Source organism: Mesoflavibacter sp. CH_XMU1404-2, assembly GCF_037029465.1.
Lineage (GTDB): Bacteria > Bacteroidota > Bacteroidia > Flavobacteriales > Flavobacteriaceae > Mesoflavibacter.
The window spans coordinates 1-57671 of sequence record NZ_JAYMEM010000029.1 but is presented as its reverse complement, the minus strand read 5'-3'; the positions used below and the strand labels follow the sequence as shown (position 1 = coordinate 57671).

55 protein-coding genes (1 of these 55 running past the window's edge) are annotated in these 57671 nt (G+C 31.5%); 35 read left to right on the top strand and 20 right to left on the bottom strand.

Going from position 1 to position 57671, the window contains the following annotated elements; all coding sequences use genetic code 11:
• The 4 genes from WA327_RS12765 to WA327_RS12750 form a co-directional block, all read left to right on the top strand.
• Window positions 1-374: the final stretch of a LytTR family DNA-binding domain-containing protein gene (locus WA327_RS12765; protein ID WP_336070341.1), read on the top strand. 379 nt of this gene lie to the left of the window's left edge; 374 of the gene's 753 nt are visible here — the last part of the coding sequence; its start codon lies beyond the left edge, outside the window; it ends in the stop codon at window positions 372-374.
• Between the two features lie 245 nt (window positions 375-619).
• Entirely contained in the window at window positions 620-1843 is a 1224-nt protein-coding gene (locus WA327_RS12760) for a hypothetical protein (RefSeq protein ID WP_336070340.1), read from the top strand.
• A gap of 185 nt (window positions 1844-2028) precedes the next feature.
• Complete coding sequence (locus tag WA327_RS12755; RefSeq protein WP_336070338.1) at window positions 2029-4800, top strand: T9SS type A sorting domain-containing protein; 2772 nt, start codon at window positions 2029-2031, stop codon at window positions 4798-4800.
• Between the two features lie 8 nt (window positions 4801-4808).
• A complete protein-coding gene (locus WA327_RS12750) occupies window positions 4809-5354 on the top strand; it encodes a hypothetical protein (RefSeq protein WP_336070336.1) in 546 nt (181 codons plus the stop codon).
• 67 nt (window positions 5355-5421) lie between these two features.
• Here the strand turns inward: WA327_RS12750 and WA327_RS12745 are convergent, their stop codons facing one another.
• From WA327_RS12745 to WA327_RS12715, 7 genes are all read right to left on the bottom strand, one after another.
• Window positions 5422-5784 carry a hypothetical protein gene (locus tag WA327_RS12745; RefSeq protein ID WP_336070334.1) on the bottom strand — a complete coding sequence of 121 codons (363 nt, stop codon included), beginning with the start codon at window positions 5782-5784 and terminating at the stop codon, window positions 5422-5424.
• A gap of 147 nt (window positions 5785-5931) precedes the next feature.
• Window positions 5932-7050 (bottom strand): DNA polymerase III subunit beta, encoded by a 1119-nt coding sequence (dnaN, locus tag WA327_RS12740; RefSeq protein ID WP_027879870.1) that lies wholly within the window; start codon window positions 7048-7050, stop codon window positions 5932-5934.
• An 87-nt stretch (window positions 7051-7137) separates the two neighbouring features.
• On the bottom strand, window positions 7138-8814 hold the full coding sequence (gldG, locus tag WA327_RS12735; protein WP_336070331.1) for a gliding motility-associated ABC transporter substrate-binding protein GldG: 1677 nt from the start codon (window positions 8812-8814) through the stop codon (window positions 7138-7140).
• Complete coding sequence (locus WA327_RS12730) at window positions 8807-9292, bottom strand: hypothetical protein (protein WP_336070329.1); 486 nt, start codon at window positions 9290-9292, stop codon at window positions 8807-8809. The genes gldG and WA327_RS12730 overlap by 8 nt, the downstream gene beginning before the upstream one ends.
• Entirely contained in the window at window positions 9289-10008 is a 720-nt protein-coding gene (gene gldF / locus WA327_RS12725; RefSeq protein ID WP_336070327.1) for a gliding motility-associated ABC transporter permease subunit GldF, read from the bottom strand. Before gldF ends, WA327_RS12730 begins: the two co-directional genes overlap by 4 nt.
• A 125-nt stretch (window positions 10009-10133) precedes the next feature.
• Window positions 10134-10430: an antibiotic biosynthesis monooxygenase family protein gene (locus WA327_RS12720; RefSeq protein WP_336070325.1), complete on the bottom strand. Its 297-nt coding sequence runs from the start codon at window positions 10428-10430 to the stop codon at window positions 10134-10136.
• Window positions 10431-10437: 7 nt separating this feature from the next.
• Window positions 10438-11271 carry an SAM-dependent chlorinase/fluorinase gene (locus WA327_RS12715; protein ID WP_336070323.1) on the bottom strand — a complete coding sequence of 278 codons (834 nt, stop codon included), beginning with the start codon at window positions 11269-11271 and terminating at the stop codon, window positions 10438-10440.
• Window positions 11272-11389: 118 nt separating this feature from the next.
• On the opposite strand from WA327_RS12715, the gene WA327_RS12710 reads away from it, so the two are divergent.
• The 18 genes from WA327_RS12710 (at window position 11390) to WA327_RS12625 (ending at window position 34511) form a co-directional block, all read left to right on the top strand.
• On the top strand, window positions 11390-12343 hold the full coding sequence (locus WA327_RS12710) for a PhoH family protein (RefSeq protein ID WP_336070321.1): 954 nt from the start codon (window positions 11390-11392) through the stop codon (window positions 12341-12343).
• A gap of 2 nt (window positions 12344-12345) precedes the next feature.
• Complete coding sequence (locus tag WA327_RS12705; protein WP_336070319.1) at window positions 12346-12852, top strand: hypothetical protein; 507 nt, start codon at window positions 12346-12348, stop codon at window positions 12850-12852.
• A gap of 3 nt (window positions 12853-12855) precedes the next feature.
• Complete coding sequence (locus WA327_RS12700) at window positions 12856-13824, top strand: phosphoribosylaminoimidazolesuccinocarboxamide synthase (protein WP_336070317.1); 969 nt, start codon at window positions 12856-12858, stop codon at window positions 13822-13824.
• Window positions 13825-14199: 375 nt separating this feature from the next.
• Window positions 14200-15417 carry a site-specific integrase gene (locus WA327_RS12695; protein WP_336070315.1) on the top strand — a complete coding sequence of 406 codons (1218 nt, stop codon included), beginning with the start codon at window positions 14200-14202 and terminating at the stop codon, window positions 15415-15417.
• Between the two features lie 3 nt (window positions 15418-15420).
• A complete protein-coding gene (locus WA327_RS12690; protein ID WP_336070313.1) occupies window positions 15421-16620 on the top strand; it encodes a hypothetical protein in 1200 nt (399 codons plus the stop codon).
• 133 nt (window positions 16621-16753) lie between these two features.
• Complete coding sequence (locus tag WA327_RS12685; protein ID WP_336070311.1) at window positions 16754-17032, top strand: helix-turn-helix domain-containing protein; 279 nt, start codon at window positions 16754-16756, stop codon at window positions 17030-17032.
• Between the two features lie 158 nt (window positions 17033-17190).
• A complete protein-coding gene (locus WA327_RS12680) occupies window positions 17191-17940 on the top strand; it encodes a hypothetical protein (RefSeq protein WP_336070309.1) in 750 nt (249 codons plus the stop codon).
• Between the two features lie 139 nt (window positions 17941-18079).
• A complete protein-coding gene (locus WA327_RS12675; protein WP_105019085.1) occupies window positions 18080-18271 on the top strand; it encodes a helix-turn-helix transcriptional regulator in 192 nt (63 codons plus the stop codon).
• Window positions 18272-18285: 14 nt separating this feature from the next.
• Window positions 18286-21531, top strand: a complete 3246-nt coding sequence (locus tag WA327_RS12670) for a helicase-related protein (RefSeq protein WP_336070305.1) — start codon at window positions 18286-18288, stop codon at window positions 21529-21531.
• 2 nt (window positions 21532-21533) lie between these two features.
• Window positions 21534-24914 (top strand): Eco57I restriction-modification methylase domain-containing protein, encoded by a 3381-nt coding sequence (locus tag WA327_RS12665; RefSeq protein WP_336070303.1) that lies wholly within the window; start codon window positions 21534-21536, stop codon window positions 24912-24914.
• On the top strand, window positions 24914-26251 hold the full coding sequence (locus WA327_RS12660; RefSeq protein ID WP_336070301.1) for an ATP-binding protein: 1338 nt from the start codon (window positions 24914-24916) through the stop codon (window positions 26249-26251). The genes WA327_RS12665 and WA327_RS12660 overlap by 1 nt, the downstream gene beginning before the upstream one ends.
• A gap of 191 nt (window positions 26252-26442) precedes the next feature.
• On the top strand, window positions 26443-28422 hold the full coding sequence (locus WA327_RS12655) for an AAA family ATPase (RefSeq protein WP_336070299.1): 1980 nt from the start codon (window positions 26443-26445) through the stop codon (window positions 28420-28422).
• Window positions 28422-29675 (top strand): 5-methylcytosine restriction system specificity protein McrC, encoded by a 1254-nt coding sequence (locus WA327_RS12650; RefSeq protein WP_336070297.1) that lies wholly within the window; start codon window positions 28422-28424, stop codon window positions 29673-29675. Before WA327_RS12655 ends, WA327_RS12650 begins: the two co-directional genes overlap by 1 nt.
• On the top strand, window positions 29672-31492 hold the full coding sequence (locus WA327_RS12645; RefSeq protein ID WP_336070295.1) for an AAA family ATPase: 1821 nt from the start codon (window positions 29672-29674) through the stop codon (window positions 31490-31492). Before WA327_RS12650 ends, WA327_RS12645 begins: the two co-directional genes overlap by 4 nt.
• Window positions 31493-31501: 9 nt before the next feature.
• Window positions 31502-31894: a hypothetical protein gene (locus WA327_RS12640; RefSeq protein ID WP_336070293.1), complete on the top strand. Its 393-nt coding sequence runs from the start codon at window positions 31502-31504 to the stop codon at window positions 31892-31894.
• A gap of 862 nt (window positions 31895-32756) precedes the next feature.
• The gene (locus WA327_RS12635; RefSeq protein ID WP_336070291.1) at window positions 32757-33053 is read left to right on the top strand and encodes a helix-turn-helix domain-containing protein; all 297 of its coding nucleotides are present in this window, start codon (window positions 32757-32759) and stop codon (window positions 33051-33053) included.
• A 238-nt stretch (window positions 33054-33291) separates the two neighbouring features.
• The gene (locus WA327_RS12630) at window positions 33292-33732 is read left to right on the top strand and encodes a DUF6943 family protein (RefSeq protein ID WP_336070289.1); all 441 of its coding nucleotides are present in this window, start codon (window positions 33292-33294) and stop codon (window positions 33730-33732) included.
• A gap of 137 nt (window positions 33733-33869) precedes the next feature.
• The gene (locus tag WA327_RS12625; protein WP_336070287.1) at window positions 33870-34511 is read left to right on the top strand and encodes a DUF6266 family protein; all 642 of its coding nucleotides are present in this window, start codon (window positions 33870-33872) and stop codon (window positions 34509-34511) included.
• 198 nt (window positions 34512-34709) lie between these two features.
• On the opposite strand, the gene WA327_RS12620 is transcribed toward WA327_RS12625, so the two are convergent.
• The 12 genes from WA327_RS12620 to WA327_RS12565 all read right to left on the bottom strand — a co-directional run bounded on the left by WA327_RS12620 (window position 34710) and on the right by WA327_RS12565 (window position 41129).
• Window positions 34710-35213 carry a GNAT family N-acetyltransferase gene (locus tag WA327_RS12620; protein ID WP_336070285.1) on the bottom strand — a complete coding sequence of 168 codons (504 nt, stop codon included), beginning with the start codon at window positions 35211-35213 and terminating at the stop codon, window positions 34710-34712.
• A complete protein-coding gene (locus WA327_RS12615) occupies window positions 35213-35500 on the bottom strand; it encodes a DUF1778 domain-containing protein (protein WP_336070284.1) in 288 nt (95 codons plus the stop codon). Before WA327_RS12615 ends, WA327_RS12620 begins: the two co-directional genes overlap by 1 nt.
• Before the next feature lie 186 nt (window positions 35501-35686).
• Window positions 35687-35950, bottom strand: a complete 264-nt coding sequence (locus WA327_RS12610) for a hypothetical protein (protein ID WP_336070281.1) — start codon at window positions 35948-35950, stop codon at window positions 35687-35689.
• Between the two features lie 449 nt (window positions 35951-36399).
• Complete coding sequence (locus WA327_RS12605) at window positions 36400-36765, bottom strand: hypothetical protein (RefSeq protein WP_336070280.1); 366 nt, start codon at window positions 36763-36765, stop codon at window positions 36400-36402.
• Window positions 36766-36829: 64 nt separating this feature from the next.
• Window positions 36830-37132: a hypothetical protein gene (locus WA327_RS12600; RefSeq protein ID WP_336070279.1), complete on the bottom strand. Its 303-nt coding sequence runs from the start codon at window positions 37130-37132 to the stop codon at window positions 36830-36832.
• An 85-nt stretch (window positions 37133-37217) separates the two neighbouring features.
• Complete coding sequence (locus WA327_RS12595) at window positions 37218-37451, bottom strand: hypothetical protein (protein ID WP_336070277.1); 234 nt, start codon at window positions 37449-37451, stop codon at window positions 37218-37220.
• A gap of 8 nt (window positions 37452-37459) precedes the next feature.
• Window positions 37460-37591, bottom strand: coding sequence for a hypothetical protein (locus tag WA327_RS12590; protein ID WP_336070276.1), 132 nt, complete (start codon window positions 37589-37591; stop codon window positions 37460-37462).
• 334 nt (window positions 37592-37925) lie between these two features.
• On the bottom strand, window positions 37926-38342 hold the full coding sequence (locus WA327_RS12585; RefSeq protein WP_336070275.1) for an META domain-containing protein: 417 nt from the start codon (window positions 38340-38342) through the stop codon (window positions 37926-37928).
• 176 nt (window positions 38343-38518) lie between these two features.
• The gene (locus tag WA327_RS12580) at window positions 38519-38929 is read right to left on the bottom strand and encodes a hypothetical protein (protein WP_336070274.1); all 411 of its coding nucleotides are present in this window, start codon (window positions 38927-38929) and stop codon (window positions 38519-38521) included.
• Between the two features lie 11 nt (window positions 38930-38940).
• On the bottom strand, window positions 38941-39483 hold the full coding sequence (locus WA327_RS12575) for a hypothetical protein (RefSeq protein WP_336070273.1): 543 nt from the start codon (window positions 39481-39483) through the stop codon (window positions 38941-38943).
• A gap of 26 nt (window positions 39484-39509) precedes the next feature.
• On the bottom strand, window positions 39510-39896 hold the full coding sequence (locus WA327_RS12570; protein ID WP_336070271.1) for a hypothetical protein: 387 nt from the start codon (window positions 39894-39896) through the stop codon (window positions 39510-39512).
• A gap of 132 nt (window positions 39897-40028) precedes the next feature.
• Window positions 40029-41129, bottom strand: coding sequence for a heparan-alpha-glucosaminide N-acetyltransferase domain-containing protein (locus tag WA327_RS12565; protein ID WP_336070270.1), 1101 nt, complete (start codon window positions 41127-41129; stop codon window positions 40029-40031).
• A gap of 50 nt (window positions 41130-41179) precedes the next feature.
• Here WA327_RS12565 and WA327_RS12560 point away from each other — a divergent pair, with 50 nt between their 5' ends.
• Entirely contained in the window at window positions 41180-42550 is a 1371-nt protein-coding gene (locus WA327_RS12560) for an alanine/glycine:cation symporter family protein (RefSeq protein ID WP_336070268.1), read from the top strand.
• 1 nt (window position 42551) lies between these two features.
• Here the strand turns inward: WA327_RS12560 and WA327_RS12555 are convergent, their stop codons facing one another.
• Entirely contained in the window at window positions 42552-43466 is a 915-nt protein-coding gene (locus WA327_RS12555; RefSeq protein ID WP_336070266.1) for an AraC family transcriptional regulator, read from the bottom strand.
• A 212-nt stretch (window positions 43467-43678) separates the two neighbouring features.
• Here WA327_RS12555 and WA327_RS12550 point away from each other — a divergent pair, with 212 nt between their 5' ends.
• The 12 genes from WA327_RS12550 (at window position 43679) to acs (ending at window position 57179) form a co-directional block, all read left to right on the top strand.
• Window positions 43679-45175, top strand: a complete 1497-nt coding sequence (locus tag WA327_RS12550; protein WP_336070263.1) for an aldehyde dehydrogenase family protein — start codon at window positions 43679-43681, stop codon at window positions 45173-45175.
• 72 nt (window positions 45176-45247) lie between these two features.
• Window positions 45248-45607, top strand: a complete 360-nt coding sequence (locus WA327_RS12545; RefSeq protein ID WP_336070262.1) for a DUF779 domain-containing protein — start codon at window positions 45248-45250, stop codon at window positions 45605-45607.
• A gap of 198 nt (window positions 45608-45805) precedes the next feature.
• On the top strand, window positions 45806-46225 hold the full coding sequence (locus WA327_RS12540; RefSeq protein ID WP_336070260.1) for a terminase gpP N-terminus-related DNA-binding protein: 420 nt from the start codon (window positions 45806-45808) through the stop codon (window positions 46223-46225).
• A gap of 116 nt (window positions 46226-46341) precedes the next feature.
• Window positions 46342-47574, top strand: coding sequence for a hypothetical protein (locus tag WA327_RS12535; RefSeq protein WP_336070259.1), 1233 nt, complete (start codon window positions 46342-46344; stop codon window positions 47572-47574).
• Between the two features lie 26 nt (window positions 47575-47600).
• Window positions 47601-47861 carry a DUF4212 domain-containing protein gene (locus WA327_RS12530; protein ID WP_304141355.1) on the top strand — a complete coding sequence of 87 codons (261 nt, stop codon included), beginning with the start codon at window positions 47601-47603 and terminating at the stop codon, window positions 47859-47861.
• 31 nt (window positions 47862-47892) lie between these two features.
• The gene (locus WA327_RS12525) at window positions 47893-49659 is read left to right on the top strand and encodes a sodium:solute symporter family protein (RefSeq protein ID WP_336070256.1); all 1767 of its coding nucleotides are present in this window, start codon (window positions 47893-47895) and stop codon (window positions 49657-49659) included.
• A gap of 118 nt (window positions 49660-49777) precedes the next feature.
• A complete protein-coding gene (locus WA327_RS12520) occupies window positions 49778-49972 on the top strand; it encodes a hypothetical protein (RefSeq protein ID WP_304141359.1) in 195 nt (64 codons plus the stop codon).
• Window positions 49965-52655, top strand: a complete 2691-nt coding sequence (locus WA327_RS12515) for a sensor histidine kinase (RefSeq protein ID WP_336070252.1) — start codon at window positions 49965-49967, stop codon at window positions 52653-52655. Before WA327_RS12520 ends, WA327_RS12515 begins: the two co-directional genes overlap by 8 nt.
• 18 nt (window positions 52656-52673) lie before the next feature.
• Complete coding sequence (locus WA327_RS12510) at window positions 52674-53039, top strand: response regulator (RefSeq protein ID WP_336070250.1); 366 nt, start codon at window positions 52674-52676, stop codon at window positions 53037-53039.
• A gap of 85 nt (window positions 53040-53124) precedes the next feature.
• Window positions 53125-53343: a hypothetical protein gene (locus WA327_RS12505; RefSeq protein WP_336070249.1), complete on the top strand. Its 219-nt coding sequence runs from the start codon at window positions 53125-53127 to the stop codon at window positions 53341-53343.
• Between the two features lie 2 nt (window positions 53344-53345).
• Window positions 53346-55238: an acetate--CoA ligase gene (locus WA327_RS12500; protein ID WP_336070247.1), complete on the top strand. Its 1893-nt coding sequence runs from the start codon at window positions 53346-53348 to the stop codon at window positions 55236-55238.
• A 33-nt stretch (window positions 55239-55271) separates the two neighbouring features.
• Window positions 55272-57179, top strand: a complete 1908-nt coding sequence (gene acs / locus WA327_RS12495) for an acetate--CoA ligase (protein ID WP_336070246.1) — start codon at window positions 55272-55274, stop codon at window positions 57177-57179.
• Window positions 57180-57671 lie beyond the last annotated feature (492 nt).

The following is a 57671-nucleotide window of genomic DNA, read 5'->3' as shown; positions in this document are numbered from 1 at the left end:
AATTAAACAAATTAAGAGACTCTTTAAAGCAACTATCAATCGATAAAATAGCTTTAGAAATACCTAAAGGAATCCTCTTTGCTTCACATAATGATATTGTTTATTTTGAAGCAGATGGTATGTACACTAATGTGCAATTGGTAGAAGGGAAGCAAAAAACTATTTGCAAACCGTTAAAGCATTTTGTAGAGCAATTATCTAAAAATGCTATGTTTTTTAAATGTCATCGTTCTTATTTAATCAACTTAAAATATGTTGAAGAATTAGTGAAAGATGATGGTGATTATCTATTGATGAGTAATCAAAAACGAATTCCAATTTCTAAGTCAAAACGCGATCAGTTTTTAGAAGTTGTAAAAGAAACTTTCTTATAATTTTTTAGACTATTTTGTCATTCAGAGCGTAGCGAAGAATCTTTAAACCTATAAAGTTTTATAATCCTATTTGCGCTTTTTAATTAAATAGCCACTACGAGTGTTTATGAGGAGTTTTTGTCATTCTGAGAAAAGCGAAGAACCTGTAAAAACTCTTTCAGAAAAAAAATAACTGTTTTTAGAAAAAACTACTTTAATCTGCTAGTGTTTAGTTTTTTATTTGACAAATAACTAAAAATACTATCATGAAAAAAGTAGTCCTATTTATTGCTTTAGCGTTATGCTACGGTACATCTCAAGCTCAATTTGGTAAAATGTTAAAAAAGAAAGCCAAAGCAGCGGTAGAGACGAAGTTAGATAAAAAAGAAGACACAAGCTCGTCTTCAAAAACTGAAAATTCTTCAGGAATGGTTGGAAGTTCTTCAACATCTAACCAAAATTCTTCAAAAACAGAATACACAGATGAAGAATTTAAAGCAGAATTAGCTAAAAAATATCCAAACGATCAAGCTAAACAAGATTTATACTACCAAAAATATCTTGAAAAAAAGCAAAAAGAAGCAGAAGCTAACAAACCAAAATCAGCAACAAAAATAGGAGACGAATTCTTATACATGTCTTACCCTTTTGCAATGACTAAAGGGATGAGTGCAGTTGGTGTAGACCGTGTAAAACTTAGACGTCAAATGACAGATATGGGTGATAATGTAGACCTATTACCGTATCAAGACCCAGAATATGCTTGGTTACGTTTCTTAACCACACCAGAATTAGTAATGATGTCACCAGAAGGTTATATTGGTTACGAATTAGTTTCTGGTATGTTTAGAACAAAAATTGGTGCTGACAGATCTAGAACAATAGAGCTTGGTACAGGTATGCCAATACTTGTTAGAGGTATGCTTATAGCAGAAGATGTATTTGTTATTTACGCAGGTTCTCATCAAGGTGGGCACGCTTTTAATGTGCCATCATACATGCATCAAAACGATATTACAGTGTTAAATATTATTGGTAAAGGCGAACAACAATTTCATTTAGATTGGTTAGAAAAAGCAAAGCCAATTGTACAAGAGTTTGAAGCCACATTAAAAGCAAATTATGATGCAGCTGCAAAATCAACCATGGATGCTATAAAAATGCCAAAAGCTGGTAGCATGAATAGTAATGCTTCATTAGTGAGTTTTGCTAAAGAAAATGTATCAAAAACCATTGCAAAAGATGGTGCAAAACTTCTAAAGTTAAATATAGAATCTAACGATTGGAGTATTGTAAAAAACAAATACACAGGTCGTATTTTATACCGTTGGATCAAAGGTGCTTTTACAGAAAAAAATAAAAATAACGACTGCTATTTACAAGGTTTTTTAATCAAGCAACAATACAATGGTAGTGGTTATGGTAGCTCACAATTTGGTGGTGTTATACATGGACAAATGCCATACGGACAAAAAATGAACTGCGAATAATTAATATACGCTATTAATCATAATTTTTAAAGTCTGCTTATTTGAGCAGGCTTTTTTTATAATATTTAGTGTAAGAATAATCTTCATAAATCATTCAGAAAGAAATTAGACCTATTCAGAAAAAAGCAAATTGAAAACCTTTAAAAGTGAAGTTATTTTGTTGTTGAATATTAATCTCAACTACAATGAAAAAAACATTACTCTTATTAACCTTTTTAGTGTTTGGTTTTACGCAAGCACAAACCATAATTTATGTCGATGTTGATGCAACAGGTGCAAATAACGGAAGCAGTTGGGCAAATGCTTACACAAGTCTTCATAGTGCTTTAGGAATCCAAACCATAACAGGTGCTCAAATTTGGATAGCAGAAGGAACTTACATGCCTGTTAATAAAAACACACCAATGCTAAACCAGTACGGAGTTAGTATTTATGGCGGTTTTGTGGGTACTGAAACGTCTCTTTCGCAACGTAGCACGGATCCTTGGGCACATCCTGTATATTTAACAGGAGATTTAGCGCTAGATGATACTAATGAATTACCTAGTGCAACATCTGCAAATAAAACAGATAATGCACCAATTATTCTTAAAGTAGAGCCTAATTCAGCAAGTAAAACTCAAGAAATTACTCTAGACCGATTGCATTTTGTTAATGCTTATGGTGGTAGTGCATTGTATAGCCATCCATCATCTTCAAATGAAGTGCAAAGAAAAATTACAGTGCAAAATTGTAGGTTTTCAAGAAATTATGCTTCAACAAGACCAGCAATGGATATTTGGTCTAATGAAACTGTAAATGATTATCCTTTTGAGTTATTTAATAGTATACTAGATGAAAATGTATCTAATTCAGGATATGCATTTGAATATCGTATCACAAATTATATAAATCTTGAGCATGATATTTTTATTGCTAATAATATGTTTATAGGTAACAAAGTAGAAACTGCTAATGCTTCAGGTAGTGTGGCACGTTTTATAAGTGCAACAGGTGGTTCAACAAGATTAAATGTGTATTTTCAAAATAACACCTTAACTTTAAATGAAGAAGGTAGCAATGTAACATCTGATGTAGCTAGTCCAATACGTTTTGAGACAGTTGGTTCAGCAGAAACAATAGGGTTTTGGGGTAATAATTTATATTACAGTAACTATGGAACATCTGACTATATAGGAACTCAAGATACAAGTTCCTCAACTATTTCAACTGGTTATGCCAATGCATCAGAGTTTACACCTGTAATAGGTTCGGCTAATTTACTAACTAATTACACGTTATCAGAGAGTCCTTTTGTTGATATTTTTTCTGGAGATTTTATACCTATTTCAGCTTATAGAGATAATGGAGAAGCAACTCATAACTATGGTTATTATAGCAGTTTTAATCCTACGACCGATTGTTTTATGAACCCTAGAAGAAATACAGATTCATCGATAGGGTTAGGAGCCATTCAATATACAGATACAGCTATGCTAACAGGACCAGGTAATATAGCGCCATTATCATTACCAGAACCACCAACCGTTATATACGTTGATGCAAATGCTACTGGAGCTAATGATGGTACAAGTTGGACTAATGCTTATACTTCTTTAGATGACGCTAATATACCTACTTTAGGTAGTGGATCTAAAATATTTGTAAAATCAGGGACTTATAAATTAACATCTGGTGAAATTAGTATTAATTCAGAAATAGAGATTTATGGTGGTTTTAACGGAACAGAAACTTCTGAAACAGATAGAGATTTATCTATTGTAAATACAAGTAATGCAACTATAATTTCTGGTGATATATTAGATGATGATATTTCTGGTGATTTTACGCAAAACAAATCAGATAATTCATCAAGTTTATTCAATTTAGCAGCTAATAATGTAATTATTGATGGTTTTGTTTTAAGTAACTTTTATACAACATCGGGTAGCCCAATTGTAAAAGTAGCCACTAACGTTTCAAATTTTGAATTATCTAATACGCTAATTAATAATAATTATAGCAACAGTATTTTATTTGATTGGAGAACTTTTTCAGGTACTGTATCAATCAATAATGTTGCCATTACAGATAACCAAACTAATAATGGTCTTATACTACTACAACATAACGATACCAACTCAAGTACTTTAGAATCCAATTGGTCTAATGTGTTGGTTGCTAATAATACTTATAACGCAGATTGGGGAGCAATTTGGTTTAGAAGAGGAACTTTAAATAATGATGGCAGACTATTTAAAAGTTCGTTAACCAATGTGTCTATTATAGATAATGTTAATAACCACGCATCTACCCAACAAGTTATTAATGTTAGTAGTGGAAGTGGTTGGGGAGTTTTTGAATTTAGAAACAGTCTTTTCTGGCAAAACAAATATAATGGAGGTCAATTAAGTACAGTAGATATTGAAAACAGTAAAACAGCTGAAGGAGATATCCAAACAGTTAGGGTATATAATACTATTGCTATGGTTGGTAGCGGTGTAACTTCTGGAACTTTTGATAATTCAAATATCACACTTTTAGACCCAACGACTGATAACTTAAATTTAGATGCCGAATACAAACCAACATCAGCTTCAAATTATATTGTTGATCAAGGAGATAACGCATACTACGATGAAGCTTTATTTGGTGATTTAGATTTATCAGGTAATGATAGGGTTTTTAATACTACAATAGATTTAGGAGCTTACGAGTACAATTCTACATTAAGTGTTGATGATATTTCTTTAGATGAAAACTCAGTAAAATTATATCCTAATCCAGCTACAGACGTTGTAAATATTAAGACTAATCAAACTATTAAAAATGTAACAGTTTTTAATGTAAATGGTCAAAAAGTACTTGATTTTGCTAATCAATCTCAAATTAACATTTCTAATTTACCAACAGGAATGTACTTTTTAAACATAACTACTAACCAATCAAACCAAACAATAAAAATCTTAAAACAGTAATTTTTAAAATGAAAAAATTAAACAAACTTGTAATTTTATTTTGTCTCGCTTTAACTGTCTTAAATTGTTCTTCAGACGACGATAACAACATAGAAGAACCTCAAAACACAAATGTTATTACTTTAAATAATGAAACTTATGTTGTTAGTTCTGTTATCGTAGAGCCTGCATTAGGCAATAGTACTTTTGTAAGTTTTATCAATAAAAATGAAACGGAGTTTTTAGATGCTATAAATAATGGGACTCAACTTGATAATGTTAATGTATTTAATATACGCATTAGTCAAAGTCCATTAGCAGAACAAACATATAGTTTTTCTGATATGTCTAATTTTCAATTTGAAGAAAACGCTCAAATTATTGATGGAGAATTAGAAGATGGTGATATATTATTAGATAGAAATAATTCTAATACTAATTTAAACGCATCTACAGGTAGTTTAACATTAGAAGTATACACTACAGATCAAATTGAAATTAGTTTTCAGTTTACAAGAAATGATGGTGTAATAGTTAACGGAACTTATAAGGGAGATTATCTTTACTATGATTAACTTTTAATATTTAAGTTGAATTAAAAACGCAACCTTTATAGGTTGCGTTTTTTTATTTTATAAAATTTTATTGTTTAATAAACTCTAATGTTGATAAATCATTAATTATTAGGTTACCATTTTCTGTAAAGGAGTAATTAGAAATAATTGTATGGCTATCAAAAATTAAAGTAATCTTGTTGTTAGAAACAGACCAATCAAAACTAATTGCTGTAGATACAATACCTTCTGCTGTTGTATGTTTATCTGCTGTGTAGCCAAAATCGTTCTCTTCAAAATGTATACTATGCTCATAAGTGTTATCGTAATCACTTCTTAACCATTTGCCAATCAAAATATTATTGTCGGTAGTTGTATTATCATCATCACTACTGCATGACCATAAAGTAAAACATAATAAAACTAATAATAGTCTATTAAAATACATCATTTGTTCTTGGATTAATTGCTTAGCAAAAGACTTAGAAAATTAGGGAAGCCTTTTACTGTTTCAAAAGTAAAAAATATCAAACGATTTTAAATAAAAAAAGCCACAACATTTAAGTTGCGGCTTTTTTTTAAATTTATGTAGTTAGGTTTAGCTATTTAACATTACCGGCATTACTAACATGGTTACAAATTCGCCTTCTTCAAGATCGTCTACTGGTGTTAAAATACCAGCTCTGTTAGGCATACTTAATTCTAATTGAACATCTGCAGAACTTAAATTGTTTAGCATTTCTGTTAAGAAACGTGAATTAAACCCAATTTGCATATCATCTCCTTGGTAATCACATGTTAAACGTTCTTCTGCTTTGTTAGAGTAATCTATATCTTCTGCAGAAATATTAAGTTCGGCACCAGCAATTTTAAGTCTTATTTGGTGTGTTGTTTTGTTAGAGAAAATACTAACACGACGTACAGAGTTTAAAAACTGTGTGCGGTCTATAGTTAATTTGTTAGGATTTTCTTTTGGTATAACTGCTTCGTAGTTTGGATATTTACCATCAATTAAACGACAGATTAATACGGTATTTTCAAAAGTGAATTTTGCATTAGAGTCGTTATACTCAATAGTTACTTCATCTTCATTAGCTCCTAAAATTCCTTTTAATAAGTTTAAAGGTTTTTTAGGCATAATAAACTCGGCTACTTGAGAAGCTTTTACATCTTCTCTTGAATATTTTACAAGTTTATGAGCATCTGTAGCTACAAAGGTTAATCCTTCTGTAGAGAATTGAAAAAATACACCACTCATTACCGGACGTAAATCGTCGTTACCTGCAGCGAAGATAGTTTTGTTAATCGCAGTAGCTAATACATGAGCAGGCATTGCGGTAGAGCTAGGATCTTCTAAGCTAACAGCTTTAGGGAACTCGTTTCCATCTGCATACGCTAATGCATATTTACCGTGATTAGAGCTAATTTCAACAGTGTTATTTTCTTCTACAACAAACGTTAAAGGTTGCTCTGGGAATGTTTTTAAAGTATCTAATAATAAACGTGCAGGAATAGCAACGCTTCCTTCGTTATCACTTTCTACGTCTAATACAGCAGACATCGTTGTTTCTAAATCACTTGCAGAAACGGTTAGTTTTGATTGCTGTAATTCAAATAAAAAATTATCTAAAATTGGAAGTGTATTGGAGTTGTTTATTACACCACCTAAAACCTGTAATTGCTTTAGTAAATAGGTACTTGATACAATAAATTTCATCTATTTATATATTCGTTAAAATCGGTTAATTGTTGTATTACAAATATATTGTTAATGTGTTTAATTAGGAAACAAACTTATTAACACTTATTTGGCGTATTTTTTCTTACGGAAGTAGTTAAAACTAAAACCAAAAATCCCTAACAATACCAATGGTAATAAGATGTTTAAGAGTTGCCATTTGGTTTTTTCTTCTGTGATTTTTTCTGAATTTAAAAACGCAACAGCAATTTCTTTTGATCGAATGTTTATAAGTCCGTTATCGTCAAGCAGATAATTAGCAGCGTTTACTAAAAATTCTTTATTACCAAAAAACTGATTTAATTTAGAATCGTATCCTAATTCTTTAGGTCCGTTTCTATCAATTTCATTTTTAATCACATCACCATCAGAAATTACAATCATTTTAGTTGGCACACTTTCGTTTTTTACATCTTTTAAATCGAAAGGTTTTACACGGTTATTATATACCGAAGTAAACTTACCTTCTAGTAATACGGCTAGATTTTGAGAACCTTTATTAAACGACGCAGGATCTTGTTGATTATTAACTTCATCTAGACTAATCTCACGCGGTGTTCCTTCTAATTTTGAAAGTGGCGCACTTTGTAGTAAAACCGTTTTTTTAACGGTCTTTAAATTGTTTTTTAAAGTATCTATCGGACTTGCAAAATCAAACTTTACATAGTTTAAGTTATTTACCACAGGATGCGTGCTAATACCTTGTGCTAATGGTGAATAGGTCCAAGGAAAACGCTCCGCTCTAGTATTGCTACCTTCTCCAGATAATAACACAATAGGCGCAGAGTACATAGAGCTAACTAACACAGGATTAATCCTTACGCCGTATTTAAAGAAAAAGTCGGTTAAATTCAAGTCTCTTGCTATAGCTACATTTTTACCAAAGTCGTTATACAAACTGTCTTTGTTCATAGCAACTTGGTCTATTAACCAAAGACTTTTACCGCCATTCATGGTATATTGATCCAATACAAATTTTTCATCTTCTGTAAAGGCTTCAGTTGGTTTTGCTGCAATGATTAAATCGAAATCTTGTAAATTTTTTAAGGTCTTTTCTGGGTTATTACTAACGCTATCTAAAGTAAAAGGCGCTATAAAATAGTAATCACGAAGTGTTTTAACATAATCTGCAATGTTTAGATTATCCATTTCGTTATTACCTTTTAAAACTGCTATTTTACGACGTTTAGGATTGACCAATTTACTAATACCATCTGCAAAAGCATATTCTAAATGCTGAACGGAATTGGTAACTAATTGCTGTTGTGTTTCGCCAATTTTATTTTTTACTAACGGAATTTTCACCGTAACCTCATCATAACTTGCTAATGCCCAAGGAAAAATAACTTCTTGACTTTGTTTTCCGTTTTCTTGAACATTTAACTGCATTGGTGTTAAGCCACGAGCATTAAGTTGTTGAATAGCTTGATCACGTGTATCTTCGTCCTCGGTAGGATTTATAAACTTAAATGAAATATTGTCGTTGTAAGCTCTAAACTCTTCTAACAATTGCTTGGTTTCACTTTGTAAACGCCTAAATTCTGAAGGAAAATCTTCACCTTCTAAAAAGACATCAATCACTATTGGAGTTTCAGCTTTTTTGATAATATCTAAAGTTGCTTCATTAAGCGTGTAACGATGGTCTGTTGTTAAATCAAAACGCTTATAAACCTTAGTACTAATAAAGTTTACAGCAATTATAGCAACAATAACTAAGATGATATGTTTAAGTGACTTATTCAAATTTTTGTTCAAGTTGATAGTTTCTGATAGATTGTAAAGTATCGTTTTTAAAGACAAATTCTAAACACTCTTGATCTTTGGTAAATGCACCAGGTTTAAAACCTAAGTTGTAATTCCATTTGTCTTCAGAGTTCGCTTTAATAGCATCGTCCCAACCGTACCATTCAGCTTTTCCTAATTTAGATTTTACTTCGGCTTTGGTTTTTCCTATAAAAGTACTGTCATTTAAAATATCGCTCATCATTTCAAAACGTTGCGCAGGATATTCTTCCCAATCTGAAGCATTAAAATATTTTTCGTGATGATAACTACTAAAAATATTTACCATTGGATATAACAAGTAAAAATAGGCAAAAGGTGTAATTACTAAAGCGATTAAAACGCTTAACCATTTTTTGTTGCCAATGGTTTTTACAAATAGCCAAACCAAGACAAAAGTTACAATAAACGATAGTATTAAAGGAACGGTAATGATCATGCTTTTTGACGATTTATAATATGCGTTGTAAAAAAGATAAATAGTGCTATAACACTAATAAAATAGATGATATCTCTGGTATCTAAAACACCACGACTCATACTTTTAAAATGTGCAGACATCCCTAAATTATCTATAAAATTACTTGAGGTAAAATCTGCTATACCTTCAAAACCTATATAAAAGAAAAAGCATAAAAATACTGCAATAATAAAGGCTACAATTTGATTGTCTGAAAGGGTAGAGGCAAACACACCAATAGCAGTATATGCAGCAACTAAAAATAACAATCCAAAATAAGACCCTAAAGTGCTACCAACATCTAAATTACCTTCTGGATTACCTAATTGATAAACTGTATATACATAAAGTAGAGTTGGTATTAGTGCTATGATAATTAATAAAAATGCACCAAAATATTTGCCTAAAACAAGCTGTAATGTGCTAATAGGTTTGGTTAATAATAACTCTAAAGTACCTTGTTTTTTCTCGTCACTAAAGCTACGCATGGTTACCGCAGGAATTAAGAAAATTAATATCCAAGGTGATAACAAGAAAAACGAAGATAGATCTGCAAAACCATTATCTAAGATGTTAAATTCGCCTTTAAATAACCATAAAAATAGTCCGTTAAGTAGTAAGAAAATTGTAATAACTAAATAGCCTATTGGCGAAGCAAAAAATGAGTTAATTTCTTTTTTTAATATGGCTAGCATTAATAAGTTTTAAGTATTTAAAGTTGTAAGTATTTAAAGTTGTAAGTTTTTAAAGTGAAATTGTTTAAAGCGTAAAGTTAATAGTTTTTATTCTGTTTTACTTGTAAATCGTTAGTCGTCATTGATCAATTTAAAATCGCTAATTTGTCAACACTCCAAGCTTCAGGTTTTGCATTAAACAAGGGTTTTGTTTTTGCCCAAACACCTTTAAATAATTCTGAATGTCTATAACGTTCTAAATCGTCTTCTGTGTTCCAATAACTATACGTAAAAAACACATTACTATTGTGTTTGTCTTGATATAATTCTAATAACTGGCAACCTTCAAAAGCTCTTATCTTGTGTTTTACTGTATCAAAATTAGCCAAAAAAGTAGCAATATTATCTTCAGCAAAACTCATTTTTACAATTCTTACAAACATTTTAGGGTTATTTTAAAAAGTTAATCGTTACCGTGTCTCTTAAGCCTAATCCCATTAATGTACTAGCGCCACCAACCGTATTAGTATTACTTTTATAAATAGCAATTTCTAAAAAATTAGAGCTGTTAAAGACAACCAAACCTCTACCTTCATCATGACGTTGTTCTAATGGAATGTCAAAATTGACAATATCACTGTATTTATTATGTATGGTTTTAAACTTATAGTTTCTTGCAGAAATCTCAAAAGCACGTCCTTTTTGTAACTGTTCAAAAAATGACCTTCTAATATTGGTAACTACATTTCCGTAGTTGTCTATGTAGATAATACTACCAATAATTTGTGTTTTTTCGTCATTAACATAAGGCACTAGTTTTTTTATTGGCTTAATGTTGTTAATAGCTTTACCAATAACTTCTAATGTACCGCCACGTGCAATATGACAAGCTACTTTTACAAACACATCCAAAACAGGAAAACTGGTTTCAATTTTATCATGTATGTTAATTTCAACAATCTTTTTAGGCGCAATAATATTGGCAATCATGCTCATAATTCCGTTGTTGGCACAGATAAAAAAGTGGTCATCAAGCTCTACAGCAATGTGCTTGTTTTCTGGGTTTAATTCAGAGTCAATACCAATAACATGAATGGTTCCTTTAGGAAAACTACTGTACGCATTTTGAATGATATAAGCAGCTTCTGAGATGTTAAATGGCGATACCGAATGTGAGATATCAACAATTCTAACGTCAGGCAATTCACTATAAATAGCGCCTTTTATCGCGCCAGCAAAGTGATCTTTCTCTCCAAAATCGGTTGTTAAAGTGATGATAGCCATTAATTTTGTTGATATTTTTTTAATATACAACACGCAAAAATTGCGTAAGTTTGTTTAGTAGCATTTATGCCAACAAAACTAATAAAATTGTACAGATTAATTTAAAATTTAAACGCTTTTGAACGAAATAATTATTGAACTTGAAGAGATTTCTCCAAAAGAATTTTTTGGAACTGGTAACGAACACATTACCACATTAAAAAAATATTTTCCAAAACTTAAAATCGTAGCTAGAGGAAATAAAATTAAAGCTTACGGTGACGAGGATCTTCTTGAAGAGTTTGATAGGCGCTTAAATATGTTATTTGAACACTTTGGGAAGTACAATAAATTAGATGAAAACACTATAGAACGTGTGCTAACAAGCCAAAGCAAAGAAGACTACACAACGTCTGAGCATAGCGGTGAAACTATTGTACACGGTGCAAATGGTAAAGTTATCAAAGCGCAAACGGCAAACCAACGTCGTATGGTAGAGTTGATGCGTAAAAACGATATGGTTTTTGCTATTGGACCTGCAGGAACAGGAAAAACCTATACCGGTGTTGCTTTAGCGGTACAAGCTTTGAAAAATAAAGAAGTTAAGCGAATCATTTTAACAAGACCAGCAGTAGAAGCAGGAGAAAATCTTGGGTTTTTACCAGGCGATTTAAAAGAAAAATTAGATCCGTATATGCAACCGTTATATGATGCGTTACGCGATATGATTCCTGCCGAAAAATTAGCCAATTACATAGAAACAGGTATTATCCAAATAGCACCATTAGCCTTTATGCGTGGTCGTACGTTGGATCATGCGTTTGTTATTTTAGACGAAGGTCAAAATACCACACACGCACAAATGAAAATGTTTTTAACCCGTATGGGAAAAAACGCTAAGTTTTTATTAACTGGTGATCCTGGACAAATAGATTTACCACGTCGTACTATTTCTGGATTAAAAGAAGCGTTATTAATCCTTAAAAATGTAGAAGGTGTTGGCATGGTGTTTTTAGATGATAAAGACGTTATTAGACACCGATTAGTGAAAAAGATTATAGAAGCTTACAAGAATATTGAAAATAGAGAGTAAAAATGAATCAAAATAAACTAGTCATATTTAGTTTTATAATTTTTGCTTTGCTTTTTTCGTGTAAATCTTCAAAAGTATCTATTGCAGAAGCATATAATACGCCTGAAGAATTTATTACAACTTTACAAAAAAATGAATCTATAGGAATTAATCCTTTAATATTTTATAAAGGTGTTAAATTAGGTAATCTTTTTGACGTTAAAGACTCTATTGCCGACATATTAAAAACGGATAATAAGGTATTAGGTTTTTTTTCAAAAAACTCACAATTTATAAAATCGAAACTTACCATAAATAATGCAACTGATGGTGTTGTTTTAATTTCTAAAGGTACGACAACACTTCTTAAAAATTCAGATAAAGATATAATTGTAAAAGACGGATATTTGATAAGTCGTGAAGCTTTTAAAAAACTTGAACCAAAGCATATAAATAGTATATTTGTTATGCCCAGAATACAACTAACAAATCAAGAGTCATATGAAATAACGATGATTCTTTCTAAATAAAAAATGAATACTGTGTCAAAAGACAATAACTCAATTACAAAGACCAACTTTAATTTTCCTGGTCAAAAAAGTGTGTACAAAGGAAAAGTAAGAGAAGTTTACAATATTAACGACGACAAATTAGTCATGATTGCAACAGATAGACTAAGTGCATTTGACGTTGTTATGCCAAAAGGTATCCCATACAAAGGACAAATCTTAAATCAAATTGCTACAAGTATGATGAAAGCAACCGAAAATTTAGTCCCAAACTGGTTAACTGCAACACCAGATCCAAATGTTGCTGTTGGACATTTGTGCGAGCCTTTTAAAGTAGAAATGGTGATACGTGGTTATTTATCGGGTCACGCTGCACGCGAATATAAAGCTGGTAAACGCACACTTTGCGGTGTAGCTATGCCAGAAGGTATGAAGGAGAATGACAAATTCCCAGAGCCTATCATTACACCAGCAACCAAAGCAGAAATGGGTGATCATGATGAAGACATCTCGCGCGAAGATATTTTAAAACGCGGTATTGTTAGCGAAGCAGATTACACCGTTTTAGAAGATTACACACGCAAATTATTTGCAAGAGGAACTGAAATTGCTGCAAAACGCGGACTAATTTTAGTAGATACTAAATACGAATTTGGTAAAACTAAAGACGGTAAGATAGTCTTGATAGACGAGATACACACGCCAGACTCTTCACGTTATTTTTATGCCGATGGTTACCAAGAACGTCAAGATAATAACGAAGCCCAAAAACAACTGTCTAAAGAGTTTGTACGCCAATGGTTAATTGCTAATAATTTTCAAGGGTTAGAAGGACAAACTGTACCAAAAATGAGTGATGAGTATATCAAATCTGTATCTGACCGTTACATAGAGTTATACGAAAACATTATGGGCGAAACTTTTGTAAAAGCAGACGTCTCTAACATAGAAAGTAGGATAGAAGCTAATGTGTTAGATTATTTAAACGCTTAGATTTTTAAATAAAATATATCAATAAAAAAAGCTCACGTTTTGTGAGCTTTTTTTTATGGGTTTTGTTTAGCGGTCTAATATAATCATCAGTTGCGAGATTAAAGTTAAAGATTTTTGGTTGAGCACTAACGTTAGCAATTCCGAGTGGATTACGACGCAGTCAAATCTGCCGTAATTGCGGTTATACATTGTTATATAGTATTATCACTCATTTTTATCAAATTGCTTTTAAGACCTTTATTTATAAGGTTTTTATGTTTTTAGTCAATGCAAAATAAAGCAATAAAATGCTACTAAATGTTAGGTTTGTTGTACCTATTGTTGTACCTTCGTATTGCGTTGCACCCATTTGCACCGCCTATTAATCAGGGTTTTATGTCTTCAATTAAAGTAGTATTAAGAAAAAACAAGATAGATAAAGCTGGACTTGCACCTCTTTATTTACGAGTAATCAAAAACAGAAAAACTAAATTCATCTCATTAAGTGTAAAACTACAACCTAACGAATGGGATGAAGATAAGCAAAAAGTAAAGAAGAATCATAAAACTTCAACAAGGTTAAACGCATACATTTCAAGGAAGATAGCAGATGCAGAAGGCGAGATTGCAGACCTTGAAAGAAGAAATCAATCTACATCAGCAAGAAGAATAAAAGAGGCCATTAAGGGTAAACCCTTAATTAACTTTTTTGAGTTTGCTTATGATAGATGCGAGAAGCTTAAAGATACTGTTACGCTATCTACTTACAGAAGCTATAAAAACAATATAGAAAAATTTGAAAGGTTTATAGGGCATCGTGAAATAATGTTTGATGATATTACAGCAACAACCCTAAAAAATTATGCTTCACATTGCAGTTCTAAATTAGGCAACAATAACACAACTATAAATTATGCGTTTAGAATCCTAAATTTAATGTTTAGAGAGGCTAAAAGCGAAGATTTAATATCTAATGAACTTGCACCCTTTACAAAGTTTAAAGTAAAGAAAAACAAGACTACAAAGCGTTATTTAAGCGAAGAACAGTTTGAAGCTTTTATGAATTTAGAAGTACCACAAGAACATAAAGCACAAGTTATCAAAGATATGTTTATCTTTTCTGTTTTTTCTGGAGGGTTACGTTTTGGTGATGTTATCGAATTACAATGGAAAAACTACGATAGCAAAAATCATAGAATCACAAAAACAATAAGAAAAACCAAAAGGCAGCATAGCATTAGGATAGGTCAAAAAGCGGTTGATATTTTAAAGAAGTATGCAACCGAAAATCAAAAACAAAACGATATAATTTTTCCGTTTGCTAAAGTCGATGAGCTATATTTTAAAGACAGAGAACACAGAAGCTTAATAACCAATAGGGCAATTTCTTTAAGCAATATGTATCTAAGTAGAATGGGGGAAGAATTAGAGTTACCTTTCAATCTTTCGTTTCATATTAGCCGACATACATTTGCTACCAGAGCTTTAAACAATGGTATGCGAATAGAACACGTATCAAAATTAATGGACCATACAGATATTGGTATCACTCAAGTGTATGCAAAAATTATAAGTAGTGAGTTAGATAACGCAGTCGATAAATACATCAATTAGCCTATGTACGGACAACCAAGTAAAAAAATGGAAATCAAGGAAAAAGCAAGAACATATGCAAATAAGCTGTTTCCTTCAATTTTATGGATTATAGAGAGTCCTTATGATTATCAATATGGGAAAGAGATTAAATTGTCTAACCCTAATGAGGTATTCCCAAATGTAAGATTAGATATTGTTTTTGAAAGTTTTACACATCCTCAAAAAACATTTCTATTTGAATTATTGGATAAACGTTTCGATGTTTTTATGAATAGGAAATGGTATGACTTTAATTCATTAACAACTCGTGTTTTTCAAGAAAATTTTAAATCAATGAAGATTCCAGAAGAATTGGAGTTTTTGTCAAGTAAGGAGTTTTTAAAGGCTACTGAAAACATTATTGAAGAAAAGCGAAATAAGATTGCAGAAATGTATCAGCAAATGAGGTCAGAACTAATTGATGAAGTTTTTGCGGATATTGAACCCTCACAAGATATTGAAGAACCAGATGATACAAATAGGTTATATAATATTTTGGATGATGTTCGTAGAAAAGACCATTCTTATTTAGAGCTATACAGTATAATAAAAAAAGAAACAGAGCTTGATCCTGTTGCGCTTCAATACTTGTACAAGGATATTGAAATTTATGCTTTTTCGGCTAAAGAAATGCACGAAGCTACATTTCTTCCTGATGAAGTAGATGCGGCACTAAAGAAATTACGTGATAATGGGAAATCTACTGAAGATTTAATTAAAGAAGGATATTTAAGAGAATCTCTTTTAATTGATAAGAATAAGCAGAAGCAACCTACTTATATTATTGATTATGAAAAGTTGCTTTTTCCTTTCGAGTTCTATTCTATTTATGATATGCTTAGAATAATTAAAAAAGAATTAGATAAACATCAAGGGACAACCAATGGTGATGCAACTTCTAAAGTGAATTTAGACAAACTGAAAGTTAATCTTTCTGTTCCTCAACTGGCATTCCTTTTTAAGATGATAAATGATTTAAAACCATCAATTTTTAATTTAAAATCAGAAGCAGAACTGCACAGATTTATTTCAGCTAATTTTCAAACAAAAAGTTCTGACCCAGTAAAAGGAATTAGTGAGAATAAACTAAGAATATTGTTTAATTCACCTGATCCTAAAGCTGCTGAATTTTGGGAAAAACATATCAGGACAATACAAGCAGAAATTAAAAATTTAAAATAATTTATTTTCATATAGACCCAATGAATATAAGGGTTTTAGTAAGGGTTATATAACCCTATGTAACTGTTTTTGCTATACTTCATTACACACATTTGCATTGATTTTATTGTTGAATTAAAATTTTCAAAAGCAAATGGAAGCAATTATTTTATCAAAAAACCAGTACGACGAACTTCTAAAGAAAATTGATGAAGTTAAAACATCATTAGACAAAAAACAGAAAAACCCTAAAGACATTTTTGTAGACAATCAAGAGTTTTTGCAATTAATGAATATTAGTAAAAGAACAGCTCAAACCTGGAGGGATCAAGGAGTTGTATCTTTTTCTCAAATAGGCTCAAAAATTTACTATAGAATGAGTGATGTAGAAAAACTCTTGGAGAAAAATTATCGCAAGGCATTCAAAAAATAAAATGGTGGGTGTTGTACGATACAATCAAAATAGTAAAGTCTTTAGCGAAAGTACCTAAAGAAGTAAAGAACGGTGTTAACGAGCCTTTTTATTGGAATAACTGTTTGTGGTTGCCTCGATATAATAAATTAGGCGAAATAGTTTGTTATTACTCGCATTTGAATAATTTAAAACTATGGTTGAGAGGTTCAGAATTATCAATTACAAACAGTCTTCAAAAATTCTATTGTAATAATAACCATTCGCCTTTTAGTTATTCTCAAGTAAATGAAGCGATTCATTATTTAATAGCGCATTTCGACTGTGATTTAAGTGCTGCAGAAGTAAAAAAGGTAGCAGTTGGTACTGTGATAGATGCTTTTCCCGAAGATACCTTTAACAGTTGGGAGCAGTTTAAAAATATAAATCCATCGTTTATGAAAAATAAGACTAAAATTTATGGTGTTAATTTTAAGGCTACAAACTATAATATTAAAGGTTATGATAAAACTTATCAAGTAAAGGCAGAAAGTGGATTAACCTTGCCAAAAAGTGTTATACGTTTTGAATGTGAGGCTTATGCAAAATATTATAATCAAAGGAAGAATAGTATACCGATTTATAAACTTTCCGATTTAGTAGATAAAAACGTTTTCAAACAATTGTCGCTTGATTTGTTGGAAGTATATACATTGATTAAAAAAAATAAAGTAATAGATTTTGGGAAATTAAGTCCTTCAGAAATAAAGCTTTTAGCTACTTATGGTAATTCAGAAATATCATTAGGTTTAAAACAGCATCATAAGCATACTTACAAAAAAGAGCGTCAACAGTATTTGAAATTAATTAAAGGCTTCCCAGAAACAAAATATGAGAAGGAGGTATTTAAGAAACTTGAAGACCAAATTCACTTCTGTATAAACACGTGATTTTTCAACTTGTAATATACCTGAAAACAGGGGTAATTACTCTGAATTATTAGAGGTGATACTTTCTTGATAAAAATACAAAGCAAAACAGTGTATTTCTATAAAGTAAATAACTATATTTATCGTTCAATTTTCCCTTATGAATCGCATTAAAGAAGTTTTAGAAGAAAAAGGTATAAAGCAAGTCTGGTTGGCTGAAAAGCTCGGTAAAAGCTTCAATACGGTAAATGGTTATGTGCAAAACCGTACCCAACCAAGTCTGGAAGTACTGTATGAGATAGCAGAAATTTTAAACGTAAAGGCGAGTGACCTGTTAATAGAAAATCAATAGAAGTAAATAAGAATATGTCAAATATAGACCAAACAGACTTAACGTTTTTTACTAATGAAGAAGGTCATAGTTTATTAAATAGATTCAAATCAACTTTACGTGATACACAATTGTTCGATGTGTTAGTTGGCTATTTCAGGTTAAGTGGTTTTCATAGATTATATGATTCCCTTGAACCTTTAGAGAAAATTAGGATACTAGTAGGGTTAAATGTAGATAAGGACTCTTACGATATTATTTCACATCACCAAGAAATGGCGATGTTGGATTTAGAATCACATAAAAGAACCAAGAAAGTATATCAAAAGAATTTACTCGAAGAAATTGAAGATACTGAAGAACCTGAAAACAAACTTCAAGAGGGTATTGAAAAATTCATAGCTTTTTTAAACGCAGATTGTTCAGACCCTGAAATAGATAAAGCATATCACGGTAATGGTAAAAAATTAGAAATAAGAGCATATCCATCTAAAAATATTCACGCTAAAGTGTATATCGGAAAGTTTAAACCAGAAGATAGAGACTACGGATTTGTTATTACAGGTTCGAGTAACTTTTCTGAATCTGGCTTAATTGCAAATCGTGAATTTAATGTAGAGTTAAGAACAAAGCGAGATGTATTATTTGCTGAAAACCAATTCAATAAACTGTGGGCTGAATCTGTAGATATTTCAGAAGATTTTATTGATACTATTGAAAATAAAACGTGGTTAAGTGAAAATATCACGCCTTATGAATTGTACTTAAAGTTAATTTACGAATACCTTGAAGAAGATATAAATTTAGAAGATGAGTTCGACCCATTTCTACCTGATGGGTTTATGAAACTTAAATATCAAAGTCAAGCGGCCATACAAGCGAAGAAAATATTAGATAGGTATAATGGTGTGTTTTTAGCTGATGTAGTAGGACTTGGTAAAACATTCATTACAGCCTTATTATTACAACAATTATTGGGTAGAACATTAGTAATCTGTCCACCTGTATTAAAAGAATATTGGAAAGACTCTCTTTTTGATTTTGGTATTAGAAGTTTTGAGGTTGAATCATTAGGAAAGCTAACTCATATTTTAAAAAAGGGTACAGAACGTTACGATTATATTGTGGTAGATGAAGCGCATAGGTTTAGAAATGAAGGTACGCAAGCTTATGCAGACTTATTGGAAATTTGCAATAATAAAAAAGTAATTCTTGTTACTGCAACACCACTCAACAATACCATTAACGATATTTTTGCCCAACTTAAATTATTCCAATCACCAAAAAATTCAACTATTCCAGGGGTAATAAATCTTGAAAAATATTTTGCAGGTTTACGAACAAAATTGAATAAAGTAGATAAAGCAGACCCAGAATACAAGCATCTTATTAAAGAAATATCGGATGATATTCGTAACAATGTATTGCGTTATGTAATGGTAAGGCGAACACGTAATGATGTTATGACCTACTTTAAAAATGATATGCAAAAACAAGGTTTGGTATTCCCAACCCTTAACGATCCAAGCAAAATTGTTTATCAATACGAAGGTAATTTAGAAACCATTTTTAAATCTACCATTCAACAGCTATTAGAGTTTACTTATGCTCGTTATACACCTTTATTATTTTATAAAGGGAATAAGCAATTAACAGAATTTGAAAAACAACAACAACGTAACGTTGGTGGCTTTATGAAAGGCATTCTGGTTAAGCGTTTAGAAAGTAGTTTTTATGCTTTCAGAATGAGTATTAACCGTTTTATTAAGTCTTATGAGAATTTTATCGATATGTACAAATCAGGTACTATCTACATAAGTAAAAAAGTAGATGTATATGATTTATTGGAAAACGATGATATTGATAAATTAGAAGAGTTGGTAAATGAAGATAAGGCTCATAAATACAAATCAGAAGATTTTACACAGAATTATCCGGACTTACTTCAAAAAGACCTCGATATTCTAAAAGGTATAAAAGAGTTATGGTCATCAGTTAATGAGGACCCAAAACTAGAAAAGTTTATTCAAGACTTAAAAGCAGATAAAACACTTAAAAAAAGTAAACTTGTCATTTTTACAGAATCCAAAGAAACAGGAGATTACTTGTATGAAGCCTTATTAGAGGAGTTTCCAGAAAAAGTAATGTTCTTTTCAAGTAAAGGCGGTAGACATACTAACGATACGTTGCTATCTAATCACAATGTGTCAAGAGATATTATCCAATGTAATTTCGACCCTAACAGAAAAAAGAAAGACCAAGTTAATGATATTCAATTTTTAATAACTACAGATGTTTTAGCAGAAGGTATCAACTTACATCGTTCAAATGTATTGGTGAATTACGATTTACCTTGGAATCCAACTCGTGTATTACAACGTGCGGGACGTGTAAATCGTTTAGGTAGTGCGTTTCCTTTTGTATATATCTACAACTTTTTCCCAACAACACATTCCGATGCGCATTTAGGACTGGAAGTAAATATCACGAATAAAATTCAAATGTTTCACGATATTTTAGGTGAAGATGCTAAATATTTAAGTGATGGTGAAGAGTTTGGTAGTCAAGAGTTATTCAATACCTTAAATAATAAAAAAGCGTATTCAGGAGAAGATGAGGTTGGTGATTCTGAATTAAAATATTTAGAAATCATTAGAAACATCAGAGATAATGAAGCCGACTTATTCGAGCGTATTAAAAAGCTACCAAAAAAGGCTCGTAGTGGTTTTAATAATGATGATGATGATTTACAGACAATGCTAACTTTTTTCCGTATTGGCAAACTCAAAAAGTTCTATCAGTTTCAAAGTGGTAAATCTAATGAGGTGACGTTCTTCGATGCTGTTCAAGAATTAGAATGTACACCAAAAACGCCAAGAGCTAAAGTCCCTGAAAACTTCTTTACAATGTTGCAAACTAACAGAGCAAAATTCACGCTCGATACAACAGCAAAAGAAGAAACAGGTGGTAATAAAGGACGTTCTAATGCTAAATACATTGAAGACCGCATCATAAAAGATAAGCTATTTAAAAATTTTAAAGGCTTTACGGAAACCGATGAAGAATTCATAGCAGCAGTAAAGGCAACGCTTAAAGAAGGTAAAATGGCAAAGAAAACGGCTCAAATTGTAAAAAAAGAATTAGAAAAAGTCATAGAGCCTTTACAAGTATTGCAAGTATTACGCAAGTATGGTCGTATTCAGTTGGATATTACCAACAAAAACAATAAAAAATTTCAGAAAAGAGAAGTCATTCTTTCAGGATATATTACCAATAAGTAATTATGGATAAAAATTCAGCTATTAACCTAATTGATAAAACGTTTAACAATGCGTTTGATGAAGCACAGTTTACAAACTTCATACAAAACTTATTAAACGACTTTGAAATAAAACCGAATAAATATAGTGGCAATACCATTTGGGAAGACCAACGCGACCACGTAGGCTACTATAAACGCATTGGTAAATACATAGACCCGGAAGGCGAAGCTTTAGACGTCTTGATTGTTCAGGTAAAAAATGTTTCTAAACTGGAAAGAGCAAGAACAGCATTAAGAAACTTTGTGATTAAGCATCTCAACAATTTTGAGAAAGACTATGCTTTAGTGGCTTTTTATTCTAAAGAAGATGATGGGTTCGATTGGCGTTTTTCTTTTATAAAAATGGAACATCAATCCTATTTAGATGAAGAAAAGCAAAAAGTAAAAATGCGTAAGGAGTTTACACCTGCAAAGCGTTATTCCTTTTTGGTTGGGAAATACGAGAAATCACATACAGCAAAAACGCAATTGTTACCGCTTTTACAAAATATTGCGAATAACCCAACCATTTCAGAGTTAGAAAAAGCGTTTAGTATAGAACGTGTAACCGATGAATTTTTTGAACAATACAAAAGCTTATACATTAAAGTCTATGAGTATTTTGAAAAACAAGATTTATCCATTTTTCAAGACAGCCAATTAGATGCGTCAGGCTTTACCAAAAAGTTATTAGGCCAAATTGTGTTCTTATACTTTTTGCAGAAAAAAGGGTGGTTAGGTGTACCAAAAAACGAACGTTGGGGAAATGGCGATAAACACTTTGTGCAAAAATTATTTGAAAAAGCACAACAAGAAAATCTCAATTTCTTTAAAGACTATTTACAATATTTGTTCTATGAAGCATTGGCAAAAGAACGTGATAACGATAATTCGTTTTACCCACGTTTCAACTGTCGTATTCCATTTTTAAATGGAGGGCTTTTTGAAGCGCAATACGATTGGCAAAACGCCAATATTTCAATTCCACAAGATTTTTTTAGAAGTGGTGAAGAAAAAGAAGAAAAGCGTACTGGTATCCTAGATGTTTTTGACCGTTACAACTTTACCATTAAAGAAGACGAACCTCTTGATAAAGAAGTAGCGGTTGACCCTGAAATGTTGGGGAAAGTCTTCGAAAATATGTTGGAGATTAAAGAACGTAAAAGTAAAGGAGCCTTCTATACACCTCGTGAAATTGTACACTATATGTGTCAAGAAAGTTTAATACATTATTTAGATAATGCATTAAATAATTACAATAACACTTACCAAGAATTGGGTGATGACCAAACAAATATGTTTGGAAATCAAGGTAAAACAGGGCAACAAACCATACAGGCTGAAACCAATGAAATTATTGTACCCAAAGAAGATATAGAGCAATACATACGCGAAGGACATTTAGCATTAGAAAATGATGTACGTGTGGCAGAACGTGGGGAAACCAAAACCTATAAATTCTTATTGCCAGAAACTGTACGTAATAATGCCGATGTTATAGATAAAAAACTAACCGAAATACGCATTTGCGACCCAGCTATTGGTTCTGGGGCATTTCCTGTTGGTTTGTTGCACGAGTTGGTAACGGCTCAATTAATATTAAAACCACATTTAAGCTACAATTATTTAAAAGAAAAACTGCTAAAATTTGAACTTATAGAAAGCGAGCCTGCACTGAGCGAAGTCGAAGTGAGCGAAAGCCGTTATGTGTACCGCTTAAAAAAACATATCATACAAGAAAGTATTTACGGAGTAGATATAGACCGCTCTGCTATAGATATAGCACGTTTACGTTTATGGCTGTCTTTGGTAGTAGATGAAGACGATTTAGAACCTATAGAAACTTTACCAAATCTTGATTATAAAATCGTTTGTGGTAACTCGTTAATAGGTATGCCTGATGGTACAATGCGAGATTTAGAGGTTGAAAAAGAGTTAGAAACATTAAAGGAAGAGTTCTATGCAGTTACCAATGAGCAACGTAAAAAAACATTACGCAACAAGATTAACACAAAAATACGAGAACTGTTAGATACTGCTGAAACCTTTGCTGGGTACAAGATTGACTTTGATTTTAAACTATTTTTTTCTGAAGTATGGCGTGAAAAAGGTGGTTTTGATGTGGTGATTGGAAATCCGCCTTATGGAGAAATTATAAAAACTAATAAAGACTTTTTTAAAAATAACTTTATATCTGCTGAAGGTAAGTATGAGATTTATAAATTTTTTATAGAAAAATCTTGTACAATAATTAATAATGTTGGCTGTCTAACTTTTATAACACCTGACACTTGGACAAGTTTGAGCTATTTTAAAAAACTAAGAAAACATATTATATCTGATTACCATTTATATCTAATAACAGAAACTTTATATGATGTTTTCAAAAGCGCAACAGTTGATACAACTGTCTTCATTATTTCAAATCAAAATATTAACCCTAAAACTCTCTTGGTTTCAGGTGACATTAAATTATCTCAATCAATTGAATTGAACTATCTTAAAAATGATTATTCGATTATTTTAAAACCTAGAAATGAAATTGTAATCGAAATTGAAAAACAAAAAAATAGATTAGATGATGTGTGTGAAGTATGGCAAGGTTTAATAGCATATGGTTCAAAAAAGCAACCTAGAGAATGGTCATCTAATGAAAAGGAAACAGAATTTCATAAAAAACTTCTATATGGAGGTGATATAAATATGTTTAAAATTAATTGGGCTGGAGAATATTTAAAGTACGGAGATTGGTTACATCGTCCTCGACCTGAATATATTTATGCGAAACCTCATATTTTGGTACAGCGCATAAGAAACCCTCGTTTAAAACAAAGAATAAAGGCAGCAATTGACCGAGATTTTCATATTAATGGAACAGGAACATCAAATATTCTTCTAAAAGAAAATTGTAATCTAAAATTAGAAGAAGTTTTATGTTATATAAATTCAAATGTTATCAATTATTGGTTTTCATATTATTTTTTTGATGTTAATATAAAACCTGAACAATTAAGACAAATTCCATTACCATCTGAATCAATTGAACAGCTAGTTGTGTTAACTCATTATTTGGAGTTTACACAAGAAGCGTTTGATAATTTATATGACTTTTATTTTATCCTTTGTAACTCAATTATTTTTGAAGTATACTTTCCAGACAAAATAGAGTCCGCCAACAAATCTATACTAAAACACTTTTCAGACCTCAAGCCCATAAATGATAGTATGAGTGAAGAAGAAAAGTTAGGTATTATACAAAGTGAGTACGAGCGGTTGTATCACCCAGACCATCCTGTTCGTTTTGCTATAGAAACCCTAGACAGTATAGAAGAGGTACGTATTATTAGAGAAGCTTTAAAATAATGAGTAAAGAATCACAAAATATAGAATGGAAAGAGTCTTGGCGAGACGAGTACTTTAAATGGGTTTGTGGTTTTGCCAATGCACAAGGCGGTACATTGTATATTGGTATAGACGATAAGGGTAATACCAAGCATTTATCAAATGCCAAAAAATTGTTGGAAGACATACCTAACCAAGCTCGGGATATTTTAGGTTTAATGGTAGATGTAAACCTACACACTAAAGATGGTAATGATTATCTCGAAATTGTGGTAGAAGCTTATCCTTTTCCTATCAGTTTACGTGGCAAATACTATTACCGTTCTGGCAGTACCCTACAAGAGTTAAAAGGAGCTGCATTAACCAAGTTTTTATTGGAGCGTCAGGGAAAAAAATGGGATGGTGTACCTGTACCTAATATTTCGGTAGAAGATTTAAAAGAAAGAACCTTTGATTTTTTTCGGAATAAAGCATCAAAAAGTAAACGTTTAGAACCCGAAGATTTACAAGGTACAAATCAAGAACTATTAGAAGGTTTACATTTATATCTTGAAGATGAAAAAATGCTAAAACGGGCAGCTGTATTGTTGTTTCATCCCAATCCAGAAAAATACGTTACAGGAGCATACATTAAAATCGGCTTTTTTGAAAGCGATGACGACTTAAAATACCAAGATGAGGTAAAAGGAAATTTATTAGAACAAGCCGAAGAAGCATTAGACCTATTAAAAACAAAATACGACAAAGCCGAAATCACATATAACAATGGTGTTCGTGAAGAAACCTATGCCTTTCCGCAAGATGCGGTTCGTGAAGCATTACTCAATGCCATAGCCCATAAAGATTACAGTAGTGGCATACCCATTCAAATAAGTGTGTACAGTGATAAAATTATATTTTGGAACGAAGGGCAATTACCTGCCAATTGGACGGTAGATAGACTAACACAAAAACATCCTTCCAAACCATTCAATCCAGATATTGCCAATACGCTATTTAGAGCAGGTTATATTGAATCTTGGGGACGTGGAACCATCAAGATAATTAATGCCTGTAAAGCACATAAAATAGCACCACCCATATTTTCTAATACACCACCAGATTTTCAAGTGGAATTAATTAGATTTTCCGACCAAAGTTTAAAAGCTAAAGGGCTCAAAGAAGAATTGCGAAAGATTGTCTTGCACGTTCAAGAATTTGGAGAAATTACCAATTCAGAAGTTCAAAAAATATGTGACGTAAGTAAAGCAACGGCAACCAGATATTTAAACGAGCTAGAAGAAGTGTATTTAGAAAAAATAGGAACAACAGGCGTGGGTACAGCCTATGTTTTAAAAGGGCTCAATATCGGCTCATAACAAACAAATAATAAGGGCTCATTTTTATATAGGCTTAAACCGAATATATTCGAAACAGTAGTGGAATTAGGGGGTTCAAGTATTTTATAAGGGCTCATAATGGACTCAAAAAAGAAATAATAAAGGGCTCAATATCGGCTCAATGTAAATTGAGGGAATAAGTGAGGGAGTAAATAAGGGAATAAACAATAATGAAATCTAAAATTACCTATTACGATTGGATACCATATTTTAAAGCTGTAGCTTTTAAAATGCTTGAAATTAGTAAAGACAAGGATAGCCGCAATAATATATTATTTAATCTTGCTACAGAACTATTTGAAGAGGGCACAGCAATATTAAATTACTCTATAACAGATCCGTTTTCAATCATCTATACTATAGCTCAAAAAAACACAAAAAATCAAAGAAAATATATTTTTGAAAGCATTAAAGAGGTTTGTAGTTTAGAAGAAGATTTACCAACCGATTTCACTTTTCCAACGCCTACGCCCAATACGAAAAGTCTGTTTTTTTTTAACGGGCAATATGTAGATAGCGAAGGTGCAAATATTGGAAATGATTGTTTATGGAATTTATTTTGTCAAGTCTATGATGGAGAAGAAATAAAAAATGATGATTTTTTAAAAGTATTGGCACTCAAAAATGTTGGTGTTACAAAGCTAACACAAGCAATGTTTTTGATAAATCCTAAAGAGTATATACCATTTGATACTCAAATGAATAAGCTTCCCGTTGACCCATTAGATGATTTAAAACTAATTTCCTCACAGATTGAAGAAGATGGCATAAAGCCTTACTATGATGTGTTAAACACATTAAAAAGTAACTTTCCTGGATGTTATTACTATGAAATTAATTTACTCAATTACCTACTTAATACAACTAATCGGGAGCAGTTAAAGGTTTCTAATACCTATTGTCAAGTAAGTAGTAATGCAAAGGGACAAAACGAAGGCGACTATTTTGATGATTTTGTAAATAATAATGGGGTTTATACAGGTAGTGCTTTTTTGAATGAACAAACAAAATATCCTTTACAAGATTATAAACCAGGAGATATAGTGCTTGTAAGAAGAGGTACGAAAAGATTGGGAGGTATTGGTTTAATAGTAAATAATGAGTACTTACCCAATGGTTATGATGACGATTTAAGGATTAAGATTATATGGTTGGTTAAAGATAACCGTAAAATTAAATCTACTGCGTTAGGTCAGTGGGATGGTTTTAGCCACGCAACAGCAAATACTATAGATAGATTTAAAGAGTGTTACCCTGAAACTTTTAAAATATTAGATTACATAAGACATAAACAAAAAACTATGGTAAATCATTCAGCAGTTAAGTTTAAAAATTTAATTCTTCAAGGACCACCAGGTACAGGGAAAACAAGATTAGCCAAACAAATAGCAGAATGGTTAACTGATGAAACTTCAGATAAAGAAATATCGATTCTTGAAGCAATCGAAAACAAGATGTTTAATAAAGAACCTGAAGTAGAAGATAATCCTTATGTTGAGGTTATCCAATTTCATCCATCATACACATATGATGATTTTGTAAGAGGAGTCAAAGTAAATGTCGTTGATGAAAAAATATCGTACGATGTTGAAAATAAAATTCTTGGGCAAATGGCTTACGAAGCTGCTAAACCAGATAACCAAGACAAAGCTTATGTGCTAATTATAGATGAAATTAATAGGGCTAACTTAAACAGTGTGTTAGGTGAGTTAATTTATGCTTTGGAATATAGGGGTAAAATGGTGAATAGTATGTACAAAACAGAACAGGGTTATGGTATAACAATACCTCATAATTTGTATGTTATTGGTACTATGAATACAGCAGACAGAAGTGTAAGCCATTTAGATTATGCAATACGTAGAAGATTTACATTTGTACCAGTGCCAGTAAATGATGAGGTAATAACTAATATAGAGTCTAAAAATATATTCAATATTATTAGAAATATTGTAAAAAACAACATTTCGCCTGAATTTAATGTAGATGATATTCAAGTAGGTCATAGTTATTTTCTTGTCGAAGGAAAAGACCTGTATTACAAGACAAAGTATGAAGTTATACCATTATTAAAAGAATATATTAATGATGGGATTCTGTTACCTTCAGCAGAAGAGGATATAAACGAGTTATTGTCAAGTAATTTTTAATGAATGCAAAAAAAATACATATTAAAGAGCATTCATATTCCTATGACTTAAGCGAAGAGGAGTTAATCGACTTATTAAAGAATCCAAATCAATTAGTAGAAGAAATTAATCTTGAAAAAGGTTTTTTTAAAACAGGTTATTTTATAGGTATTTCTAGGTTAGGATCAACTCAAAATATTCTAAATGTAACACCTAAATTAGATACAGAAACAACTAAAATCAATTACCTGTCAATGTTATCAAAAGGGATGCAACATCCTGAAATGGCTAGTTTTGGTAAAGATTTGTTTTATGTTGATCTAGATGCTAAACCTATAAAAGTTAAACAAGATCAAGACTTAATTACACCGTTAATTATTGTAAGTTTTTTACAGTTGCTTTCTATTATAGTAAAAAAAGGGTTGAGGAAGAGCTATTATAAAGTCGAACAAAATATTTACGGGAATGTAAGAGGTAAAATATTAGTCTCTAAAACCATTAAGCAAAACCTGTTTAGAAATAAGAATCTATCTACCTACTGTTCATTTGAAGAATTTGGTGTTGATAGTCCTGAAAATCGAATTTTAAAAAAAGCATTAATATTTTCAATTAAATATTTAAAGACATTCAATACCCTAGAAAATAAGTTTGAACCATTAATTAACTACATATCGCCAGCATTTAAAACAGTAAATTCAAGTATATCAATATCTGAAATTAAGCATTTTAAAAACGATAATTTTTTTCCGGAATACAATAGAGGTCTAGAATTAGCTAAAATGATCATTAAAAGGTTTGGTTATAATATAAATTCAATCTCTAATACTCAAGAAGTAGGTGTCTACCCGTATTGGATAGATATGCCTAAACTATTTGAGTTTTATGTGTTAGGTATATTAAAAGAAAAATTTGGTCGTAAAGATATAGTCTTTCAATTCAGTGCAAATTATGGAGAGTTAGATTATCTACGAATAACTGAAGGTAAAGAACTAGTAATTGATGCTAAATACAAGAATTTATATGTGAATAATAATTACGAAATTGATGATATTAGGCAGTTAAGTGGATATGCAAGAGACAAAAAAACACTTGCTAAAACCAAAATAAATAAAGAATTATGGCATTCAACATTATTAAATTGTTTAATAGTATATCCGGACCAAACTTGTGATATTTTAGAGAACCTTGATGCTAGACTTTTTCTAAATCCAATAAATCAATTTGAGAATTTCTATAAAATAGGTGTTAAGATTCCAACAAAAGTGATAGTATGAAAATTAAAAATATTTCAATAAACAAATACAAAGCATTTCAACGTTCAGAAGATATTAAAGTTGGTGGTAAAAATGTATTTATTTATGGAGAAAACGGTAGTGGTAAGAGTTCAGTATATTATGCTTTAAAAGATTTTTTTCAATCTAGTGTAGAAAATATCAAAATGTCAGATTTGCGCAACCTTTATTTGAATGATGGTCAAGCCGATTGTTCAATTAAGGTTGAATTTGATAATAATACTACTAATTCATTGTCCGAATCTGGAAGAAACACAAATATTCCAAGTATAATAGATGCAAATCGTCTAAAAAGCTTCGTGACTTATAAGCATCTTTTGGGAGTTCATAATGTAAAGTTGGATAATGAACTTAATATTTTTGATTTAGTAGTTAAAGGAGTATTAAAACATTATAAATCTCAAACAGTTACAGGAGGTATAGAGCTTGGTAAATTGTGGGTGGATTTATTAGCAGAAAGTAAGATTCCATACGGAAGTGGTAAATATTATCACGCTACTAAAAAACGTAAGGCTGTAGAAGAAAAAGCTATTATTTTTAATAATGCACTAGATAGATTGTTTTTTACAGGAGGTAGTGATTATTTGGGGCCAGTAGTAAATAAAATTCTAGACACTTTAATTCCTGGTTTAGAAATAAATTTTTTAAGACATCGAATAAATGTTGATCATAGAGGAGAATTAACTAAACCGAAAATAGCATTACTAATTTCTTCTAATGGAACTTCTTTAGATACTCATTATCCTCATTTTTCATTAAATGAAGCAAAACTATCAGCTATTGCTATTAGTATATTTTTAGGGGCAATAGTACGGCAATCAAGTTTTTCAAAAGATATTAAAATTCTGTTTTTAGATGATATACTAATAGGTTTAGATAATGAGCATCGTTTAAAATTAATAAAGCTTTTAAAAGAACCAGAGTTTCAAGAATTTCAAATTTTCATTACCACTTATGACAGGCACTGGTATGAAGTAGCAAAGCTTCAATTAACCGATTGGAAGTTTCTGGAGTTTTACAAGGGGACTAATGGTCCGGCTATAATTGATAATGAAAAAGAGGATTTAAAAAAAGCAAAAGATTATTTTGATGCTTATGATTTTCCTGCTGCTGGAAACTATTTAAGAAAGGTTTTAGAAAAAACGTTAAGAGACAAACTTCCTAGAACCTATACGCATAGTGAAGAAAAAAACGGTTCATTAAAGCCCTTAAAATTGGACACTATGATTGATAGGTTAAGATTATATTATTCAGATATAGAAGTAGAAGTTCCAATTCAATTAATTGATAGTATAAAAATTTATAAATCAATTCTATTTAATCCAATGTCGCACGATGATATTAAAAGCCCCATTTATAAAAATGATATAGAAGATGGATTTAAAGTTATTGATGAATTACAAAATCTTCAGCTACCAATAAAGGATATTGTACTTGAAAAAAATAAAACATTCCAAATAGACTTACCCGATATTTCTTATACAGCAGAAGTTGTTGTTGTCGAAAACGTTTATAAGGTGAATAATAATAGAACAATTTCCTTTACATCTACGAAGTTCTCATTTAACCTGTGGACTAGAGAAACGATTGATTTTGCCAAAAGCACAGGTACACCTATCGAGTCGTATAAGCCTGGAGATAGATTGGACAATATTTTAAAAGGACCATATGATTTAGAATGGATATCTAAAGCCATAAATCCAACTTATAAAGAAAAAGGATTAGCAGAGATCAATGTTGAAGATTTAAAAAACGCTATGACTTGTGATGGTAAGACACTAACACAATGGTTGGTATAAAGTATAATAATGGAAGTTATTAATTCAGAAAAATATACAGCTACAGTTACTATAGGCTTACAAAAGGGTTATACTACAGATTTATGGCCCAAATCAGAGGTTATAGTGAAGCTTCAGGAGGTTCAAAACCAATTAATTCAAGATAAAAGCATCTATTTAAGTACGGCAGTTTCAGAATGTGATATAGTTTTAAGTGGTCAAATTGAACCTTCTTTAAAACTAGATTTTATTAACTACCCAAAGTTTCCTCTAGAAGAAAAAACATTTAAAGAAAATGTATTGTTATTAACGAAAAGTTTAATGAAGGAGTTAAATCAAAATAGGGTTGTAATAGTGTTTCATAATGATATTATGATGATAGAAAACAGTTCGGATATAGACCCAAGGATTAATGTAAAATAAAGTCCCCACAAAACAAAATCCAGTTTTCTCGTACCTCAAAATCCTCTGTCTTTTATTTTGTTCCGCTATCCAATGCGCTTGTAGTTTTTGGTTGCCAACCCACACACAGCACATTGCTTATTTTATTTGCGGGTATATTTTAAAAAGAGGTACAATAAAAAAGACAAATGCACAGCATTCACGAACACCTTAATTTAAAATAGAAGTGACGTGAGTAAAGAGCTGTTGCCAACGCTCACACCAAAAACTACCCCAAGCTATGTTTACATAATACAAGTTATAGTAGCAAACGGCACTTTTCAAAGGTTTGCTATCGCAGTGTTAATGCATTTTGTAGCTATAACTGGTATTATGTAAAATATCCGCAATTCCAACGCGCAATTCCGAACATTAAACTACATTTTGAACTAAAATTAAACATCTGAACATTTTAAGGGTTACGTTAATTGATAATAATATTCGTTATCTCATTCAAGCTGCACAAAACCATCGTTAAAGCCTGTATTGAGCGTAGCCGAAATATCCAAGTTTTCCTTACCTCAAGTCTTTGTTTGTTTCATTTCGTTAACAAATATAAAAGTCCACTTTTCCCCACCACCCAAGTTAGCGGTTATAAAAAAATAGGTTTATAAAGTGTAGTACTACGCCATAGCACATTACTTTTTATCGTACCTCAAAAAAGCAATAAGCTATTGTCTAAAAGTCCTGTATAAGTAGCTTGTTTAAATGCTGTTTTGTCAAACAACTATTTAAAACGCTACCCATACAAACGCTTCATCCAACGCTCAAATTGGATATAACCTATTTTTTTAAGAGTTTATGCCCCAAAAAGTGTTATTCAATTAATTAAATACATTTCAAAATGATTACAAAAACAATCCAAATTACAGAAGTCACAGTTGATGAATTAGCCGATAAGGTAGCAGATAAATTATTACTTAAAATTGAAGATTACCTTAAAGAACTATCAAAATCTAAAAATGATGAATTACTAACAAGACAAGAAGTCGCCGAATATTTAAGAATCAGTTTGGTAACAATACATTCTTGGAATAAACACGGTATTTTAAATCCAATTCGTATGGGAAACAGAATCCTATACAAAAAAAAAGATATTTTAGATGTTTTAGAAGAACAGTCAATAAATAAAAAAAGGTAGCAAATATATGTGGCTACCACAGCCAACGCGCAAGGCTATAAAGGTCAAGCCCTACGGGTTTTGAATAAAACTTTTTTCAAAGTATATCTTCTATTTCATTAAACATTTTAACTCAAAAAACTTTTATCCAAAAACCTTGACAGCCTCATCCACGCCACAACAATAGAGGCTATCTTTTTTTCTTTTTAAAAAAAATAATGGTGCGAAGCGTAGCGAAGCAATTTTAAATTGGATAGCTATGTCAACTTTTGAACTGAAAACACACCAAATCGGAAGAACCTACTCGAACCCTCATTTTTTTATCCTAAACAAAGGACTTAACAGCGGGAAACCGCTTTCAAATCCTTGTCCTAACTGTTTTGTGGTAATCACAAAAACCGAAACAGATAAAAACACACTTTTTCACTTATCTATGATGTTGCAAATAGGCGGTTTTTACGCTTATTATTTAAAGGGTAGTGTTATTCCGTTTATTTCTGTAGATGATTGCAGAAACACACTTAAAAAAGGGTTAAAATCTACTTCAAACATAAAAGACCAGATGCAAAAACACATTAAAGCGGTTGAGGTTATCAGCAAAAAAGAAAAAGAGCTTCAAAATGTCATTGATAAAATGGCAGTTTTAAAGGTTGCATACATTCGTAATTGTTTCAAACTAATGCAAAGTAAAGAAGCCTAATGCAAAGGCGTCTAACAAGGCTAAAACAGTAACAAAATGGCATTATTTTCGTTATATTAATAGTGAAATAAAGGTTTTAAAGCAATATAAAGTCCGTACCAAATCCGAACGTGTATTAATTTAAAATTGTTTATAAAATGGGTAAAATAGCTCAAGGAATTTTAGGCGGATTATCTGGTAAAGTAGGTAACGTAATTGGTGGTAGTTGGAAAGGTATTGACTACATCAGAATTAAGCCATCAAGTGTGGCCAATCCTCGAACAGAGGGACAAGTAAATCAACGTAATAAATTTACGGTTACATTGGAATATTTACAGCCAAACAAAGAGTTTTTAAAAGTCGGTTACAAGTCTTTTGCGACAAAGAAAACCGAATTTAATGCTGCAATGTCTTATGTATTAAATAATGCAGTAGGAGGGATTGCACCTAACTTCACAATCGATTATTCTTTAGCTTTATTGAGTAGAGGTTCTTTATCTGGAGTGTTAAACGGAACTACTGACTTAACAACACCAGGACAAGTTGATTTTGGTTGGGGAGATAACTCGGCAGAGGGTAACGCAAATGTAACGGATAAAGCGATGTTATTGGTTTACAATCCAAGTAAAAAAGAATCTGTTTATATTTTAGATGGTGCAGACAGAACAGCAGGTTCTCAATCGGTAACAATTCCAAACACTTATGCAGGAGACACAGTAGAGCTATTTATGGCATTTGTTTCTGCTGATGGTAGTCAAGTATCAAATAGTGTGTATTTAGGCTCTGGTACGGCTGCTTAATAACTTTAAGTTTAAATACATATTGAAAACCGTTTCTATTAATTTAGAAGCGGTTTTTTTATACTTTTAGATCACTTCTATTTATAGGTTAAAATGTTATACCTATGTTGTACCCTTTTTTAATTAATCTTTTAAAACCCTTTATTTATAGGTGTTTTATGAGTTAATTAATATAATACATTGTTGGGCATAGTATTTTTATTGAAATAATTGACCGATTGTTTTCATTGGTAGAAACATTTTTTCACTATCAGGTAATTTTAAAAATCCATATTTATAATAAAATTGTTCAGCGTCATTATCAATTGGGTCGACAACTACAGCAAATGAACCTATGGTTTTTGATAATTCAAAACTTCTCTTTAAAGCATCAATTAAAATTAATTTTCCTAATCCTTGTCCTTGGAATTGATTATCAATCGCTAGTCTTCCGAGTAAAGTGGTTGGAATTGTTTTATAAGACCGAGGTAATTTCTTTCTAATATTGTCTGGAATATCCTCTAAAGGAATACTGTTATTAGATAAAGTATAATAACCTTTTATTAATTCAGTTTGCTCTTCTTTGACTACAAAACAAGCAGAAAGTTTTCTTTTGATATCTTGATTAGCTTGTTTATGTAAATAGTTGTCTAACATTTCTTTCCCACAAGAAAAGTCAGATTTTTTATGTGCTGAATTTAGAGATTCTGAAATTTGACTCATTAAGCGAAAAGTGCTTTAAATTCGTTTGCTGCTTTTATTAACTCTTTATTAGGAGATTTAGGGTTAGCAATTGCATCAAAAAAAATTTCGCTATCTTTTTCAGAAGCAATTATACGTTCTCTTTCTGAAATAATTTTTTTCGCTTTTTCTTGTACAGTAATAACAACAAAATCAGTAAGGTTTCTATAACCACCTAATCGCGCAGCTCTTTCAAATAAAAATTTTTGCTCTCTCGTTAGTCTAGTGTCAAATCTAGCGTCCTTTGTATTTAATTCTTTAGTTGCCATAATATTTTTTTTCAAATGTACGTTTAATTTCTGTACTAAACAAATAGTTGTACGTTTATTTTACGTACTGTTTAATATTATGCCCAATGAAAAGATAAAGCGAGTTTCCAATTCGTGTTATCGATTGTTAAACGAAGTTAGTAGAAAATTTTAATAAAGTCAAATGACGCTTCATTTTAATTTTATCTATTTAAAATTAGAGATTTTGTAAATAATTACGTAGTCTAAGTTAGCTGCAAAGTTGTTTAGTGTATTATGACTCTTTGGATAAAATCTGATAATAGCTTTATCTTCAAATAAGTTTTCAATGTAAAGGCGTTCATCTTTTGTCATCATAAAAGAGTAGTCTTTTGGTTTTTTTAAACTAGAAAACTTCATGTCTTGTTTTAAAGCGATAATGCCAACTCTGTATATTTTGTCTTTAAAGTCGTCTTTTAAGAAATTATACAAAGATTTATGATTTGTGGTGTCTACTTTATGATAAGATTTAAAAAACTCACCAACATTAGAAAAATCAGGTTTATTAATAACGTGGTCTAATCCAAAAGTACCAAAAACTAAAGCATCGGTTTTACGGTAATATTTTTTAAACGTTTGATATAAAAATTGATCACGTTTTAAGCATATCGTGCAATCTATTGGTAGTGCGATTTTTAGTTGGTCTAAAATTTCAATTTCTTTTGTGTTATTGGTTATTTTAGATAGTTCTTTAACGTAATTTATTAAGAAAGTTCTGTTTTTTGTACTGTTTTTTATATAGTCTAGATTTACAAAACTATCTATTTTAGTACCAATTTTGGTTTCAAAGTTGGATAGAATATATGCTGTTCTTCTAAATTCTAATTCTCTGTCAATGCACTTTAGGTTTAATTCAATATCTTTTTCTTTAGCAAAATGTATTAACCATAAAATGAAATCTTTGTAATCTTTCCAGAAAAAGGAAGGTTTCTTGTTTTTCTGCTTGTATACATGGTCAAACCAGTTGATAAATAGAGTTGAGTCGTTTTTTTTTGTAATTTATTGATAGCATAATTTAAGCTAGTTGGTAGCTCAAAAAACATAGTGACTTTTTCTTTTGGAGGAATATTGTTAAGTTTTTGCTGTATAACGTGCTTCATTTCGTCATACTTTTCTTTAACAAAGTGAGATTCTCCAAATAGTATAATTTGTCCTTTTTCTTGCTTAATATTTAAACTATCTACATTCTGACTAAAACAAAAAGAGGTTATTAGGTATATAAAGAAGATTAGATGATTTTTACTCATTTCTAAAAAAATAAAAAAGTATAATCATCAAAAAAGATAATTATACTTTTTAAAGTTAATGATTTTAAGGCATTAAATATGTTATTATAATATCCATAATTAAAGATGCTATACCAGAAATTAAATAAATATCTCCTCCGTCTTGGGCAGGAGAGTCAGGAGAATTCTTAGCCCAATATTCAGCAGCAGCATCAGCTAATTCAACCATTGGGTTTTTACCCCTAGCGGATTCATTTCCCCAATAATATGAACTGTAACGATAAATAGCCAATGTTCTTAAAATTCTTCCTTTTTCAACTTCATTAAAATTTTGCGAGTTTATTGTATAATTTTCAGATACTTTTAATAATTGAATTTTCTGATTCAAATCACTTTCATTAAAAGTGTTTTTAATAGTTGTATCTATTAAATAATATTCATTTTGACTTATTTTATTAGAAGACAAAAGTTGGTTAAAAAAAATCAGATTGATAGTTTCCGATACTGTCAAAAGTTTTAATTCTTCCTTCATCAATAATTGACAACATTTCCTGACAATTTAGATTAATATCAATGTTAAATTCGTTACTTCCTTCAGATAATGAATTGCACATATTTGTATCATCTAACTCCAAAGTTAAAAGGTGTTTTAGCACTTCGTTATGTTTATAGCCAATACTATCGTATGGATTTTCTTCATTTGCCAACCCATTGATTACTCTACCTGAATTTGATCTATTGATATATTAAAGATATCATTTAATTCTTTTTTAATATTTGTTTCTTTTGGGTTGATAGTTGAGACATCTTCTTTATCACAAGAAAATAATGTAATACCAGATATCAATAAAATGGTTAAAATAAATAGTTTTTCATATTGATTAATTTAAATTATACCTTACTTTGTTTTTAGGAGTGTTCAGGTTATATTTTTCTCCTATCATAAAAACTATACACTTTACATAACCCAATTGTTTTTTTCCATAAGCAGGTTACTTAATTATGTTTATTTAAGTAAATAAGTTAAATGATTAATACTACACAAACTGCTGTAATTAATATTATTAATTTAAAAGTTTTAATATTGTTTTAGAAGTATTTTCTTACATTAAGATTGAATTTAATTTTCAACAATAAAAAAAGCCTGTAAAAGCAGGCTTAAATAGAGTAGTGGTGTATTGTTATTTTACTTTTTTAAAACGTAGCATGGTTACATTGTCTAGCATTAAATTAAGTTTTCCGTTGTCATCAAAACTAAAGCGGTTAACTTTTTCCATCATTTTTAAAAATGCTTGTTCGCCTTCGCCGCAATACATCATGGTGCTTGGTCCTGGCTCGCTAAAGTAAATAGAGCTGTCTTTAATGGTATAGTTAGCAGAGTAACCATTACAACTGTTATTGCCTTGTACTTTGTGTTTTTCTTTATTAAATGTTATCTGTGGTTTTTTGTTTGGGTATAAACCTTCAAAAGCTATTTTGGTACCAGAGATATATTCTAACTGCCAACTGTTACCGTACAATTTTGAGTTTTTTGTGGTCGCACAAGATGTAATAGTGAGTAAAATAATAGTAGTTAATAGATAATATGTGGTTTTCATGATTATGCTTTTTAAATGCTAAGAGCACTTTAATGTTGACTAAAAATTTAAGTTCTTTTTGTTGTGCAAAGTTACCTTAAAGAATACTAAACCTAATTGATGTTTGATTTTATTTAACATCAATAAAAAAGCCTATATCGTATAGGCTTTTTTGGGTTATAAAAGATAATTTTTAATTAGTTATAACAATCGTCTTTTTTAGGCCAACTACTTTTTGGTGTGTCTAACATATTAAAGTAAGTAACGCTTACAGATCCTACTTTAGCTTTGCTACCATAAGCTAATCCAAACTCATAATAACCTTTGTTTTTTAAATCGTAAGTCATGTCTTGTCTGGCAGATTTTTGTTTACCATCTACGGTGTAACAAATTAAAACGCCATAAACGCTAAAACTGCTATCATATTTAGAATCTGTATTGCCTTTTCTAGTATGCGGTGTAATTTTTATTTTGGTAGCGCCATATTCATTTTTATAAATTTTATACTGGCTAAATTGAACTATTTTTTGTGCTTTAGCTTCTGTAGATGCGCTAATAAAGAATAATACACTTAAAATTGATGTGAAAAAAAGATGTTTGGTTTTCATGGTAATTTAGTTTAAAATTTATCTCCTGATTGTTTTTGTTTTTCTATTCGTTTTTGTTCTGCTAGATAGATTAAATGCTTAAAAGCTTTTATAATTCGTTTTCTCATTTCGTCATCTTGTATTCTAAACGATATGGTTTTAACATATCTATCTTTGCTAAATCTAGTGTCTATTTTTTCTCCTTTGTAGTCATACATTCTATATTTAAACGAAATATTATTGCCTACGGTTGATATTTCTTGACGAAATCCGCTATAGATATCTTGTAATTTGGCAAAAGGAATAGAGACTTCAATGTGTTTACTTTTTTGCTTCTTATAATTATATTTTATGGCTTTAAAATACAATGACTCTTGAGTAATAGATATATGCTCTATTTGATACTCATCCCATTTTTTTAGGTTGTTATTGTAAGTAAATCCTAATTTGAAATAGCTTTTATATTTATTTAGAAAGTTTACAGTTTCTTGCCAAGTGGCATCATTTTGTTTTTCTTGAGCGTTAGAAAATGAACATACTAATACAAAGATTAATATAGAAATATAATGTTTCATATTAATTTATGATTTATGTTGATTAATTATTTATAACAGTCGTCTTTTTTAGGATAATTTTCTGAAGACATAAGGTCACGTCTGTAAAACTGAACATTTCCAATAACAATATTGTCTTTTTTTGCACCCATTGCTAAGAATAATTCGGCTTCTCCATCTTGGGCAAATTTTCTGGTTAAATCTTGATGAATGGCTTTTTGTTCTCCTTTATAAGTAAAACAAACTAAAATAGCGTAAACACCAGACGTTTTTGTAGGTTTTTCTGCATGAGCATCAATAGAAAGAGGCGTTACTAATAATCTGGCGTTGCCGTATTCAGTTTCTGTAAGTAATGTTTTTACGTTAGTTATTGCTTGTGCAAAAGCAAGTGCGCTACAAAGTAGTAGACTTAAAGTAATTAGTTTAGTTTTCATTATTAAAATTTTTTAGAGATTAGTTAGTTGTTATTTTAACTTGAAATCCCAAAATACTAATAATTTTATAAAGCTTAAATACTCAATTTGAGTAGTGTGTTTTTAAGTTTTTGACTAACAGTGTTTTATTTTTTAATATCCTGTTAAACGCTCATAAGCCTTACGCATCCATTTATAAATAAACTTATTGGTTTTGGCGTAATGAAAAGAAATAAAACACACTACAACCATAAATAAAATAGCACCAATAATAGCTTGTATTGGTGTTAGTGATTTGTAAAAGAAATGCTTTAACCCAATACCAGTAAAACTACCATAAATGATAATAAAGTGGATAACATAAATAGACAAGGTTTTTTGCCCTATTTTGGTGATAACGGCTTGTTTTAAATACCGCTCAAAGGTGTAAAATAGCCCAAAAATAACCAATACATTACCTAATCTAGTAAACAAATAATTATAGTTGGCGCTATCGTCAAAAAGTTGTATACCAGTAATTTGAGTTATAAAGGTTAAAAAAGGTGATGACCAAAAAACTAATATAAAGCCAACCACTAAAAACCCAGTGATTTTAAATTGTTTATAGCGGTATTTGTGACCAAATTTATGAAACAAAACAGCTATAAAAGCGCCAAAACAGACATAACCAAACCACGGTATCATGGTAAATACAGAACCATTTTCTTTGGTTAAATAGTTAGCTAAAAATTTAGGAATACCTTCTATGTGAAGTGTGCGATATAATGGTTCGGTTATAAAAATAATGTTGCCAATAATTAGCATTAAAAGCGCAAAAACAGTTTCGTTTTTTAAGGTAATCAGGTAAAGACCAATAATTAAAATTAAAGACAGACCAATACATTGTAAGACATCAATAACAATAAAGTACATATTAATTTCGCCTTTAAATAAGCTTAAAAACGAAAACCGTAACGCATATCCAATACCAATCAATAATAAACCTCTGTTAAAGCCTTTTTTTATACGGTATTTATCTTCATTTTTAGCTTTTGCACGCAATAGCAAAAAAACAAATACTAAACCCGTTATGGTAAAAAAAGTTGGTGCTGTAATGCCTCTAAAATATTCCCAAGTAGTATAAGCTATATTGGTTTTATCTCTGTAAATTGGGTCTAAAAGTGTGTCAATAAAATGACCTTGCAACATCATTAAAATGGCAAACGCACGTACGGCATCTAAGAAAAAAAGACGTGTTGGTTTCAAAGCGGTCATTAGTTATTAGATTACAAATATATGTATATTTACTAATCAAAACAGTTAGCATGTATAAACAGATCAATACTTGGGTAGAAGCGTTTTCTTCTGCGGTTTGGGGATTTCCGTTATTAATTCTCTTAACAGGTGGCGGATTATACCTTTTAATTCTATCCAGATTTTTACCATTTAGATACTTTAGACATGCTATTGATGTGCTAAAAGGCAAATATGATAACGAGTTAGACGAAGGTGATATCACACATTTTCAAGCTTTAACAACAGCATTATCTTCTACCATTGGCATGGGAAACATTGCAGGTGTAGCAGTTGCAATTGCTTTTGGTGGACCAGGAGCTGTATTTTGGATGTGGATTAGTGCTATTATTGGTATGTCTACAAAATTTTTCACCTCTAGTTTGGCCATCATGTTTAGAGGAAAAGATAGTGAAGGTAAAACGCAAGGCGGACCTATGTATTTTATAGTTGAAGGTTTGGGCAAATCTTGGAAACCTTTAGCGGTCTTTTTTAGTCTTTGCGGATTAATTGGTGCGTTGCCTGTTTTTAACGTCAATCAATTAACACAAGCTATTAATGATATTGTACTGATCCCAAACGGATTTGAGGTTGATTTTACTTCAAATTTAATTATTGGTTTGGTTTTAGTAGCAATTACATCAGTGGTTATTTTAGGTGGTTTAAATAGAATTAGTAAAGTCACTTCAAAATTAGTACCTAGCATGGTCATACTATATTTTGTGTTAGTATTCTTTATCTTAATTGTTAATATAGAAAGTGTTCCGTATTATTTCAAACTTATTTTTACCGATGCCTTTACAGCAAGTTTCATTAAAGAAGATGCTTTATTTGGCGGTGTAGTAGGTACATTAATTATTTTAGGAATAAAACGTGGTGCATTTAGTAACGAAGCAGGTATTGGTACAGCACCTTTAGCACATGGTGCAGCAAAAACCAATCAACCCATTCGTGAAGGTTTGGTAGCTATGATGGGACCAGCAATAGATACGTTGGTGGTTTGTACATTAACAGCTCTTGCTATTCTTGTTACTGGTGTTTGGAAAACAACAGACGCAAACGGTGTTAGTTTAACTGCATCGGCTTTTAGTAATGCTATGCCTATTTATGGTAAATATTTGCTTATGGCTTGTATTGCTGTATTTAGTATTTCGTCCTTGTTTTCTTATGCGTATTACGGCGGTAAATGTTTATCGTTTTTAATAGGAGCAAAGCATCAACACTACTATAATTATTTTTATATTTTAAGTATAATTATTGGTGCAACAACATCATTAAGCTTAATGATTAATTTAATTGACGGTGTATTTGCATTAATGGCAATACCAACGATGACAGCAACACTATTATTGGCACCAAAAGTGATGAAAGAAGTAAAACGTTACGTAAAAACAATACAGTAAATTATTGACTAACAGATTTTTTAAACTGTGCTGGCGTCATCATTTCCATTTTTTTAAACTGCCTATTAAAATAACTAGTATTATTAAATCCAGCTTTAAAGGCAATTTCAGATATTCTTAGGTCTTTAGATGCTTTAATTAGTTTTTTAGAAAATTTTATTTTTTCAGAATTAATATAATCAATAGGAGAGATACCTAAGGTGTTTTTAAACTTTTTATGAAAGTGTGACGTACTCATACAAGCCTTTTTAGCAAGTAAATCTACGGTAATATCTTTATTGGTTAAGTTTTGTTTAATGTAATTAATGACCATGCCAATTCTGGTGTCATTAAACATATTTTGATCACTTAATAGTAAGGTTTTGGCTTTGGTTTGTAATAACCTAACAATCAATTCTTGCAACATCAAATCCAAAAGCACATCTTTAGAAGTATTGTTATTGGTAAAGGTGTGTACTAAGCGTTTTATTAAGTGGTTTACTTCTTCATTATTTGTTAAGTGGTTGGTGTTTTGGTCTATAGACCAAGTATTGTTCTCGTTTTCAATACTTACGTGATGATTAAATTTATCAACCACTTCAGTAATTTTAGTGCTATCAATACCTAATGCCAAACATTGCGTAGGATCATCTTCTTTTGCCAAAGGAAAATCAATCACCATTTCTTTGTTAGTAGGCATAACAACAGATTCACCTGGATAAAAATCAAAAGACGGCATACCTTCAATATGCATCACTTTTTTACCTGTAAGCATACTTGCAATAATAGGAAAGTCAAAAGTCAAAGACACTTGCTCTGCATATTGATGAGTTTCATAAATATTCAACTCTGCAAACTCTGCATTGTAAGTCGTTCTGTTTTCTACAAGCGTAGTTAATTTTCTATGTTTTCTATGCTGACTTAATAAATGACTCATACCCAATAATACAAAAATGTATCTTAAAAAATACTTAATAATAGGATTGTGCAACAATATAATAAATATGTTCAATAATTTAAGAATGTAACAAAATAACTTTACAAAAATTACTAATTATTCATTTTAATAAAGTAAAAACTACCAATGTTACATTATTAATAAGTAATAGTTGAAAACTAAATAATAACTAATAATCTAAATTAATAACTATGAGTTACTCTAAACCAAAATTTAAAGAATCCTATGGCAACTTTATAAACGGAAAGTTTGTAGAGCCTGTTGGAGGCGAGTATTTTGAAAACACATCGCCAATAGATAAGTCTTTAATTGCAAAATACCCAAGATCTCAAAAAGAAGATGTAGAACTTGCTTTAGATGCAGCCAACTCAGCAAAAGAAGCTTGGGGAAACACTTCTGCAACCGAACGTGCTAATCTTTTAAATAAGGTAGCAGATATTATTGAAGCTAACTTAGAAGAATTTGCGTTAGTTGAAACTTGTGATAATGGTAAGCCAATTCGTGAAACTTTAAATGCAGATGTACCTTTATCTGCAGACCATTGGCGTTATTTTGCATCTTGTATTCGTGCAGAAGAAGGTAGTGCAACAGAGTTAGATCAAAACACCTTATCCATGAATATTAAAGAGCCACTTGGTGTCGTTGGACAAATTATTCCATGGAATTTCCCATTATTAATGTTGTCTTGGAAGTTGCCACCAGCATTAGCAACTGGTAACTGCGTGGTATTAAAACCAGCAGAACAAACACCATCTTCTGCCACTTTGTTAATGGAAAAAATAGCAGATGTATTTCCTCCAGGTGTGATTAATATCATTCACGGTTTTGGACCAGAAGCTGGTAAACCATTAGCATCAAGTTCTCGTGTTGATAAAGTAGCTTTTACAGGAGAAACAACTACAGGACAACTAATTATGCAGTATGCATCAAAGAATCTAAATCCTGTAACTATGGAATTAGGAGGAAAGTCGCCTAACATTTTCTTTAATTCGGTTATGGATCATGATGATGCTTTCTTAGATAAAGCTATAGAAGGTGCAGTTTTATTTGCTTTTAATCAAGGTGAAGTATGTACTTGTCCATCTCGTATTTTAGTACAAGAAGATATTTACGATAAGTTTATGGAGCGTGTTGTGGCGCGTACCAAAGCAATTGTACAAACTAGTCCTTACAGTACAGATTGTATGGTTGGTGCGCAAGCCTCTAATGATCAATACGAAAAAATTCAATCTTATATAAAAATAGGAAAAGAAGAAGGAGCTAAAGTTCTTTGTGGTGGTGACGCTAATAAAGAAGGCGATTTAGGCAACGGATTCTTTATCCAACCAACCATTCTAGAAGGTCATAATAAAATGAGAGTCTTCCAAGAAGAAATTTTTGGACCAGTAGTTTGCGTAACCAAATTTAAAGACGAAGCTGAAGCTTTAGAGATTGCTAACGATACACTTTACGGTTTAGGTGCTGGTGTTTGGACACGTGATGCACACCAACTATACCAAATACCACGAGCTATAAAAGCAGGTCGCGTTTGGGTAAATTGTTACCATTCTTATCCAGCACATGCGCCATTTGGAGGATACAAAAAATCTGGTTTTGGTAGAGAAAACCATCAAATGATGATGAGTCACTACCGTCAAACTAAAAACATGCTTATCTCTTACGATAAGAATAAGTTAGGTTTCTTTTAGTATATAGAAATTTATAATAGCGGAAAAAGGCTGGATTTAATTAATTCAGCCTTTTTTATTAAATTTATAGATATGCAAAGAATAGATATAACAGAACAAGCAAAAGCGATTGTTAATCAGCTGAAAGAAAAACATGGCGATTTGATTTTTCATCAAAGTGGCGGATGTTGTGATGGCTCTGCACCAATGATTTTTGAAAAAGAGGATATGTATTTAGATGAAAGTGATATACATCTTGGAGATATACAAGGTGTGCCTTTTTATATGAATAAAGATCAATTTGAATATTGGAAACATACACATTTAACTATAGATATTACTGAAGGTAGAGGTGCAAGTTTTTCTTTAGAAATTCCTTTAGGAATACGTTTTATAATTCACTCGCGTATATTAACGCAAGAAGAAGACGCACATTTTAATCCAAAAGTATAATAATTTAATAGTTAACCTTAAACTAAAACAAAACCCTGTGATATTTTATTACAGGGTTTTGTTTTATCTATAATTTTAGGTGTAAATATCTATCAAGTCCATATTTTTTTAGTGTTTTAATTGATTAGTTGATAAAAATTTGAAGTTTTTATCAATTTATATTCGCTAAATTAATATATTTATGCTAAAATAATATATATGAAGATCGATTTGTGTCCAAATTGTGGTTCTGACCACTATATAAAAAGTGGAATTGTAAACGAAAGACAACGTTATAAGTGTAAAAAATGTAACTATTTTTTTTCGGTAAATAAGATAGGTAAGAAGATTGACGACTATTATGTAAATAAGTCTTTACAGCTATATTTAGAAGGATTAACCTATAGAGAGATCGAACGTATTTTAGGTGTTTCTCACGTAAGTATTATGAACTGGGTAAAAAAATACAACATCAAACGACCATATAATTCTAATTATCACCCAACGTATAAAATTTTAAACGCAACAGAATTAGGGAATTACTTTCAAAAAACCGAAAATATTAAAGGTGCTGGTGTTGTTGTCACAGAGCTTGGGGATAAATTTATGCTAATAAAATGGGAACGTTTTAAGGATTAGTATAATTATTTAACAGATTAATATATTAATTTTCTGTTAACACATACTTTTTTAGAGTTTAGTAGTGCACACAAAACCAATATTTTAATTTATTCACTAACTAACTCTTTAAAATTATGAGAAAACAAACTCTTTTATGGATTGGACTATTCTTTATGTCCTTTCAATTTATGAATGCTCAAGGTTCGCCAGATTATAATGGAGGATTAAAAGTAAAATTTGACGAAGAAGGTAATAAGTATCTACGTGTTATTTCTTGGGCTCAAATGCAAGCAGGTTATAATTTTGATCCCGCAACAGATGCAAGTGCATTAAACTTCAATTTACGTCGTGCACGTGTTTTAATGTTCTCGCAAATTACAGACAAATTTTTAATATTAACTCACTTCGGGCTTAATAGTCTTAATAGTGGTTCCATGAGCCCAACAGGTAAGGGTGAAGGTTCTCAGTTGTTCATGCATGATGTATGGGCACAGTATAATATTGCAAAAGATCATTCTGTCGGCGGTGGTTTACATTATTTTAATGGTATTTCTAGGTTAAATAATCAAAGTACATTAAATATGATGACATTAGATAACAACCGTCAATCATGGGCAACAATAGGATTATCGGATCAATTTGCGAGACACGTAGGTGTTTTTGCTAAAGGAAAATTTGGTAAACTTCAATATCGTGTTGCTATTAATGATGTGACAGCTTCAACTTTGGATGCAAGAACACCAGATGCAGGTGGTGCTGCAGTGTATAATGGAAGAAGTATTTTAGGATCTAAAGATTCAGGAAAAGCTTATGCAGGATATTTTGAATATAACTTTTTAGATCAAGAATCTAACTTTTTACCATATAAAGTAGGTACTTACTTAGGAGGCAAAAAGGTTTTCAATGTAGGAGCTGGTTTCTTCTTACATCCTAATGGCTCTGTTATAGATGCAGGCACATTAACAATACCTGATTTACAAGGTGAGGATGTAGCTATTTTTGCTGTTGATGCTTTTTATGATGCTCCTTTAGGAGAAGACGGTAGTGCTTTAACTGCATATGCTACATATCAATCTAATGATTATGGCAAAGATTATCTTTACAGTGCTTACGGTACAGGAAGTATGTTATACGGTCATGTAGGTTACGTTTTTGCAGGAGATAAAACAAAAACACGATTCCAACCATATGTGTCTTATGGTAATAATACTTATGATGCTGTTAATGATGATATGAATACATTAGGTATTGGAGTTAATGCATATATGAGTGGTCACAATTCAAAATTAACACTTGAGTATAAAAACCAAAAATTTGGTAGTACAGATACAAGCGGATTAACGCTTCAAGCAATGATTTATCTATAAAAAACTAATTATAACTAAAGAACATTATGTCTGATAAACAACAACACGCAACAGCGTACTGGAAAGAAAACTTAAAGTATTTAATTATACTGCTTTCTATTTGGTTTATAGTGTCTTACGGATGCGGAATCCTTTTTAAAGATGCTTTAAATGAAATAAGACTTGGCGGATTTAAACTAGGGTTCTGGTTTGCACAACAAGGATCTATTTATGTATTCGTAATTCTCATTTTCGTTTACGTAAGATTGATGAACAAATTAGATAAAAAATACGGTTTCGACGAGTAAGCCTTAACTAAACTAAAAACAAAAAAACATTATGAGTGTACAAGTATGGACATGGTTATTAGTAGGGCTATCTTTTGCTCTATATTTCGGAATTGCAATATGGGCTAGAGCAGGCTCAACAAAAGAATTTTACGTTGCTGGTGGTGGTGTTTCTCCGTTAGCAAACGGTATGGCTACAGCAGCAGACTGGATGAGTGCAGCTTCTTTTATAAGTATGGCTGGTATTATTTCGTTTGCTGGTTATGATGGCTCAGTATATTTAATGGGTTGGACTGGTGGATATGTACTTCTAGCCTTGCTCTTAGCACCTTATCTACGTAAGTTTGGTAAGTTTACTGTGCCAGATTTTATTGGTGATAGATATTATTCTAACACAGCACGTACAGTAGCGGTTATTTGTGCTTTAATTGTATCATTTACTTACGTTGCAGGACAAATGCGAGGTGTAGGTATTGTATTTTCACAATTTTTACAAGTAGATATTAACTTAGGAGTAGTTATCGGTATGGCTGTGGTTTTAGTATTCTCTTTATTAGGAGGAATGAAAGGAATCACATACACGCAAGTTGCACAGTATTGTGTATTAATCTTTGCGTTTATGGTACCAGCGTTTTTCATCTCTATGCAAATGACAGGAAATATCATACCTCAAATAGGAATGGGTGGAACTGTTGAAGGTGGTGAATTTTTACTTGACAAATTAGATGCACTACATACACAACTTGGTTTTAACGAATATACTAGCGGAACAAAAAGTACTTGGGATGTATTTGCTATTACTTTAGCATTAATGACAGGTACTGCTGGATTACCGCACGTAATTGTTCGTTTCTTTACGGTGCCAAAAGTAAAAGATGCACGTAAATCTGCAGGATACGCATTATTATTAATTGCTATTCTTTATACAACTGCACCTGCAATCTCTGTATTCTCTAGAACTAACTTAATCGAAACAGTAAGTAATAAAGAATACTCTGAAATTCCTGAATGGTTTAAAAATTGGGAAAATACTGGATTAATAGCATGGGCAGATAAAAATGGAGATGGAAAAATTCAATATGTTGCTGGTAACGCTTTAGAAGGTAAAAAACCAGTATATACAGAAGAAAGAGGTCAATACGGACAACGTATGGTGGCTAATGTTAGTGATGCTTCTAACGAATTATACGTAGATAGAGACATTATGGTATTAGCAAACCCAGAAATTGCTAACCTACCAAACTGGGTAATTGGTTTAGTGGCAGCTGGTGGATTAGCAGCAGCTTTATCTACAGCAGCAGGTTTACTATTAGTAATTTCTACATCTGTATCTCATGATTTAATTAAAAAGCAATTAAAACCAGATATCTCTGATAAAGGTGAATTAACTTGGGCACGTGTATCTATTTTCGTAGCTATATTAATTGCTGGTTACTTTGGTATTAATCCTCCAGGATTTGTGGCAGCTGTCGTCGCACTAGCATTTGGTCTAGCAGCAGCATCATTCTTCCCAGCGATTATCTTAGGTATTTTTGATAAGCGTATGAATAGCAAAGGAGCTATCTCAGGAATGGTAGTAGGTATCGTAATTATGTTATTCTACATGATGAAATTTAAATTAAACATGTTTGGCGGTGGTACTGCAGAAGACTGGTGGTTTGGGACATCTCCAGAAGGGTTTGGTACTATTGCAATGCTAATAAACGTAGTAGTTTCGGTAGTCGTATCAAGATTAACTCCTGCGCCACCTCAAGATGTTCAAGATATGGTGGAAAACATTCGTATTCCATCAGGAGCAGGCGAAGCTTCTTCCCATTAAAACATTGTTCTTTATCTTAAAATAATTAAGAGCATATTTTAATTTAGTTAGTTAAAATCAGCATTACACCTCGTAATGCTGATTTTTATTTATATTAGTATTCTCTTTTAAAAATTACATGAAAAAACGCCACGAGCAAAAATTGATTGTTTTATCCATAGCATTATTTTTAATGTTTAATCTGCCTTTTGTTCTTATTTTTAATGTAGATGGGCATTTGTTTGGTATTCCTTATTTCTATGTGCTTATCTTTTCTACTTGGCTATTATCAGTAGTTATTTCTTTTATTGTTCTAAAGCGCCATTATGAGTAATTATGCGTTAGTGATCATAATTGTCGTGTATTTAGCAGTGTTGTTTTACATTGCTTTTATAGCTGAAAAAAAGCGTCAGAGTAAATGGGTGAACAACCCTTATGTATACACCTTATCTTTAGCAGTTTATTGCTCAGCTTGGACATATTATGGAAGTATTGGTATTGCTGCTAATTCTGGTATTAACTTTTTACCCATTTATTTAGGTCCTGTTATTGCAGCTCCATTGTGGATTGTGGTATTGCGGAAAATCATCCGTATTTCTAAACAACATAAAATTTCATCTATTGCAGATTTTATCTCTTTACGATACGGAAACAATCGATTTTTAGGCGCATTAGTAACTGCAATTTGTTTGATAGGAACATTGCCTTACATTTCTTTACAGTTAAAAGCAGTTTCTGAAACTTTTGAAATTATGTCTGATGATACCAGCTATATTTCAACATCAATTATAGATGATTCTACATTTTATGTGGCTTTGCTATTAGCTGTTTTTGCCACGTTTTTTGGTACACAAAACACGGATGCTTCCGAGAAACATAAAGGGATTATAGCTTCTGTGGCTTTTGAGTCTATTCTAAAACTTTTATTCTTTTTAGTGATTGGTGTCTATGCTACGTATTATTTATTTGGCGGAACTTCAGATATTTATAACAAGATTTCAGCAATTGACGATTTAAAACCATTAACAACCATTGGTAGTTTAGAAGAAGGTTTTAATTGGGCTTTTACTATGGGATTATCGTTTATGGCTATTTTTTTATTACCAAGACAGTTTCAGGTTTCGGTGTTAGAAAACAATCGCGAAAAGCACTTAAAACAAGCCATTTGGATGTTTCCGTTGTACTTGTTGCTTTTTAATGTTTTTGTGATTTTTATAGCTTGGGCAGGAAAATTAACCTTCGGGAATACTCAAAACGCCGAATATTTCACTTTATTTTTACCATTAGAACAAGGACATTCTTTTTTAGCAACACTTGTGTTTTTAGGAGGGTTTTCAGCAGTTATTTCTATGGTAATTGTATCAACTTTAGCATTGTCTACCATGGTTAGTAACAACTTGATTATTCCTTATGGTTTCTTAGATAAATTCATAAAAAACCAACCAGAACGTAACTCTAAGTACATCAAGAATATTAGACGTATTTCAATATTTTCTATAATTATTTTTGCGTATTTCTTTTACGTGTCGTTTTCAAAAGAGTTGTCGTTGTATTCTATTGGGTTAATTTCATTTACTATTATTTCGCAATTAGCACCTTCGTTTTTTATAGGTTTATATTGGAATCGAGGCTCGGCAAGAGCAGCTATTATTGGGATGATTGTAGGTGTTTCTATCGTATTATATACTCTAGTATTACCGTTTACATTAGATGCATTTACTGGTAATGATAGCTTTGCACAATTTGGTCTTTTCGGTATTGAAGCATTAAAACCTTACGCATTATTTGGTTTAGATTTTTTAAGTCCGCCAGCTCACGCATTTTTCTGGAGTATAAGTTTTAACCTATTGTGTTACTTAGTGTTTTCTTTAATTTATAAAGGAAATTATAGAGAACGAAACTACGCCGAAATGTATGTAGATAGTAAAAACTTTACCACGTTGCAAGATAGCGCCTTAGTTTGGAAAGGTGAAGCTTACGTTAATGACATTAAAAATGTGTTGATACGTTTTTTAGGTGAAAACAGAGCCAATCGTGCTTTAAACATCTTTTTTACAAAATACAAGCTACCTCAAGACACGCAATTGGCAGATGCACGTTTAATTAACTTTTCAGAAAAACTATTAACAGGTAGTATTGGATCGGCTTCTGCTAAAATTTTGATTGCTAGTGTGGTGAAAGAAGAACAAATTAGTTTGGTCGAAGTACTTAAAATATTAGAAGAATCTAAAGAAAACATTGTCAACAATAAAATTCTTATAGAAAAATCGCAAGAGTTATCACAATTGTCATCACAACTTAAACAAGCCAATAACGAGTTGATTGTAAAAGACAGACAGAAAGACGAATTTTTAGATACCGTTGCTCACGAGCTTAAAACACCAATAACAGGTATACGTGCCGCTACTGAATTATTGATGGATGAAGACGATGATATGCCTAAAGACATGAAGCAACAGTTTTTAAAAAATATACTTCAAGATTCAGATCGTTTAGGACGTTTAATCAATAACATTTTAGATTTTGAAAAGCTAGAAACAGGACGTTTAAATTTAGATATTAGCCGTCAGGATATTCATGTAACCATAGCAAAAGCAATTTCTAGTTTAAAGCAGATTGCAGCTAAAAAAGAGGTGCATATTATTAATAAAAATCAGCATCATTTTTATTTACATTATGATGAAGATCGTATTCTGCAAGTGCTTACAAATCTGTTATCTAATGCATTAAAGTTTTGCGAGCCTAAGAGAGGAGAAATAGTTGTAGATTATAAGCTATGTAATCATTTTTTAGAGATATCGGTGAGTGATAATGGTAAAGGAATACCAGAAGAAGATCATGATTATATCTTTGATAAATTTTACCAATCGCAACACCAAAATACCATAAAACCACAAGGAAGCGGATTAGGATTGGCGATTACAAAACAAATCGTAGAAAAACATCACGGAAAGATTTGGGCTAAAAAAGGGTTAAAAAATGGCGCAAGTCTTGTTTTTACGCTACCTTTTAAGTAAATTGTACCACATTTTTATATGAAGAAGAAGATTTTAATTGTAGACGATGAGCCTAACATAGTGATGTCGTTAGAGTATACCTTTAAAAAACATGACTTTGAAGTGTATATTGCAAGAGATGGAAGTGAGGCGTTAGAGATATTAAAAACACAAAAGCCAGATGTTATTTTGTTAGATATAATGATGCCTAATGTAGATGGTTATCAAACATTATTTCATATAAAATCAGACGAAAAATTAAAAGATATAAAAGTGGTTTTTTTAACCGCTAAAAATAAAGCGTCAGATATTGAAAAAGGATTAACCCTAGGTGCAGACAAGTATTTAACTAAGCCTTTTTCAGTAAAAAAAATAGTTTCAGAAATAATGGAACTTGTCGCTTAACAACATAAGCGTTAGTCTTAATAGGACTAATTAAATATTGGTTTTGTGTGCAAACAAACAAGTATTTAATTAAAATATAAAGACAATGAAACTTCGCATCAATCCTTTAGCATCAGATATAATCATTTGTATCTACGTTGTTGCTACTTTGTACCTAAGATTTAAATGGCAAAGCCAAACTATTGTAACACCAATATTATCTATTGTAGTTGGTTTATCCTTTGTGGCTATTATTTGGGCATTGATAAAACTTAAAGTGCTTAATCCTAATTGGTTCGGTCTTTTTAACTCTAAAAAAGCGTAATCATGCCATATCAAGATTTCTATAAAAAAAGTATAGAACATCCAGAACAATTCTGGAAAGAACAAGCGCAACAATTAGAATGGTTTAAACAGCCAGAAACCATTTTGTCTAAAGACCAACATGATTATTATCAATGGTTTGAAGATGGAGAACTTAACTTAAGTTATCTGTGTATAGACAAACATATTAAAGATGGTTTTGGTGATCAAGATGCCATTATTTACGATTCGCCTGTGACGCATACCAAGCAACACATTACCTTTAATCAATTACATGAAGAAGTCTCTAAATTAGCTGGCGGACTGCAAAGCTTAGGACTTAAAAAAGGAGATACCTGTATTATTTATATGCCTATGATTCCACAAGCATTATATGCGATGTTGGCTTGTGTAAGAATTGGTGTAATACACTCAGTTGTTTTTGGTGGTTTTGCTCCGCATGAATTGGCTATTCGTATAGACGATTGTAAACCTAAAGCAGTCATTACCGCATCAAATGGCATTGAAATACAACGTATCATTCCTTACAAACCATTTGTTGATGAAGCTATTATACAATCCGAAAGCAAACCAGAACATGTTATTGTGTTTGATAGAGGTCAAGGTGTAGATATTCCTAAAAAAGATTATGATGTAGACTATCAAACATTAGTCAATAATTCAGAATCTGTAGAGGCTATTGCATTACCAGCAACACATCCTTCTTATATTTTATATACTTCAGGAACAACTGGAAAACCAAAGGGAATTATTAGAGATACAGGTGGTTATGCTACTGCGTTAAAATTCTCTATGAAATATGTGTACGGTGTAGACGAAGGTGATACTTATTGGGCAGCAAGTGATGTTGGTTGGGTCGTAGGACATAGTTACATTGTTTATGCGCCATTATTAAACAGAAATACCACTATTTTATTTGAAGGTAAGCCAATAAAAACACCAGATGCTTCTACCTTTTGGCGTGTTATTAGCGAGCATAATGTAAAAGTGATGTTTACAGCGCCAACAGCTATTAGAGCGATTAAAAAAGAAGATCCAGACGGGCAGATGATAAAGCGTTTTGATTTATCATGCTTAAAATATCAGTTCTTAGCTGGTGAACGTTGTGATGTAGCAACACTAACATGGACGCACGAAAAATTAAACGTTCCTGTGATTGATCACTGGTGGCAAACCGAAAGCGGTTGGCCAATGTTAGCTAATATGGTTGGTGTACAATTACAAGAAGTAAGACCAGGATCGGCAAGCTTTCCGGTAAGTGGTTATGATATTCAAATTTTAAATGAAGAAGGTCACGAAGTAGAAGCAGGTGTAGAAGGTTATGTTGCTGCCAAATTACCATTACCACCAGGAACATTAATGAATTTATGGGGAAACACAGAACGTTTTAAATCAGGATATTTAAACAAATTTCCAGGGTATTATTTTTCTGGCGATGGTGGTTATAAAGACGAAGATGGTTACGTGTTTATTACAGGTAGAGTAGACGATATTATAAACGTTGCTGGTCACAGATTATCTACTGCCGAAATGGAAGAAATTGTAGCCTCTCATAAATCGGTTGCCGAATGTGCTGTATTTGGTGTACACTGCGATTTAAAAGGACAAAAACCATTAGGGTTAGTCGTTTTAAAATCAGGAGAAGCTACAAATCATGAAAGTATTCAAAAAGAAATCATTCAAGATGTACGTCATGAAATTGATGCAGTAGCATCATTTAAAGATGTCTTAGTAGTTAACCGTTTACCAAAAACAAGAAGTGGAAAAATTCTTCGTAAATTACTAAGAAATATAGCAGACGAACAGCAGTATAACATACCATCAACCATTGATGATGTAGCAATTATAGATGAAATAAAAACCGTTTACGAAACCCATCATATTGGGATTCATTAAATTAAAACAAAACTAAATTAATATATAAGCATTATGAGTAATTATCATATAAAACACTTAGAAGAATACTACCAAGTCTATCGTAAATCAGTTAGAAATCCCGAAGTTTTTTGGGAAGAAATTGCCGAAGAACATTTTATGTGGCGTAAAAAATGGGATAATGTTTTAAGTTGGGATTTTACCAAACCAGAAGTAAAATGGTTTGAAGGTGCACAACTAAATATTACCGAAAACTGCATAGATAGACATCTATATACACGTGGCGATAAAACCGCTATTATTTTTGAACCTAACGATCCAAAAGATCCAGCAGAGCATATTACGTATCGCGAGTTACATGAGCGCGTATGTAAGTTTGCCAATGTACTAAAAGATAAAGGTATTGGTAAAGGCGATCGCGTTTGTATTTATCTACCGATGATTCCAGAATTAGCCATTTCAGTATTAGCTTGTGCACGTATTGGTGCAATTCATTCTGTTGTGTTTGCAGGATTTTCATCTACAGCATTAGCAACACGTATTAATGATTCAGAATGTAAAATGGTCATTACAAGTGATGGATCATACCGTGGATCAAAAACTATTGATTTAAAAGGTATTGTTGACGAAGCTTTAAATGAATGTGAGTGTGTAGATAGCGTATTAGTTGCAAAACGCATTAATAGCGATATTAATATGAAAGATGGTCGTGACCATTGGTTACAACCTTTGTTAGACGACGCTTATCACGAATGTGAACCAGAAATTATGAATGCAGAAGATCCGTTATTCATCCTATATACTTCAGGTTCTACAGGTAAACCAAAAGGCATGGTACATACCACTGCAGGTTATATGGTATATACGGCGTATACGTTTAAAAATGTGTTTCAATATAAAGAAAAAGATGTGTATTGGTGTACGGCAGATATAGGTTGGATTACAGGACATAGTTACATTGTTTACGGACCATTATGTAACGGTGCAACAACCGTAATGTTTGAAGGAGTACCAAGTTATCCAGATTTTGGTCGTTTCTGGGAAATAGTGGAAAAACATAAAGTTAACCAATTCTATACAGCACCAACAGCTATTCGTGCATTAGCAAAAGAAGGTGTAGACCACTTAGAAAAACACGATTTATCATCTTTAAAAGTGTTAGGTACTGTTGGTGAACCAATTAATGAAGAAGCTTGGCACTGGTATGATGATAACGTAGGAAAGAAAAAATCGCCAATTGTAGATACTTGGTGGCAAACTGAAACAGGAGGTATTATGATAACGCCAATTGCGTTTGCTACGCCAACAAAACCAACCTATGCGACGCTTCCATTCATCGGAATTCAACCTGCATTAATGGATGAGCATGGACAAGAAATAAAAGGCAATCAAGTAGATGGTAGACTTTGTATAAAATTCCCTTGGCCAAGTATGGCGCGTACTATTTGGGGAGATCATCAACGTTATAAAGACACGTATTTCTCAGCTTATGATAACAAGTATTTTACAGGAGATGGCGCTTTAAGAGATGAAGTAGGGTATTACCGTATTACTGGTCGTGTGGATGATGTGATTATCGTTTCAGGACATAACTTAGGTACTGCACCAATTGAAGATGCTATAAACGAACATCCAGCAGTAGCAGAATCTGCAATTGTAGGTTTCCCTCATGATATTAAAGGAAATGCATTGTATGGTTACGTCACTTTAAAAGAAACAGGTGAAGGACGTGATCATAACAATTTACGTAAAGAGATCAATCAATTAATTACCGAACAAATTGGACCAATTGCTAAGTTGGATAAAATTCAGTTTACTAATGGATTACCAAAAACACGAAGCGGAAAAATTATGCGTCGTATTTTACGTAAAATAGCAAGTAAAGATACTAGTAACTTAGGAGATACTAGTACATTACTAAATCCAGAAGTCGTACAAGAGATTATGGATAATGCTTTGTAGTCTTTAATTAAATACGTTAACTAACAAACTAAATATTTGATTATTTAAACAAAAACACCTTCAATTTTGGAGGTGTTTTTTATTATTATAAACATCCCATTGTCATTGCGAGGACGCAGGACGAAGCAATCTCTTTTTAATAACTATTAATTAATGACTAACTAAGACACAAATTACCCTTAAACCAAAAAAAAGAATTTCTATAGTCACTTCGATCGCAGAGAGAAGTCACATAATTAATCATTAACAACTAGTGAGATTCCTTCAGTCGTACCTCCTTCGGAATGACATTAAGGTTGTCATTACAAGCGTCCTATTGTCATTGCGAGGACGCAGGACGAAGCAATCTCTTTTTAATAACTATTAATTAATGACTAACTAAGACACAAATTACCCTTAAACCAAAAAAAAGAATTTCTATAGTCACTTCGATCGCAGAGAGAAGTCGCATAATTAATCATAAATAACTAGTGAGATTCCTTCAGTCGTACC

What these genes read in the sequence shown, in the direction of transcription:
- WA327_RS12760 (WP_336070340.1), top strand. Translation starts at nt 620, where the DNA reads ATGAAAAAAGTAGTCCTATTTATTGCTTTAGCGTTATGCTACGGTACA.
- WA327_RS12755 (WP_336070338.1), top strand. Translation starts at nt 2,029, where the DNA reads ATGAAAAAAACATTACTCTTATTAACCTTTTTAGTGTTTGGTTTTACG.
- WA327_RS12750 (WP_336070336.1), top strand. Translation starts at nt 4,809, where the DNA reads ATGAAAAAATTAAACAAACTTGTAATTTTATTTTGTCTCGCTTTAACT.
- WA327_RS12745 (WP_336070334.1), bottom strand. Translation starts at nt 5,784, where the DNA reads ATGATGTATTTTAATAGACTATTATTAGTTTTATTATGTTTTACTTTA.
- dnaN (WP_027879870.1), bottom strand. Translation starts at nt 7,050, where the DNA reads ATGAAATTTATTGTATCAAGTACCTATTTACTAAAGCAATTACAGGTT.
- WA327_RS12730 (WP_336070329.1), bottom strand. Translation starts at nt 9,292, where the DNA reads ATGATCATTACCGTTCCTTTAATACTATCGTTTATTGTAACTTTTGTC.
- gldF (WP_336070327.1), bottom strand. Translation starts at nt 10,008, where the DNA reads ATGCTAGCCATATTAAAAAAAGAAATTAACTCATTTTTTGCTTCGCCA.
- WA327_RS12720 (WP_336070325.1), bottom strand. Translation starts at nt 10,430, where the DNA reads ATGTTTGTAAGAATTGTAAAAATGAGTTTTGCTGAAGATAATATTGCT.
- WA327_RS12715 (WP_336070323.1), bottom strand. Translation starts at nt 11,271, where the DNA reads ATGGCTATCATCACTTTAACAACCGATTTTGGAGAGAAAGATCACTTT.
- WA327_RS12705 (WP_336070319.1), top strand. Translation starts at nt 12,346, where the DNA reads ATGAATCAAAATAAACTAGTCATATTTAGTTTTATAATTTTTGCTTTG.
- WA327_RS12700 (WP_336070317.1), top strand. Translation starts at nt 12,856, where the DNA reads ATGAATACTGTGTCAAAAGACAATAACTCAATTACAAAGACCAACTTT.
- WA327_RS12695 (WP_336070315.1), top strand. Translation starts at nt 14,200, where the DNA reads ATGTCTTCAATTAAAGTAGTATTAAGAAAAAACAAGATAGATAAAGCT.
- WA327_RS12690 (WP_336070313.1), top strand. Translation starts at nt 15,421, where the DNA reads ATGTACGGACAACCAAGTAAAAAAATGGAAATCAAGGAAAAAGCAAGA.
- WA327_RS12685 (WP_336070311.1), top strand. Translation starts at nt 16,754, where the DNA reads ATGGAAGCAATTATTTTATCAAAAAACCAGTACGACGAACTTCTAAAG.
- WA327_RS12675 (WP_105019085.1), top strand. Translation starts at nt 18,080, where the DNA reads ATGAATCGCATTAAAGAAGTTTTAGAAGAAAAAGGTATAAAGCAAGTC.
- WA327_RS12670 (WP_336070305.1), top strand. Translation starts at nt 18,286, where the DNA reads ATGTCAAATATAGACCAAACAGACTTAACGTTTTTTACTAATGAAGAA.
- WA327_RS12665 (WP_336070303.1), top strand. Translation starts at nt 21,534, where the DNA reads ATGGATAAAAATTCAGCTATTAACCTAATTGATAAAACGTTTAACAAT.
- WA327_RS12660 (WP_336070301.1), top strand. Translation starts at nt 24,914, where the DNA reads ATGAGTAAAGAATCACAAAATATAGAATGGAAAGAGTCTTGGCGAGAC.
- WA327_RS12655 (WP_336070299.1), top strand. Translation starts at nt 26,443, where the DNA reads ATGAAATCTAAAATTACCTATTACGATTGGATACCATATTTTAAAGCT.
- WA327_RS12650 (WP_336070297.1), top strand. Translation starts at nt 28,422, where the DNA reads ATGAATGCAAAAAAAATACATATTAAAGAGCATTCATATTCCTATGAC.
- WA327_RS12645 (WP_336070295.1), top strand. Translation starts at nt 29,672, where the DNA reads ATGAAAATTAAAAATATTTCAATAAACAAATACAAAGCATTTCAACGT.
- WA327_RS12640 (WP_336070293.1), top strand. Translation starts at nt 31,502, where the DNA reads ATGGAAGTTATTAATTCAGAAAAATATACAGCTACAGTTACTATAGGC.
- WA327_RS12635 (WP_336070291.1), top strand. Translation starts at nt 32,757, where the DNA reads ATGATTACAAAAACAATCCAAATTACAGAAGTCACAGTTGATGAATTA.
- WA327_RS12630 (WP_336070289.1), top strand. Translation starts at nt 33,292, where the DNA reads ATGTCAACTTTTGAACTGAAAACACACCAAATCGGAAGAACCTACTCG.
- WA327_RS12625 (WP_336070287.1), top strand. Translation starts at nt 33,870, where the DNA reads ATGGGTAAAATAGCTCAAGGAATTTTAGGCGGATTATCTGGTAAAGTA.
- WA327_RS12620 (WP_336070285.1), bottom strand. Translation starts at nt 35,213, where the DNA reads ATGAGTCAAATTTCAGAATCTCTAAATTCAGCACATAAAAAATCTGAC.
- WA327_RS12615 (WP_336070284.1), bottom strand. Translation starts at nt 35,500, where the DNA reads ATGGCAACTAAAGAATTAAATACAAAGGACGCTAGATTTGACACTAGA.
- WA327_RS12605 (WP_336070280.1), bottom strand. Translation starts at nt 36,765, where the DNA reads ATGAGTAAAAATCATCTAATCTTCTTTATATACCTAATAACCTCTTTT.
- WA327_RS12585 (WP_336070275.1), bottom strand. Translation starts at nt 38,342, where the DNA reads ATGAAAACCACATATTATCTATTAACTACTATTATTTTACTCACTATT.
- WA327_RS12580 (WP_336070274.1), bottom strand. Translation starts at nt 38,929, where the DNA reads ATGAAAACCAAACATCTTTTTTTCACATCAATTTTAAGTGTATTATTC.
- WA327_RS12575 (WP_336070273.1), bottom strand. Translation starts at nt 39,483, where the DNA reads ATGAAACATTATATTTCTATATTAATCTTTGTATTAGTATGTTCATTT.
- WA327_RS12570 (WP_336070271.1), bottom strand. Translation starts at nt 39,896, where the DNA reads ATGAAAACTAAACTAATTACTTTAAGTCTACTACTTTGTAGCGCACTT.
- WA327_RS12565 (WP_336070270.1), bottom strand. Translation starts at nt 41,129, where the DNA reads ATGACCGCTTTGAAACCAACACGTCTTTTTTTCTTAGATGCCGTACGT.
- WA327_RS12560 (WP_336070268.1), top strand. Translation starts at nt 41,180, where the DNA reads ATGTATAAACAGATCAATACTTGGGTAGAAGCGTTTTCTTCTGCGGTT.
- WA327_RS12555 (WP_336070266.1), bottom strand. Translation starts at nt 43,466, where the DNA reads ATGAGTCATTTATTAAGTCAGCATAGAAAACATAGAAAATTAACTACG.
- WA327_RS12550 (WP_336070263.1), top strand. Translation starts at nt 43,679, where the DNA reads ATGAGTTACTCTAAACCAAAATTTAAAGAATCCTATGGCAACTTTATA.
- WA327_RS12545 (WP_336070262.1), top strand. Translation starts at nt 45,248, where the DNA reads ATGCAAAGAATAGATATAACAGAACAAGCAAAAGCGATTGTTAATCAG.
- WA327_RS12540 (WP_336070260.1), top strand. Translation starts at nt 45,806, where the DNA reads ATGAAGATCGATTTGTGTCCAAATTGTGGTTCTGACCACTATATAAAA.
- WA327_RS12535 (WP_336070259.1), top strand. Translation starts at nt 46,342, where the DNA reads ATGAGAAAACAAACTCTTTTATGGATTGGACTATTCTTTATGTCCTTT.
- WA327_RS12530 (WP_304141355.1), top strand. Translation starts at nt 47,601, where the DNA reads ATGTCTGATAAACAACAACACGCAACAGCGTACTGGAAAGAAAACTTA.
- WA327_RS12525 (WP_336070256.1), top strand. Translation starts at nt 47,893, where the DNA reads ATGAGTGTACAAGTATGGACATGGTTATTAGTAGGGCTATCTTTTGCT.
- WA327_RS12520 (WP_304141359.1), top strand. Translation starts at nt 49,778, where the DNA reads ATGAAAAAACGCCACGAGCAAAAATTGATTGTTTTATCCATAGCATTA.
- WA327_RS12515 (WP_336070252.1), top strand. Translation starts at nt 49,965, where the DNA reads ATGAGTAATTATGCGTTAGTGATCATAATTGTCGTGTATTTAGCAGTG.
- WA327_RS12510 (WP_336070250.1), top strand. Translation starts at nt 52,674, where the DNA reads ATGAAGAAGAAGATTTTAATTGTAGACGATGAGCCTAACATAGTGATG.
- WA327_RS12505 (WP_336070249.1), top strand. Translation starts at nt 53,125, where the DNA reads ATGAAACTTCGCATCAATCCTTTAGCATCAGATATAATCATTTGTATC.
- WA327_RS12500 (WP_336070247.1), top strand. Translation starts at nt 53,346, where the DNA reads ATGCCATATCAAGATTTCTATAAAAAAAGTATAGAACATCCAGAACAA.
- acs (WP_336070246.1), top strand. Translation starts at nt 55,272, where the DNA reads ATGAGTAATTATCATATAAAACACTTAGAAGAATACTACCAAGTCTAT.